The organism is Vibrio sp. HDW18 (genome assembly GCF_011306175.1).
GTDB lineage: Bacteria > Pseudomonadota > Gammaproteobacteria > Enterobacterales > Vibrionaceae > Vibrio > Vibrio chanodichtyis.
In genome coordinates this window covers 57,672-115,196 of sequence record NZ_CP049914.1, presented here as the reverse complement: position 1 = coordinate 115,196, position 57,525 = coordinate 57,672, and the positions used below count along the sequence as shown (strand labels likewise).

General features: G+C 47.4%; 57 protein-coding genes, 2 pseudogenes and 1 riboswitch (1 of these 60 cut by a window edge). Of the genes and pseudogenes, 30 read left to right on the top strand and 29 right to left on the bottom strand.

What is annotated here, in order from left to right; translation table 11 throughout:
- Positions 1-194: 194 nt before the first annotated feature.
- Both ppiC and vpsT read left to right on the top strand, forming a co-directional pair.
- A complete protein-coding gene (gene ppiC / locus G7083_RS12345; RefSeq protein WP_166015142.1) occupies positions 195-473 on the top strand; it encodes a peptidylprolyl isomerase PpiC in 279 nt (92 codons plus the stop codon).
- 225 nt (positions 474-698) lie between these two features.
- On the top strand, positions 699-1,373 hold the full coding sequence (gene vpsT / locus G7083_RS12340; RefSeq protein WP_166015141.1) for a LuxR family transcriptional regulator VpsT: 675 nt from the start codon (positions 699-701) through the stop codon (positions 1,371-1,373).
- 54 nt (positions 1,374-1,427) lie between these two features.
- Here the strand turns inward: vpsT and malK are convergent, their stop codons facing one another.
- Positions 1,428-2,549 carry a maltose/maltodextrin ABC transporter ATP-binding protein MalK gene (malK, locus tag G7083_RS12335; protein WP_166015140.1) on the bottom strand — a complete coding sequence of 374 codons (1,122 nt, stop codon included), beginning with the start codon at positions 2,547-2,549 and terminating at the stop codon, positions 1,428-1,430.
- A 666-nt stretch (positions 2,550-3,215) separates the two neighbouring features.
- Between malK and malE the strand changes: the two genes are divergently transcribed.
- From malE to malG, 3 genes are all read left to right on the top strand, one after another.
- Positions 3,216-4,397 carry a maltose/maltodextrin ABC transporter substrate-binding protein MalE gene (malE, locus tag G7083_RS12330; RefSeq protein ID WP_166015139.1) on the top strand — a complete coding sequence of 394 codons (1,182 nt, stop codon included), beginning with the start codon at positions 3,216-3,218 and terminating at the stop codon, positions 4,395-4,397.
- Between the two features lie 72 nt (positions 4,398-4,469).
- A complete protein-coding gene (gene malF, locus G7083_RS12325) occupies positions 4,470-6,041 on the top strand; it encodes a maltose ABC transporter permease MalF (RefSeq protein ID WP_166015138.1) in 1,572 nt (523 codons plus the stop codon).
- 14 nt (positions 6,042-6,055) lie between these two features.
- Positions 6,056-6,946 (top strand): maltose ABC transporter permease MalG, encoded by an 891-nt coding sequence (malG, locus tag G7083_RS12320; protein ID WP_166015137.1) that lies wholly within the window; start codon positions 6,056-6,058, stop codon positions 6,944-6,946.
- Positions 6,947-7,301: 355 nt separating this feature from the next.
- On the opposite strand, the gene G7083_RS12315 is transcribed toward malG, so the two are convergent.
- The 3 genes from G7083_RS12315 to G7083_RS12305 form a co-directional block, all read right to left on the bottom strand.
- On the bottom strand, positions 7,302-7,553 hold the full coding sequence (locus G7083_RS12315; protein ID WP_166015136.1) for a hypothetical protein: 252 nt from the start codon (positions 7,551-7,553) through the stop codon (positions 7,302-7,304).
- A gap of 171 nt (positions 7,554-7,724) precedes the next feature.
- Positions 7,725-8,486, bottom strand: coding sequence for a DeoR/GlpR family transcriptional regulator (locus G7083_RS12310; RefSeq protein ID WP_166015135.1), 762 nt, complete (start codon positions 8,484-8,486; stop codon positions 7,725-7,727).
- 199 nt (positions 8,487-8,685) lie between these two features.
- Positions 8,686-9,585, bottom strand: coding sequence for a DMT family transporter (locus G7083_RS12305; RefSeq protein WP_166015134.1), 900 nt, complete (start codon positions 9,583-9,585; stop codon positions 8,686-8,688).
- Between the two features lie 99 nt (positions 9,586-9,684).
- Between G7083_RS12305 and G7083_RS12300 the strand changes: the two genes are divergently transcribed.
- Together G7083_RS12300 and rlmC are read left to right on the top strand one after the other, a co-directional pair.
- The gene (locus tag G7083_RS12300) at positions 9,685-10,479 is read left to right on the top strand and encodes a helix-turn-helix transcriptional regulator (RefSeq protein ID WP_166015133.1); all 795 of its coding nucleotides are present in this window, start codon (positions 9,685-9,687) and stop codon (positions 10,477-10,479) included.
- 64 nt (positions 10,480-10,543) lie between these two features.
- Positions 10,544-11,677 (top strand): 23S rRNA (uracil(747)-C(5))-methyltransferase RlmC, encoded by a 1,134-nt coding sequence (gene rlmC / locus G7083_RS12295; RefSeq protein ID WP_166015132.1) that lies wholly within the window; start codon positions 10,544-10,546, stop codon positions 11,675-11,677.
- Positions 11,678-11,742: 65 nt separating this feature from the next.
- On the opposite strand, the gene pyrC is transcribed toward rlmC, so the two are convergent.
- Positions 11,743-12,771, bottom strand: a complete 1,029-nt coding sequence (gene pyrC / locus G7083_RS12290) for a dihydroorotase (protein ID WP_166015131.1) — start codon at positions 12,769-12,771, stop codon at positions 11,743-11,745.
- Between the two features lie 340 nt (positions 12,772-13,111).
- On the opposite strand from pyrC, the pseudogene G7083_RS12285 reads away from it, so the two are divergent.
- Positions 13,112-13,912, top strand: a pseudogene (locus tag G7083_RS12285) (MOSC domain-containing protein); the annotation flags it as partial.
- Between the two features lie 95 nt (positions 13,913-14,007).
- On the opposite strand, the gene G7083_RS12280 reads toward G7083_RS12285, so the two are convergent.
- A complete protein-coding gene (locus G7083_RS12280) occupies positions 14,008-14,613 on the bottom strand; it encodes an AraC family transcriptional regulator (protein ID WP_166015129.1) in 606 nt (201 codons plus the stop codon).
- Between the two features lie 166 nt (positions 14,614-14,779).
- On the opposite strand from G7083_RS12280, the gene G7083_RS12275 reads away from it, so the two are divergent.
- Positions 14,780-15,892, top strand: coding sequence for a 1-acyl-sn-glycerol-3-phosphate acyltransferase (locus G7083_RS12275; protein WP_166015128.1), 1,113 nt, complete (start codon positions 14,780-14,782; stop codon positions 15,890-15,892).
- A gap of 121 nt (positions 15,893-16,013) precedes the next feature.
- Here G7083_RS12275 and G7083_RS12270 read toward each other — a convergent pair whose 3' ends face one another.
- Together G7083_RS12270 and G7083_RS12265 are read right to left on the bottom strand one after the other, a co-directional pair.
- Complete coding sequence (locus G7083_RS12270) at positions 16,014-16,613, bottom strand: hypothetical protein (RefSeq protein WP_166015127.1); 600 nt, start codon at positions 16,611-16,613, stop codon at positions 16,014-16,016.
- Positions 16,614-16,744: 131 nt separating this feature from the next.
- Complete coding sequence (locus tag G7083_RS12265; RefSeq protein WP_166015126.1) at positions 16,745-17,050, bottom strand: DUF406 family protein; 306 nt, start codon at positions 17,048-17,050, stop codon at positions 16,745-16,747.
- Positions 17,051-17,538: 488 nt separating this feature from the next.
- Between G7083_RS12265 and G7083_RS12260 the strand changes: the two genes are divergently transcribed.
- On the top strand, positions 17,539-18,000 hold the full coding sequence (locus G7083_RS12260; protein ID WP_166015125.1) for a TetR/AcrR family transcriptional regulator: 462 nt from the start codon (positions 17,539-17,541) through the stop codon (positions 17,998-18,000).
- Between the two features lie 126 nt (positions 18,001-18,126).
- On the opposite strand, the gene G7083_RS12255 is transcribed toward G7083_RS12260, so the two are convergent.
- From G7083_RS12255 to G7083_RS12230, 6 genes are all read right to left on the bottom strand, one after another.
- Complete coding sequence (locus tag G7083_RS12255) at positions 18,127-18,906, bottom strand: heme ABC transporter ATP-binding protein (protein WP_166015124.1); 780 nt, start codon at positions 18,904-18,906, stop codon at positions 18,127-18,129.
- Positions 18,906-19,883: an iron ABC transporter permease gene (locus G7083_RS12250; RefSeq protein WP_166015512.1), complete on the bottom strand. Its 978-nt coding sequence runs from the start codon at positions 19,881-19,883 to the stop codon at positions 18,906-18,908. Before G7083_RS12250 ends, G7083_RS12255 begins: the two co-directional genes overlap by 1 nt.
- A 65-nt stretch (positions 19,884-19,948) precedes the next feature.
- Entirely contained in the window at positions 19,949-20,779 is an 831-nt protein-coding gene (locus tag G7083_RS12245; protein WP_166015123.1) for an ABC transporter substrate-binding protein, read from the bottom strand.
- 10 nt (positions 20,780-20,789) lie between these two features.
- Positions 20,790-21,206, bottom strand: a complete 417-nt coding sequence (locus G7083_RS12240; RefSeq protein WP_166015122.1) for a biopolymer transporter ExbD — start codon at positions 21,204-21,206, stop codon at positions 20,790-20,792.
- Positions 21,203-21,910, bottom strand: coding sequence for a MotA/TolQ/ExbB proton channel family protein (locus G7083_RS12235; RefSeq protein WP_166015121.1), 708 nt, complete (start codon positions 21,908-21,910; stop codon positions 21,203-21,205). The genes G7083_RS12240 and G7083_RS12235 overlap by 4 nt, the downstream gene beginning before the upstream one ends.
- Positions 21,910-22,596 (bottom strand): energy transducer TonB, encoded by a 687-nt coding sequence (locus G7083_RS12230; RefSeq protein ID WP_240911949.1) that lies wholly within the window; start codon positions 22,594-22,596, stop codon positions 21,910-21,912. The genes G7083_RS12235 and G7083_RS12230 overlap by 1 nt, the downstream gene beginning before the upstream one ends.
- Positions 22,597-22,803: 207 nt before the next feature.
- Here G7083_RS12230 and hutW point away from each other — a divergent pair, with 207 nt between their 5' ends.
- The 3 genes from hutW to hutZ are packed head-to-tail and all read left to right on the top strand — an operon-like array spanning position 22,804 to position 25,276.
- A complete protein-coding gene (hutW, locus tag G7083_RS12225; RefSeq protein WP_166015120.1) occupies positions 22,804-24,174 on the top strand; it encodes a heme anaerobic degradation radical SAM methyltransferase ChuW/HutW in 1,371 nt (456 codons plus the stop codon).
- A 23-nt stretch (positions 24,175-24,197) separates the two neighbouring features.
- Entirely contained in the window at positions 24,198-24,701 is a 504-nt protein-coding gene (gene hutX, locus G7083_RS12220; RefSeq protein WP_166015119.1) for a heme utilization cystosolic carrier protein HutX, read from the top strand.
- 44 nt (positions 24,702-24,745) lie between these two features.
- Positions 24,746-25,276 carry a heme utilization protein HutZ gene (gene hutZ, locus G7083_RS12215; RefSeq protein WP_166015118.1) on the top strand — a complete coding sequence of 177 codons (531 nt, stop codon included), beginning with the start codon at positions 24,746-24,748 and terminating at the stop codon, positions 25,274-25,276.
- 64 nt (positions 25,277-25,340) lie between these two features.
- Here hutZ and G7083_RS12210 read toward each other — a convergent pair whose 3' ends face one another.
- The 4 genes from G7083_RS12210 to zwf all read right to left on the bottom strand — a co-directional run bounded on the left by G7083_RS12210 (position 25,341) and on the right by zwf (position 29,309).
- Entirely contained in the window at positions 25,341-25,481 is a 141-nt protein-coding gene (locus G7083_RS12210; protein WP_166015056.1) for a hypothetical protein, read from the bottom strand.
- A 147-nt stretch (positions 25,482-25,628) separates the two neighbouring features.
- Complete coding sequence (gnd, locus tag G7083_RS12205; protein WP_166015117.1) at positions 25,629-27,077, bottom strand: decarboxylating NADP(+)-dependent phosphogluconate dehydrogenase; 1,449 nt, start codon at positions 27,075-27,077, stop codon at positions 25,629-25,631.
- 13 nt (positions 27,078-27,090) lie between these two features.
- Positions 27,091-27,810 (bottom strand): 6-phosphogluconolactonase, encoded by a 720-nt coding sequence (gene pgl / locus G7083_RS12200; protein WP_166015116.1) that lies wholly within the window; start codon positions 27,808-27,810, stop codon positions 27,091-27,093.
- Positions 27,807-29,309, bottom strand: a complete 1,503-nt coding sequence (gene zwf, locus G7083_RS12195; RefSeq protein ID WP_166015510.1) for a glucose-6-phosphate dehydrogenase — start codon at positions 29,307-29,309, stop codon at positions 27,807-27,809. Before zwf ends, pgl begins: the two co-directional genes overlap by 4 nt.
- A gap of 512 nt (positions 29,310-29,821) precedes the next feature.
- Between zwf and G7083_RS12190 the strand changes: the two genes are divergently transcribed.
- Positions 29,822-30,568: a phosphatase gene (locus G7083_RS12190; protein WP_166015115.1), complete on the top strand. Its 747-nt coding sequence runs from the start codon at positions 29,822-29,824 to the stop codon at positions 30,566-30,568.
- 86 nt (positions 30,569-30,654) lie between these two features.
- Here G7083_RS12190 and G7083_RS12185 read toward each other — a convergent pair whose 3' ends face one another.
- The 3 genes from G7083_RS12185 to G7083_RS12175 form a co-directional block, all read right to left on the bottom strand.
- Positions 30,655-31,038 (bottom strand): VOC family protein, encoded by a 384-nt coding sequence (locus G7083_RS12185; protein WP_166015114.1) that lies wholly within the window; start codon positions 31,036-31,038, stop codon positions 30,655-30,657.
- Positions 31,039-31,154: 116 nt separating this feature from the next.
- Positions 31,155-32,126, bottom strand: coding sequence for a LysR family transcriptional regulator (locus G7083_RS12180; protein ID WP_166015113.1), 972 nt, complete (start codon positions 32,124-32,126; stop codon positions 31,155-31,157).
- Positions 32,127-32,279: 153 nt separating this feature from the next.
- The gene (locus G7083_RS12175) at positions 32,280-33,548 is read right to left on the bottom strand and encodes an aminotransferase class V-fold PLP-dependent enzyme (protein ID WP_166015112.1); all 1,269 of its coding nucleotides are present in this window, start codon (positions 33,546-33,548) and stop codon (positions 32,280-32,282) included.
- Between the two features lie 283 nt (positions 33,549-33,831).
- On the opposite strand from G7083_RS12175, the gene G7083_RS12170 reads away from it, so the two are divergent.
- The 4 genes and pseudogenes from G7083_RS12170 to G7083_RS12155 all read left to right on the top strand — a co-directional run bounded on the left by G7083_RS12170 (position 33,832) and on the right by G7083_RS12155 (position 37,685).
- On the top strand, positions 33,832-35,025 hold the full coding sequence (locus G7083_RS12170) for a glycine C-acetyltransferase (RefSeq protein WP_166015111.1): 1,194 nt from the start codon (positions 33,832-33,834) through the stop codon (positions 35,023-35,025).
- Between the two features lie 2 nt (positions 35,026-35,027).
- Positions 35,028-36,059 (top strand): L-threonine 3-dehydrogenase, encoded by a 1,032-nt coding sequence (gene tdh, locus G7083_RS12165; protein WP_166015110.1) that lies wholly within the window; start codon positions 35,028-35,030, stop codon positions 36,057-36,059.
- Between the two features lie 467 nt (positions 36,060-36,526).
- Positions 36,527-37,342: pseudogene (locus G7083_RS12160) on the top strand (IS3 family transposase); the annotation flags it as partial.
- A gap of 4 nt (positions 37,343-37,346) precedes the next feature.
- Positions 37,347-37,685 (top strand): HNH endonuclease family protein, encoded by a 339-nt coding sequence (locus G7083_RS12155; protein WP_166015109.1) that lies wholly within the window; start codon positions 37,347-37,349, stop codon positions 37,683-37,685.
- Between the two features lie 117 nt (positions 37,686-37,802).
- On the opposite strand, the gene G7083_RS12150 is transcribed toward G7083_RS12155, so the two are convergent.
- From G7083_RS12150 to G7083_RS12135, 4 genes are all read right to left on the bottom strand, one after another.
- The gene (locus tag G7083_RS12150; protein WP_154116262.1) at positions 37,803-38,744 is read right to left on the bottom strand and encodes a retron St85 family RNA-directed DNA polymerase; all 942 of its coding nucleotides are present in this window, start codon (positions 38,742-38,744) and stop codon (positions 37,803-37,805) included.
- Positions 38,728-39,750 (bottom strand): retron St85 family effector protein, encoded by a 1,023-nt coding sequence (locus tag G7083_RS12145; RefSeq protein WP_240911947.1) that lies wholly within the window; start codon positions 39,748-39,750, stop codon positions 38,728-38,730. Before G7083_RS12145 ends, G7083_RS12150 begins: the two co-directional genes overlap by 17 nt.
- A gap of 528 nt (positions 39,751-40,278) precedes the next feature.
- On the bottom strand, positions 40,279-40,416 hold the full coding sequence (locus tag G7083_RS12140) for an integrase (RefSeq protein ID WP_240911946.1): 138 nt from the start codon (positions 40,414-40,416) through the stop codon (positions 40,279-40,281).
- Between the two features lie 95 nt (positions 40,417-40,511).
- Positions 40,512-40,844, bottom strand: coding sequence for a PBPRA1643 family SWIM/SEC-C metal-binding motif protein (locus G7083_RS12135; protein WP_166015107.1), 333 nt, complete (start codon positions 40,842-40,844; stop codon positions 40,512-40,514).
- Between the two features lie 216 nt (positions 40,845-41,060).
- Here G7083_RS12135 and G7083_RS12130 point away from each other — a divergent pair, with 216 nt between their 5' ends.
- The 3 genes from G7083_RS12130 to G7083_RS12120 all read left to right on the top strand — a co-directional run bounded on the left by G7083_RS12130 (position 41,061) and on the right by G7083_RS12120 (position 43,128).
- Positions 41,061-41,357, top strand: coding sequence for a YkgJ family cysteine cluster protein (locus tag G7083_RS12130; RefSeq protein WP_166015106.1), 297 nt, complete (start codon positions 41,061-41,063; stop codon positions 41,355-41,357).
- Between the two features lie 50 nt (positions 41,358-41,407).
- Positions 41,408-41,707 (top strand): Dabb family protein, encoded by a 300-nt coding sequence (locus G7083_RS12125; RefSeq protein WP_166015105.1) that lies wholly within the window; start codon positions 41,408-41,410, stop codon positions 41,705-41,707.
- Between the two features lie 296 nt (positions 41,708-42,003).
- Complete coding sequence (locus tag G7083_RS12120; RefSeq protein ID WP_166015104.1) at positions 42,004-43,128, top strand: M20 family metallopeptidase; 1,125 nt, start codon at positions 42,004-42,006, stop codon at positions 43,126-43,128.
- A gap of 114 nt (positions 43,129-43,242) precedes the next feature.
- Here G7083_RS12120 and G7083_RS12115 read toward each other — a convergent pair whose 3' ends face one another.
- Positions 43,243-44,571, bottom strand: coding sequence for an anaerobic C4-dicarboxylate transporter (locus G7083_RS12115; protein ID WP_166015103.1), 1,329 nt, complete (start codon positions 44,569-44,571; stop codon positions 43,243-43,245).
- A gap of 249 nt (positions 44,572-44,820) precedes the next feature.
- Positions 44,821-45,651, bottom strand: a complete 831-nt coding sequence (gene nadE, locus G7083_RS12110; RefSeq protein ID WP_166015102.1) for an ammonia-dependent NAD(+) synthetase — start codon at positions 45,649-45,651, stop codon at positions 44,821-44,823.
- A 73-nt stretch (positions 45,652-45,724) separates the two neighbouring features.
- Between nadE and G7083_RS12105 the strand changes: the two genes are divergently transcribed.
- Positions 45,725-46,243 (top strand): nicotinate-nicotinamide nucleotide adenylyltransferase, encoded by a 519-nt coding sequence (locus G7083_RS12105; RefSeq protein ID WP_166015101.1) that lies wholly within the window; start codon positions 45,725-45,727, stop codon positions 46,241-46,243.
- Between the two features lie 136 nt (positions 46,244-46,379).
- Here the strand turns inward: G7083_RS12105 and G7083_RS12100 are convergent, their stop codons facing one another.
- Both G7083_RS12100 and emrD read right to left on the bottom strand, forming a co-directional pair.
- Positions 46,380-47,969, bottom strand: coding sequence for a Na+/H+ antiporter NhaC family protein (locus G7083_RS12100; protein WP_166015100.1), 1,590 nt, complete (start codon positions 47,967-47,969; stop codon positions 46,380-46,382).
- Positions 47,970-48,047: 78 nt separating this feature from the next.
- Positions 48,048-48,220: riboswitch (Lysine riboswitch) on the bottom strand.
- A gap of 147 nt (positions 48,221-48,367) precedes the next feature.
- Positions 48,368-49,573, bottom strand: coding sequence for a multidrug efflux MFS transporter EmrD (gene emrD, locus G7083_RS12095; protein WP_166015099.1), 1,206 nt, complete (start codon positions 49,571-49,573; stop codon positions 48,368-48,370).
- Positions 49,574-49,799: 226 nt separating this feature from the next.
- On the opposite strand from emrD, the gene G7083_RS12090 reads away from it, so the two are divergent.
- The 8 genes from G7083_RS12090 to G7083_RS12055 form a co-directional block, all read left to right on the top strand.
- A complete protein-coding gene (locus tag G7083_RS12090; protein ID WP_240911945.1) occupies positions 49,800-50,084 on the top strand; it encodes a hypothetical protein in 285 nt (94 codons plus the stop codon).
- Positions 50,085-50,320: 236 nt separating this feature from the next.
- Positions 50,321-51,967, top strand: a complete 1,647-nt coding sequence (locus G7083_RS12085; protein ID WP_166015098.1) for a methyl-accepting chemotaxis protein — start codon at positions 50,321-50,323, stop codon at positions 51,965-51,967.
- A gap of 249 nt (positions 51,968-52,216) precedes the next feature.
- Positions 52,217-53,128, top strand: coding sequence for a siderophore ABC transporter substrate-binding protein (locus G7083_RS12080; RefSeq protein WP_166015097.1), 912 nt, complete (start codon positions 52,217-52,219; stop codon positions 53,126-53,128).
- A 46-nt stretch (positions 53,129-53,174) separates the two neighbouring features.
- On the top strand, positions 53,175-54,113 hold the full coding sequence (gene vctD, locus G7083_RS12075; RefSeq protein WP_166015096.1) for an iron chelate uptake ABC transporter permease subunit VctD: 939 nt from the start codon (positions 53,175-53,177) through the stop codon (positions 54,111-54,113).
- Positions 54,103-55,053, top strand: coding sequence for an iron chelate uptake ABC transporter permease subunit VctG (gene vctG, locus G7083_RS12070; RefSeq protein WP_166015095.1), 951 nt, complete (start codon positions 54,103-54,105; stop codon positions 55,051-55,053). Before vctD ends, vctG begins: the two co-directional genes overlap by 11 nt.
- A gap of 2 nt (positions 55,054-55,055) precedes the next feature.
- The gene (vctC, locus tag G7083_RS12065; protein WP_166015094.1) at positions 55,056-55,820 is read left to right on the top strand and encodes an iron chelate ABC transporter ATP-binding protein VctC; all 765 of its coding nucleotides are present in this window, start codon (positions 55,056-55,058) and stop codon (positions 55,818-55,820) included.
- A 75-nt stretch (positions 55,821-55,895) separates the two neighbouring features.
- Positions 55,896-56,204 carry a DUF2218 domain-containing protein gene (locus G7083_RS12060; protein WP_166015093.1) on the top strand — a complete coding sequence of 103 codons (309 nt, stop codon included), beginning with the start codon at positions 55,896-55,898 and terminating at the stop codon, positions 56,202-56,204.
- A gap of 256 nt (positions 56,205-56,460) precedes the next feature.
- Positions 56,461-57,525 carry the 5' portion of an acetate/propionate family kinase gene (locus tag G7083_RS12055; protein WP_166015092.1) on the top strand. It continues 138 nt past the right edge of the window, so 1,065 of the gene's 1,203 nt are visible here — the first part of the coding sequence; it begins with the start codon at positions 56,461-56,463; its stop codon lies beyond the right edge, outside the window.

Sequence of the window (57,525 nt, the reverse complement as noted above, 5' to 3'; positions counted from 1 at the left end):
TTTGCTCACCCCAATCACATTGTTTGCCTATGCTCATGGGGACTCACTCACTTGCCGCCTACCTGCAACTCCAAGTTGTTTGGGTATAGCTTGAATTTAGCTGATATTTAAGCCATTTATTTTGATCTAAGCCATACGTTTACATTCATGGCTGTTCAGGTACACTACGCGGCTAATTAAAATCGGGGGATCCTATGGCTCGTACTGCGGCAGCGTTGCATATCTTAGTCAAACATCAACAACAAGCGGATGATATTCTCGCGCAACTCAAGCAAGGGGCTAAGTTTCATCTGTTAGCCAAAAAATATTCGTTGTGCCCTTCAGGTAAAAAAGGCGGCGATCTGGGTGAGTTTCGCCAAGGTCAAATGGTGCCTGCTTTTGATAAAGCGTGTTTTCAGGGGGAGATATTAACCCCGCAGCTGGTTAAAACCAAATTTGGTTGGCATGTCATCAAAGTGCTTTATCGTACGTAATTTTTGCGAATTAATTAAGCAACTTGGTTAATATTTGATTAATGCTTGCCGTGGTTGTGATTAATATATTCTTAATCTTGAGAAATAACGCATCAACATGATGCATTATGCTCATTATGGTCTTAAATTTCCCTGCTTAAACGTTTGTCTTATTTTTGAAGATTGACTTCGCCTTACTTAACGTTAGTTTAATTACGTTGGTCTTGCTGCGTTAGGAAGGATGAAATGAAAGGTCAGGAAAAGCTAAACGTTAGAATGTTGTCTGATGTTGGTATGCAATCGAGATTGTTGAAAGAGGCACTGGAATCAAAGCTTCCCGTGGCGCTGGAGATCACGCCATTTTCACAAATCTGGCTTGAGGAAAATAAGCCCGCCAGTCGAAATATTCAGATATTGATGATTGATTACTCGAGAATTGCAGACAATGCCTTAAATGATTATAGCGCTTTCAAGCAGCTATGCTGCCCTGATGCAAAAGAAGTCATTATAAATTGTCCGCTCGATATTGAGCATAAGGCATTGTTCAAGTGGAATAATCTGGTCGGTGTTTTTTATGTAGAGGATGATATCGATAAGCTGATCAAAGGTATAGGCAACGTTTTGCAAGACGAAATGTGGTTAACGCGTAAACTGGCTCAAGAATATATCCTGCATTATCGTACCGGCCATTCTGTGGTGACTTCGCAAATGTACGCAAAATTAACCAAAAGAGAGCAACAAATTATTAAGTTGCTGGGCAGTGGGGCGTCTAATATTGAAATTGCCGGTCAGCTTTTTGTCAGTGAAAATACCGTTAAAACCCATTTGCATAATGTATTTAAAAAAATTAATGCCAAAAACCGCCTGCAGGCTCTGATTTGGGCCAAAAATAATATCGGTCTTGAAGATGTTGATGCTTAATTAGGCATAATAAAAAGCCCTCTTAAATAAGAGGGCGTAGTCAGTAAAGATAGCTTAACGCTTGGATTCGGTGCCTTTTTCTTGGTATAGACGGCGGCAAGCTCGACCATCGCTGTGAAAGAGATGGCAGCGATAGGCAGGGATGCCAATTGTCAACGAGTCACCGGTTTCAACATCGAGGGTATCGGGTTGGCGATAAATGACATCAGAGTCAGAACCTTTTAGATTCATATAGACTTGTGTTTCGTTGCCCAATTTCTCAACGATCATCACTTTACCTTCGATTTGAGCGTCACCTTTTTCCGCTTCGACTAAATGCTCTGGACGGATACCGAGCGACATACGTTGACCGCGTGTGACGGTGGTACCATCGACAGGGATCCAGAATGTTGCTCCTTTAGACAGTTGCACTTGTACGCGATCTTTTTCTACCGCCTCAATAAACACACTCATAAAGTTCATTTTTGGTGAACCTATAAAGCCGGCCACAAAGCGATTTTCTGGGTAGTGATACAGCTCAAGTGGTTTACCCACTTGTGAGACAAAACCAGCATCCAACACAACGATTTTATCGGCCATGGTCATCGCTTCGACTTGGTCGTGAGTGACGTAAATCATTGTGCAGCCTAGTTTGCGTTGTAGCTTGGTAATTTCTGAGCGCATCTGCACGCGTAGCGCCGCGTCAAGGTTAGACAGCGGTTCATCGAGTAAAAATACGTTAGGCTGAGAAACCAGAGTACGACCAATCGCTACTCGCTGGCGCTGACCACCAGACAGGGCTTTCGGTTGACGGTCGAGCAAATGACTGAGCTGCAGAATTTCGGCAGCGTGATCGACACGTTGTTTGATCTCATTTTTGTCCGATTTAGACAGTTTCAAGCCAAACGACATGTTGTCATAGAGGTTGAGATGCGGATAAAGTGCGTAGGATTGAAACACCATACCCACTCCGCGTTTGGACGGTTCAATATCATTCATCCGTTGCTCACCGATATACAGATCGCCCGAGGTAATGTCTTCGAGCCCAGCAATACAACGCAGTAGGGTTGATTTACCACAACCTGAAGGGCCGACGAATACCACAAATTCGCCTTCTTGAATCTCTAGGTCGACATCCTTAGAAATCAGCACATCGCCATAAGCTTTACATACATTTTTTAACGTGACACTCGCCATCTAGCTCGTCCTCGATCAAGATTTTTAATCATTACTGCGGCTCATTATATGAATTATTGTGCACGCAATAACAGCAGGAATTGGATAAGGCGAACCACAGTGGCTCGATTGACAGCGTCGCCTTATTAGGTAAGAAAAGAAAGGGTGAAGACTCCGGCTATGAAGCTATTCACCCGTCTGCCACGAAAAGTCGGTTGTTTCCCCCGTATAAAAAATCATATCTCTCCCGTAATGCTCACTACCAATATGATTTTATATCGACAACCGACTTGGCGGTGGAACCAGTCACAAGTTGTGAACTGGAAAAGGCTCTTACCATCCTCTTTAGGATGCAGTGAGTTTGTGTGAAATGGTCAATGCTTGCATCCTCCTCATCATTTTTTTTGTAGGGGGAGTAGTCAAGGAGGAGGTGGAGGAGGGGGCGTCAGGCGTAGTTAGATCCAGCTCAAATAATTGATGGCGGATAAGTTGCGTAGGATCACACCAATCCTGCTTTTTGTGATTTGGCTCGCTGACATGCATCGATAGAGATCACGAAAATACGCCATAATACCGAGGGCGTAGGGATTGGGATGATGAGTTGCATGCGCTTTTTTCTGATCATGAATGGCGAAATACGGCAAAACCTCTTGGTGAGCCCTACAACACAAAAAAAAGGATATAAATATGAAAAATGCCCTAAGCACAGTCGCGCTGAGCACTTTGGTTGCTCTTGGTTCGTTTGGTGCCCATGCTGCTATAGAACAAGGACAACTCACTATTTGGATTAATGGTGATAAAGGTTATAACGGTCTGGCGGAAGTCGGTAAAAAATTTGAAGCGGACACTGGGGTGAAAGTGACCGTGGCTCATCCTGATGGCCTGCAAGATCGATTCCCACAAACGGCGGCCACGGGTGATGGTCCTGACATTGTGTTCTGGGCTCACGACCGCTTTGGTGGCTATGCTGATGCGGGTCTGTTGGTTGAGATCAAACCTTCCAAGAAAATCCAAGAGGGTACCGTGGACTTCGCTTGGGATGCGGTGAAATATAAAGGCAAGCTGATCGGTTATCCGATTGCTGTGGAATCGCTATCTTTGATTTACAACAAAGATTTAGTGCCTAACCCACCGAAGAACTGGGAAGAAGTCGCTGAACTGGATGCCAAGCTGAAAAAAGAAGGCAAGTCTGCGATTATGTGGAACCTCAAAGAGCCGTATTTCACTTGGCCATTAATGGCTTCTGATGGCGGTTATGCATTCAAATATGGCATGGATGGTTACGATGTCAAAGATGCTGGCGTTAACAACAAAGGTGTCAAAGAGGCGATGAACTTCGTCAAAGGCCTAGTTGATAAAGGGATCATTTCACCAGATATGGATTATTCGGTATCTGAAGCAGCCTTTAACCAAGGTACCACAGCGATGACCATCAACGGCCCATGGTCATGGGGCAACATTGATAAGTCAGGCATCAATTATGGTGTAACGACGCTGCCGAAATTTAACTCTCAAGCGTCAAAACCTTTTGTTGGCGTACTGACTGCGGGTATCAGCACTGCTTCTCCAAATAAAGACCTAGCGGTTGAGTTTATCGAAAATTACCTGCTGACCAATGATGGTCTACGTATGGTGAACAATGATAAACCACTTGGCGCTGTAGCACTGAATTCATTCCAGCGTGAATTGGATGCGGATACACGTATTGCCGCGACCATGGATAACGCCATGAATGGTGAAATCATGCCCAATATTCCAGAAATGAACGCATTCTGGAGTGCAGTGAAAAATGCCATCATCAACATTGTTGATGGTCGCCAAACCGTTGATGCCGCACTGGCTGATGCTGAAAAACAGATGACTCGATAACCCATCGTCATATCTTGGAGGGGGCATTTTCCCCCTCCCATTTCTTGGTAACAACACGCTAGCAGGTTATTTATGCAGTCAGCTCAAGGTACACAGGCTATGTCCGAACCAACTGCGGTACGTCCAATCGACAAACGTGAATTTTTAAAATGGGCAGTACTTGGCGCAGTAGGTATCGTGAATGGCTACGCAACCATTATTATGTATTCTCGCGGTGAGGTAGCGTTTGCATTGCTGACGCTGATCCTGACCACATTGGCTTTGTATGTATTTGCCAGCCCTAAAACATATGCACATCGTTATATCTATCCCGGTATTGCGGGAATGATCCTGTTTATTCTGTTCCCCCTCGCTTATACCGTGAACCTGGCTTTTACCAACTATAGTGCGAAAAACCAGCTCTCGTTGGAGCGGGCGCAGTCGGTGCTGATGGATCAGACCTTTCAAAGTGGCGAGAGTTACACATTCCAACTTTATAACACTGAGCAAGGTTACCGTTTACTGATTGAAGATGGAGATCAGCTTTTAGCCACCGAACCTTTCTCGCTGAGTGAGAATCTCCCATCGGATCTTAATATCGAAGTGGTAGAGGGTGTTGCGGGTGAACTTGAACCGATCAAAACCATCATCAGTTATCGTTCGGTATTAAGTGGTATTGATCTGCATTTCCCTGATGGTGAAGATATCCGTATGAGCGGGTTACGCAAATTCGCCGCAGTCAAACCTTTGTATACCCTACAAGCGGATGGTGAAACGCTGATCAATAATCAGTCGGGTCAAAAGCTTAGTCCTAATATGGAAATCGGTTTTTACCAACCAGTTAATGATAGCGGTGAATTTATCGGTGATCGCGTCTCGCCTGGATTTGTGGTATCGATTGGGACTCACAACTTTGAACGAGTCTGGAAAGATGAGGGAATTAAAGAGCCGTTTATCAATATCTTTATTTGGACGGTGATCTTCTCAGTTTTAACGGTGATTTTTACCCTGATCATTGGGCTAGTATTGGCAAGTGTTGTGCAGTGGGAAGCACTCAAAGGCCGCGCAGTTTATCGTGTGCTACTGATTCTGCCCTATGCGGTTCCGGCATTTATCTCGATTTTGATTTTCCGCGGTTTGTTTAACCAAAGTTTCGGTGAAATCAATATGGTACTGAATGGCTTATTTGGGATCAGTCCGGCTTGGTTCTCTGAGCCACTGCTGGCCAAAACCATGGTATTGATTGTCAATACTTGGCTTGGTTTCCCTTATATGATGATTTTGTGTATGGGGCTACTTAAAGCGATCCCGGATGATCTGTATGAAGCGTCGGCGATTGATGGTGCGAATTTTATTAATAATTTCACCAAAATCACGTTGCCGATGATGATTAAGCCACTGACACCGTTACTGATCGCAAGTTTTGCTTTTAACTTCAATAACTTTGTTATGATTCAGTTGTTAACTCAAGGTGGACCAAACCGTATCGGTACTTCAGAGCCTGCGGGTTACACCGATCTGCTGGTCAGCTATACCTACCGGATTGCGTTTGAAGGCGCGGGCGGCCAAGACTTCGGTCTGGCGAGTGCGATTGCAACGTTGATCTTCTTACTGGTAGGCGCCTTAGCGCTGCTTAACCTGCGCTTTACTAAGCTGAGCCAATAATAAGGAGCATTCATATGGCTATGGTACAAGGTAAATCTCTTAAGTATCGCGTGTGGGCAACCCACGCGGCACTGTGGATGTTCTTAGCAATGATTATTTTCCCGTTGTTAATGATTATCGCGATTTCATTTCGTGAAGGTAACTTCGCGACTGGCAGCTTAATTCCGGATCGCCCATCGCTGGAGCATTGGAAATTAGCACTTGGTATTGCGGTGCAAAATGCTGATGGTACGGTGATACCACCTCCGTTTCCGGTGATGACTTGGCTGTGGAACTCAGTCAAAGTGGCGGGGATCACTTCGGTATTGATCGTTGCATTGTCAACCACCTCTGCGTATGCCTTTGCCCGGATGCGTTTTAAAGGTAAAGAGACGATTTTAAAAGCAATGATGATTTTCCAGATGTTCCCTGCGGTGCTGGCTTTGGTGGCGTTGTATGCGCTGTTTGATAAGCTTGGTCAGTACATTCCATTCTTGGGCTTAAATACTCATGGTGGCTTGATTTTCTCTTATCTTGGTGGGATTGCGCTGCACGTTTGGACGATTAAAGGTTACTTTGAAACGATCGATCGGTCATTAGAAGAGGCGGCAGCCTTGGATGGCGCGACTCCTTGGCAAGCCTTTAAACTGGTATTATTGCCATTATCAGTGCCGATCTTAGCGGTGGTGTTTATTTTGTCATTTATCGGTGTGGTGGGCGAAGTTCCGGTGGCATCGCTGCTGCTTTCTGATGTAAACTCGTACACGCTTGCGGTTGGTATGCAGCAGTATCTTTATCCTCAGAATTATCTGTGGGGTGATTTTGCTGCCGCAGCAGTGCTCTCAGCATTCCCAATCACGATTGTATTTTTACTTGCGCAGCGCTGGTTAGTCGGAGGACTTACGGCTGGTGGTGTGAAAGGATAATAACCATAAGGGCGACCTAAGGTCGCCCATTGTATCCCTTCTTAACAACTATTGGTTTGGCCGCCGACAAGTTAAGAAGCTGCAATTCTGGCGTTACGCATAGCTGGCTGTTAGCTCTATTCCTTACTAGTTCACGACTAACAGTTTTTGTAACCAAAACCTGAGCTTAGCTCGGGTTTTTTTATGGCTGATCTCTGCTATATACCCAAACAGCTTAGTTGCAGCTTCAAGTAAGAAGGGTATAGAACACGCTTGCCAGTATAAGCACAACCTTATTTGCCAACAGGGCCAGCATGATAGGTTGCGAGTAAGATCAGAAATTGAGTGGTAATCAAGAATGAAGAGTACAGAAAAATTAGAACTCTCGACTAGAAGGCGCACAATTTAAGTATCTCAGCAGCAAATAGAGACTCTCCTCATGCATCGCAACGCGACGGAACAGATCGGCAAAAATGGTATCACCACCAAAACAGGTTTGAATATAGTGGTTAATTGCTTCTGGTTGATAGCCTTGCACGTACAGTGTTCTGACCCATTGATATTCGACCGATTTTAGGTTGTTTAAAGTCGTTTCGGTTAGAGTAATTTTATCGAGGGTTAGCGCCATAACAAAAGCGTACAATCCGTGAGCTAGAGATGGGCAAATATTTAAGCAAAGTTTGATGACAATTGGATGACAGGCGCTGCTAAGTAACCTTACAGCGCCTGACAACGCTTTAATTTTTCACAAATTTGAGCAGTATATCGATCCTTCTTGCGCTGTTGCAGCGCTGACCGGCTAAACCACTTGAATGGCGACTTCATGCAATTTAGCAAATTCGGCGATTTCTTGCGGTGGGGCTTGATCGGTAATGATCAAATCCACATCGGCTAAGGTCCCGAGTTTTACCATCGCATTACGGCCAAATTTACTGTGATCAACGGCAAGGAATACACTACGGCTGTTTTCAATAATCGCACGTTTGACTCGCACTTCATGGTAATCAAAATCGAGTAATGAGCCATCATAATCGATACCACTGATGCCCAAAATGCCAAAATCTAAACGAAATTGGGAGATGAAGTCTAGGGTGGCTTCACCTGTAACACCACCATCTTTATTGCGCACTTCTCCGCCGGCCAGAATCACGCTGAAATCAGGTTTATTCATCAACATGGTGGCAACATTGAGGTTATTGGTCACAACCCTTAGTTGATGATGGTTGACCATCAATGCGCGGGCGATGGCTTCTGGTGTGGTTCCAATATCAATAAAAAGCGTGGCTCCATCGGGAATATGTTGTACCAACGCGCTAGCCACGAGCTCTTTTTCGGCTTGATAAGAGACTTGTCGTGTGTAATACGATGAGTTTTCCGAACTGATAGGAATCGTCGCACCGCCGTGGTTACGGCGTAATTGATTGGCTTCGGCTAATTCGTTGAGATCGCGGCGGATGGTTTGTGGGCTGACATCAAACCGTGCAACCAACTCTTCAGTACTGACAAAACCTTGAGCTTGAACTAATTCAATGATTTCTTGATGGCGCTTGACTGCTTTCACCGTAATATCCTTATCATTTCAATGGCCTCCAGTTTACGAAGTCACGGTGCAATTTTAAACCATGATTTGCGTATTCTTTTCGTTTTTAATCCTTTTTTACAAAAACGAACTATCGTGATCAAAATGCACTATCGCTTCTAAGCTGTGCAACGGGGGAGTCGTCATGACGCTAACCTCGGGTTAGCGTGTTGAGTCAACATCAAATCTGAGAGACTTTTTCTACCGCATCACTGCGCCAACGTTGAAGTTTCAACTGAGATAACACCACCCCACTGACCACCAACATACCACCAATCAAATGGTAAAAATGGACCGTTTCGCCTAATAAGGTTGCTGCTAACGAAACCGAAAAGACCGGTAATAAGTTCATAAACATCGCGGTAGAATCGGCTCCGATCGCATCAATCGCCTTGACCCACATCCAAGGAGCCAATAATGATGCGCCAATCCCTGCGTAGGCAATCAATGGCAGTGAGCCGGAGGTTGGTAATAGCTGATCACTGGTTAGCCAAAGTGGGATCAGCATTAACACCGCGCACATTCCTTGCAAATAAATCAGCATCCAATTGCTAAATGGCATTTTCCATCGTTTGAGCAATACACAATATAGCGCATAAACCAGCGCGGCCATTACCATTAAAGCATCGCCTTCGGTAATGGTTTGATGCAAGAAAAAGAGCGGGTTGCCTGCGCCAAGCATATAAGCCAGACCGGTTAGCGATAGTATTCCGCCAATTACACTCAGTGGTGAAATCGGTTTATTGAGTAGCGGCACACTGATAAATACACTCATCAGTGGCACGAAAGAGGAGATAAGGGACATATTGGTGGCGGTGGTGGTTAACCCCGCGTAATAGCCGAGCGATTGATTCAGTACCATGCCGAGCAATGCCAAACCAGCGAGTTTGCTCAAATAACGTTTGATGGTCGGCCATTGACGGATCACGCTCGGTAGGCAGAATGGCGTTAATAGCAGCATGGCTAATAACCAACGATAAAAACTCATCGCGCTTGGTTCGATGGTGACGGAGGCGAGCTTGTTGACAATCGAATTGCCACCCCAAATCAGCACCGTTAAAAATGGCAGAAGATAAATCATGTGAGTCTCATCACGCTTTGTTACTTGGATTATAGTGTGGCAGGTCTTTATAATTATAACTATCTTTGAAAAGACATTGTGAGCGATAGGAAGACAAGTTTGAGCAAACCTCCACGCCATTTGCATCCTTCATTATCCATCGAACATCCGCCTTCGGATGTATTTATGAATTTCGAAGCCTTTCTGTCCAATACCGAAACTCGCGAACATAGCCATCCTTGGGGGCAGGTACAATTGATTGCCGGTGGCATTTTGGAAATGCAAGCGCAGGATACCCGCTTTCTTGCACCTCCTCATCTGGCGATTTGGGTACCCGCAGGGATCTTGCATCGCAGCTATAACCGCAAGCCGATCGAATATTGTTCATTAAATATTGCCTCGAATTTAACTGCCGCGTTTCCAACCAAAACCAGTTTAATTAAAGTCACCCCAATTGTGTCGGCGATTATTGATGATTTTCGAGCACGGCAGATCAATGTCGCCGACAGCCGTGAAGATCAGCGCTTAGTACAGGTACTGCTTGATCAACTGGCCACTCGTGAAACGCAACACCATTTTCTGCCCTCGACCCATCACAAATATTTAGCGCCGATTTTGGCGTGCGTCGAAGAGAACCCGACCGATAATACTACCCTGCAGCAGTGGGCTGAGCGAGTACACACCACGGAACGCACGCTGGCACGTCATTGTCAGGGGGAATTGGGGATGAGTTTTACTGAATGGCGTTTGCGAGTGCGCTACCTCTATGCGATGGAACTGCTGCGCCAAGGCCATGCGGTGAAAGAGGTGGCATTGACACTGGGTTACAATCAAGCCAGCCCGTTCATCACTATGTTTAAAAAATACGCCGGTTTAACCCCTGAGCAGTATAAAAATCGGTTGTTAGTCGAGTGATCTCGCTTGTTATTTTCAGGCAGGCCAATAAACTAGCGGCTTTGCTTTTTCGGTGGTGGATAGTATGCAATGTGAGTTCTTTATTCAAAAGCGGTGTAGCTCTTGCCAACAGTGTGCGCTACCGTATTCCCAGCAAGTTGAGAATAAAGATCAGCAGTTGCGAGCCTTGATTACCCCGAGCTTGGATGTCGAGTGGTTAGCGCCGGTCACCAGTGCTGAAACGGGGTTTCGTAATAAAGCCAAGATGGTGGTGCTTGGAGCCGCTCACGCGCCGATTTTAGGTATTGAAGATGGGCAAGGCGAGCCGTTATCGCTGGTCAGTTGCCCACTTTATCCTCAGCCAATGCAAGAACTACTCGCGTATCTGCAAAACTGGATCCGGGTTGCTGGCATTACGCCGTATAACAAGTTGAAGAAAAAAGGTGAGCTGAAATTTATTCTGCTTACCCGCAGTGCGATTCGCGGCCAATACATGCTGCGTTTTGTGGCGCGCAGTCATGCCGTGCTTGAGCGGATTGAGCGTAATTTGCCTGCGTTGCTGGCGGCGTTTCCGAGCATTGCAGTGGTGTCGGTCAATATTCAGCCAGTGCATATGGCGCGCTTAGAAGGTGAAGAGGAAATTTTCCTGACCGCCACGCAAAGCTTGCTTGAGCAGTTCAATGATGTGCCGATGGTGATCCGTCCGAAAAGCTTTTTCCAAACCAATCCTCATGTTGCCGAGCAGCTTTACGCGACTGCGCGGGCTTGGGTGCGTGAAATTGCACCACTGCAAATGTGGGATCTGTTTTGTGGGGTTGGCGGTTTTGCACTACATTGCGCTGCGCTACAAACTTCCGTCACGGGGATTGAAATCGAGCCAGAGGCGATTGCCAGTGCGCAGCGCTCGGCCCAACTGATGGGGATTGAAAATCTCAGCTTTGCCGCCCTTGATTCGGCTAAATTTTCGCACACGCAAATCAGTGCGCCGGAATTAGTGTTGGTTAATCCTCCGCGGCGTGGCTTAGGAAGTGAGTTGACGGCGCAACTGCAAACTCTTGCGCCCAAACACATTCTCTACTCTAGCTGTAATCCGCATACCATGGTCAAAGACATCGCTGAGCTTGCCTGTTATCAACTGATCCGAGTGCAGTGGTTTGATATGTTTCCCCACACCGATCATGCGGAAGTGCTGACATTACTGGTAAGACGGGATGGATGAAAATATAAAGGAGAGGCGAGCCTCTCCTGTTTGGTATCCACCCATGTTGGATATTTGTAGATCGCTTATTTGACGGTCCATTCGATCTGCTCACCGGCGCGGATCGGCACCACGCTATCGCGGCCAAACGGCATGCTGTGTGCTACTGACCATGCTTGTTTGGTCAGGGTGACAGTGGTTGGATTGCGCGGCAAACCATAGAAATCAGGGCCATTCAAGCTGGCAAACGCCTCTAGATTCTCGAGTTTTCCTTCTTTTTCAAATACTTCAGCATAGAGCTCAAGTGCGGCATGGGCAGTGTAAGATCCCGCACACCCACAAGCGGCTTCTTTACGATCTTTGGCGTGAGGCGCAGAGTCAGTACCGAGGAAAAATTGTTTACTGCCCGAGGTAGCCGCCGCCACTAAGGCTTGTTGATGAGTGGCGCGTTTTAAAATCGGTAAACAGTAGAAATGGGGGCGAATGCCACCGACCAACATATGGTTACGGTTAAACAGTAAATGGTGCGCGGTGATCGTGGCGGCAACGTTAGCGCCCGCTTGGCGCACAAAGTTGACCGCTTCTGCAGTGGTAATGTGCTCTAGAACGATTTTCAACTGTGGAAAATCGGCCACAATTGGTGCAAGCACTTGATTAAGAAACGCTTGTTCACGGTCAAAAATGTCGATATCGTGCGTTGTGACTTCACCATGCACCAGCAGCAACATCCCCACCTCTTGCATCGCTTGCAACACCGGATAGATTTTCTGCGCCGAGGTGACACCAGAATCTGAATTGGTGGTTGCGCCCGCAGGATAAAGCTTGGCGGCCACCACTTGGCCCGATGCTTTAGCGTGACGAATTTCATCGGCAGTGGTGTTATCAGTAAGATACAGCGTCATCAACGGGGTAAAATGCGCCGAGGGCTGAGCGGCCATGATCCGCTCTTGATAGGCTAACGCCATCGCGGTGGTGGTGACCGGTGGCACGGTATTGGGCATGATCAGTGCGCGGCCGTTATAGCGGCTAATATCACGTACCGTATCGGTAAGAACCTCACCATCGCGAAGGTGAACGTGCCAGTCGTCTGGGCGTGTAATGGTCAGTGTTGTCATGAAGTGCTCCCACCATAAAGGCATAAAATGATTGGAGCCTAGCGCGCCGCGCAAACGGTTCCGCTTAGGCGTGCGGATGATAGAGCAAAGCCTAATCCTTTTCACCCTTTATTTCTGCTGCACTCGCTTAGCTATCCCCTTCCGACTTGAAGCTTCAGTGGTGTTGGCTAGGTTCATTCACCCCAATCACATAATTTGTCTATGCTCATGGGGACTCACTTGCCGCCTACCTGCAACTCCAAGTGGTTTGGGTATAACGTTTGACATGCTCACAATTTATTATCCCAGATCAGAGCTTTGCTTTATGATGCCGTATCTAGATCGCGTACAGGAAAACCGCATGTCAGCAGGACAACTCTCACAAATCAATGTCTTTCCGGTTAAATCATTAGCCGGGATCGCTATGTCATCGGCTTGGGTCGAAACACAAGGGATAAGCTTTGATCGGCGCTTTATGTTGGCGGATGATGATGGCCGTATGGTCACCGCGCGTCAATTTCCGCAACTAGTACGGATCAAAACCGCATTACGGCATGATGGGGTGCAGTTTTACGCGCCCGGTCACGTTGCACTGACAATTCGTTATGCCGATTTGCAACGGCAAACCGTTGCAGCTCAAGTCTGGGGCGATAATTTTCCAGCTTATACCACCACCGATGCGGCTAATCACTGGTTTAGCGCGCTGCTTGGAATCACGGTGCGTTTGCTGTATTGCGGTGAACAGTCTCATCGTGTGCGTGAAAAGCTCGGACATAACATCAGTTTTGCTGATGGTTATCCACTGCTGGTCATTAGCCAAGCCTCTTTAGATGAGCTGAATCGGCGCAGTCCTGAATCGCATGTCATGGATCAATTTCGCACCAATTTGGTGGTTGAGGGCAGCGAGCCGTTTGCCGAAGATAGTTGGAAGCGGATCCGGATTGGCACGGTGGAATTTTCCGTAGTTAAGCCTTGTCAACGCTGCATTTTAACTACCATTGATGTCGCGCAAGGGGCGTTTAGGCCAAGCCAAGAGCCGCTGCGCACCTTGGCCCAATTTCGAGCTAATCCGCAGGGAAGTGTGTTTTTTGGCCAAAATTTGGTCGCCAAAAATGAAGGGATGATTACGGTTGGCGACTCGATTGAAGTGTTGGAATATCAGTCGCCACCGCTTTACCTTGAGCAGCCGCTTTAGCCCGTGGACAAGAGATGATTCGGTATGTTTAGCAAGCCCAAGCCTTTGCGCGGTTTAAGGGTTCACAATTGGCCTAAAATAATCGAACGCAGTTGCTGATATTGCTCAGTATTGCCGGCAAACAGTTGATCAATAATGCGCGGTATCGCCACGCCAGATTGTGAACGTTTTAGCGCTTCACGAATCAGTAATACCAAATGATGCTCTTTGCTGATGCCCGATGGTGCTTCTGGTTGCCAGTGGCTGAGCGCTTGAGTGAGTGACGAATGGGTAAGTTTAGGCTCGCACCCGGTGAGCTCAAGCATCAGCAGTTGGGTCAAGTGAGCAAATGCGGGTTGCTCGCGCGGGCAATCTTGCAAGCGATCAAGTATCACGCTGACCAGCGGCGACAGTTGCACCAGCCCAGCTTGGTGGGCAAAGGATGCGCTTAAACGTACCGAAAAATCCACGCGAGTGATGCGAGTATCTGGAAAAAAGGTGAGACCACACAGGCAGTCGCAAGGGATCCACAGTGTTTGATCGCGTTCCACGGCATACTCGTGCTTGCCGAGTCGAAACAGCAGTAACCCTTGTTCAACTCGGATCAGACTGTGTTTGAGGGTGCGTTTACGAGCGGTTAGCGCTAAGTGGGCAAAGTGGCGGGCTTGCGACTCAATTGCGTAGTTCATAAAAGGCCTTGGAAATGTTAACGGCGCTAAGATTACCCCTTATCACGGTAAAAGCCAATTACTGTGCTTGAGGAATAACTGCACTGGTCTGACCTTTTCGATGTTTGCTGATGGCGTGGCTAACTATGCGTAGAATAGTCCAGTTTTTTATCTGATGTACAAACTTATGACTTCAACAACTGATCCTTATATTGATATTCGGCCATACAACGATGACGAAATCCCTGCCGCGCTTGCTCGGTTGATCAATGACCAAGAATTCACTGCGGCGATTTTAAAACATCGCTTTAAACACCAGTCGGCCTGGTTACGCGCTTTAATGACCCCACTGGTTAAGTTTTACCTTAAGCGCAAGTGGGCGAAATTGGACAGTATTGAAGCGATCCAACTGGAGGTGAAAAAGTACCTCCGTCAGACGTTAGCCCAAACTACGCAAGGGGTGAGCTTCAGCGGGTTAGATAAGTTAGATACCCAGCAAGCCTATTTATTTGTGTGTAATCACCGTGATATCGCGATGGATCCGGCATTAGTCAATTATGGATTATATCTGGCTGGTCATCGCACGGTGCGCATCGCGATTGGCGATAATTTATTGACCAAACCCTGTGCTACTGAGCTGATGCGCTTAAATAAGAGTTTTATTGTCAAACGTTCGGCTAAGGGGCCGCGTGAGATGATGAAAATGTTGGGCACCCTGTCGGGCTACATCAAGCATTCATTAGAGACCGGACATTCGATCTGGATTGCCCAGAAAGAGGGACGCGCCAAAGATGGCAACGATCAGACCGATCCGGCGATTTTGAAAATGTTCCATGTCGAAGGGCGTCATCAAAAAATACCGTTTGCGGAGTATATGCGCAGTTTGCAGATTGTTCCGGTGGCGATCTCTTATGAAAACGATCCGTGTGATATTGCTAAAGCCCGCGAATTGTATGAAAAGGAGACTCAGGGTCGCTACGAAAAAGGTGAGTTTGAAGATATCGAAAGCATTATCCAAGGCATTATCGGTGAAAAAGGTCGGGTACATGTCGCTTTTGGAGAGGTGATCGGTGAAGACTTCGCCACCCCAGAAGCGTTGGCACAAGAGATTGATCGACAAATTCACCACAACTATGTGCTCTATCCCATCAACCGTTTGGCGGCTGGGCAAGACGATAGCGAGATCACCGCTGAGGTGCGTGAGCGGTTAAACGCTAAGCTCGCTGAGTTGCCAGAGCCGGCTCAGCGTTATCTACTGGATGCTTACGCTAACCCGGTGCGTAATCATCTTCATGGCTAATGGATGTTGTTAAGTGCTAGGTTCCTGTGCCGTGACTATTTGGTATAGCGCATTCAGATCACCAGAGGAGCTTGCGCTCCTCTTTCTGTCGGTGTTTGATGGTAGGTAATCACTTAGCGTTTTAGCGTGCCACTGCGCCGCCGAGCGTCAGTTCGGTTGGCCATTGACTGATTTGATTACCACCTAAATAAATATTGCCGTTTACTGTCATCCGCTCAGGAAAACGGGTGATTTGTGAGCCACCAATATACAAATTACCTTCAATAATAATGCCATTCGGTAGCTCTGTCAGTGGGGTACGGATCACGCTTAAATCGCCTTTGACAGTCAGCCGAGCGGGTAAGGTGGCTAATGGTGTATCGGTAAAATTGAGATAGCCACCGACGCGAATACCTGCCGGCCAAGCTTTGATTTTACTGCCCAGTAAATTGGCGTAGCCTTTGATGCTGGTACCGCGCGGTACATGGGTTAACCCGCTGTTCGCCGCCTCAAGACTACCATTGATGACCAGACCTCGGGGCAGCGATGTGATGGCGGTGTTGCCGATATTCAGATTGCCTTTGATGTGAAAATTTTCCGGCAATGAGCGGTAGGGTTTGGCGCGTAAATCGAGATTACCGTAGTTATCGAGATGGTTGAGCACCATATACTGATCCAGTGCTATGGCTTGCGAGCCACTGGCTAAACATGAACAACAGAGTACTAAAGTACGCCACATCATTGATAACGATCGATCCTTGGCTTGAATGGAAATACGCGGCTTTAGTGTTGCAAACAGTGTTGTAAACGCCAGTTATGACTGGCTAGCTGCGCAGAAAAAGCGGGCATGATGCCCGCTGACTGAGTATGGATTTAGCTGCGTGCTAGGGCACGAGTCTTGAGTTCGAAAATTAATTTTTCAGCACTCACTTCAAATTTAAATCGAGCGTGTAGTTCGGTCGCATCCTCTGCGGCCGGTGCCACTTCGTATTCTACTGCAGCACAAACCTGCTGAGCTAAACTGATGTACTCGGCTAATTTGCCTTGCAGATGTGCTGGATCAGCACCAAATATGGAGACCTCTGCCACATCATCGCCTTCACGAATGATAAAACCAATCTCTCCGGCACAACCACAAGCTTCACACACTTCATTTTCGACACAAGTTTGGTTGCTCATATCCTAATCCTCTTACCAATAATCGAACTATTTTAGTCCGCAGCGAATGGTTATACCACAAAAAAGCTCAGCGATGAGTGTAGGAATTGAGTCAGTCAGAGCTATCGCAGCTCGAAACCACGATTGATGAAGCGAATTTGCGCAGATCAGTGTGAGCTTCTGCACTAATTTGGTTTTCCAATGTCGGAGAATTGTCAGAGTTGCCGCTAGCGCATTGTTATGGTCAATCGATTGATGGATTATTAGTCGTGTGGCGATATGCATTTTTGCACTGAGTCGATGGCGTGATAAGAACTGGGTATTTTAAAAACAGTCAAAAAATTATGCAAAAGAGTGAATTCATCTACTGAGTGACTAGTATTAAAAGGTCCGACCAAACCATACTTGAGCTTGTTTGGTGGTGACTTTTGAGCTGACTATTTTAATCATTATGATGCTTGCTCACGATTCATCCAGACAAGTCATCGACGTTAGAAAAGAGCCTAATCATGCCTAAACGTAGTAAACAAGATACACAAATCACCATTCAGACCATTATGGATGCGGTAGTGGACCAGTTGTTGCGACTCGGTTATGACCAAATGTCGTATACCACTCTTAGTCAGCAAACCGGCATTTCTCGGACTGGGATCAGTCATCATTTTCCGAAGAAAACCGATTTTGCCTCGGCGCTGGATGGGCGGATTTTCAAACTATTTATTGAACACCTTGATTTTGAACATGATATTGAAGCGTTTCGTCACAGTTGGCTGCAAGCGTTGCAACAATCGCCATTTACCGCGATTTTACGTCTGTTATTTCACCATATTGTGAGTGCGGAACGTGCCGATGATTTTGCTTATAAAGAGATCCATGGTTTATATAAGCTAGCCGCAGAGAAATTTGGCCAAGATAGCCAAAAAGAAGTGGAATGGTTACTCGGCCATTCACTGGTCAGTATGATCCACTGAGCCCTGATCATACAGAACGGCCTTGATGGGTAAGCACCGCCGCCAGCCACGAATGTTTAAAGCGCCGGCTGTTCAATTCGTCGGCGGTTTTTCAGGCGCTGGCTTACGGTTAAAATCGCGGGCGGCTTAGGCTGGGTAGACCATCGGAAAATCGCGGGTGGGATGCGCCGCTACGAGGGCTTGATAACCGTAGACTTGTTCAATTCGCTCAGCGGTCAGCGCTTGCCAGGGCGCGGCATCACACACAATCTTACCTTGGTGCAGCAGGATCATCCGATCGGCATATTGCGCCGCAAGGTTTAAATCATGCAATACCACCACCACAGCACATCCTTGCTGGTCGGCTAAGTCGCGTGCCAGTTGTAAGGTATTATGCTGATGGGCTAAATCCAGCGCCGAGGTGGGTTCATCCAGCATTAAAATGCGCTGTTGACCCGCTTGATGTAACTGAGTCAAGACTCGCGCTAAATGAAGGCGCTGTTTTTCACCTCCAGACAGCGATGGGTAGAGGCTAGTGGCCAGATGCAACACATCTGTTTGTTGCATATAATGTCGCGCAACTTGCTGCACTTCTTTGCGCGATAAATTGAGTGGGATAGCGCCCAATTCCACCACTTCTTGCGCGCTAAATGGGAAGCTGAGCGAACTCTGCTGGGGCAAAATACCCAAATGAGTGGCCAGTTTTGCGGCTGGCCATTGGTTGGCTGGAAGATCAAAATAGCGCAGTGTTCCTGCTCCACTCATTTCACCGCTGAGCAGTTTTAATAAGCTGCTTTTGCCCGCACCATTTGGACCGAGTAACGCCGCCACTTCACCACCACGCAAAGTGATATCCACATGGTCGAGCACGGAGCGTGAACCATAAGTGACACAAAGATCAGTGCCTTGAATTGCCATCGAGTGCATCAGAAAATTCGGCCTTTTTGTTGGAATAACAGATACAAGAAGAACGGAGCACCGACCAAGGCGGTGACTATACCAATTGGTAATTCCGCTGGCGCGACCGCAATTCGCGCGATCATATCGGCGAGGGTGAGCATCAATGCGCCGAGTAGGGCCGAAATCGGCACTAGATTACGATGATCCGGCCCGACCAACATACGACCAATATGCGGTACGACCAATCCGACAAAGCCAATCATGCCTGCCGCGCTCACCGCGACGCCGACTCCAATCGCTGACAGTAAAATCATTTCGCGTTTGAGCCGTTGTACTGGCACACCTAAATGACGTGCTTCGGCTTCACCGAGTAGCAAAGCGTTTAACGCCATTGCTCGCCAGCAAAAATAACCTAATAAGATCAATAAGGTGATCCCGCACAACACAATACTTGAACGGGTAGCGCCAGCCATCGAACCCATCGACCATAGCGTCAAATCACGCAGCATCTGATCGCTGGCTAAATAGTTAAGATAGCCAATGCCTGCTCCGGCAAGGGCCGAAATCGCCACTCCAGCCAGCAGCATGATGGTGACTGAGGTGCCAAATTTAGAGGTGCCCAAATGATAGACTAATACCGTGGTGAGCGCACCGCCGATAAATGCCGCCACCGGTAACATCAGGTTATTTAACCAAGGCAAACGTAAGGTTAAATCACTCAATAATACAATCGCTAAAGCGGCACCGAGCGAGGCTCCAGCAGAAACCCCGATGATCCCAGGTTCTGCCAATGGGTTACGAAACAACCCCTGCATCGCCGTACCACATAACGCCAATATTGCGCCAATCAGTAAGCAAAGTAACGTACGTGGCAAACGAATATCATGGATCACCAGATGGATGGCACTGGCCTGCTGATCAGAGCGAAACAGCAGGCTACGAATACTATCGGTCATCGTGATATTCATCGGACCGACAGTAATCGAGTAGATCCCAGCCAACATCACCGCCACAAGCAGCAGACTTATGGTCAGCATAAACGGAAATCGTCTTAACACTAGCATCGGCCTCAGGGATAAAGCAGAGATTGAATACGCTGAGCCTCTTGCAAGCTTTTCAGCCCTAAGCCGCCAACCAAAGCATGACCATCGATCGCCACGATATTTTTGTTTTGACCTGCCGGAGTGGCTGCTAATACTGGCACTGCACTCAGTACGGCATCGACACCGCCTAAAACGTCTAGGCTGCGGCCGCTGACTAAAATCATCTCCGGTTGCATTTCGAGCATAGATTCCATCGATAGGGGTTTATAAGAGGTGACTAGGCTGGCTGGATTATGCCCACCCGCTAAGCGAATGATGGTATCGGGAACGGTATCACTGCCGGCAACGTTAGCGGCGCGACCTTCATGCAGCAGTAAGAACAACACTTTTTTCGGGGTGGTCGGCTGCTTGGCTTGCAAGCTGGCAATTTGCTGTTGCACGCTCTGTTTTAACTGCTGCGCATGCGACTCACTATTGGTGAGCTGAGCAATTTGGTCAATGCGAGTTAATAAACCTTGTGGGCTTGCATCGCTATTAATCACACTGACTTGCACTCCCGCATTACGCAGTTGTTGCAAGGCATTATCGGGCCCCATTTCATTCGATCCAATCAGTTGGGTCGGCGCTAACACCAGCAAACCTTCTGCGGCTAAGCGACGGTGATAACCAATCTTGGGCAGATTGAGCGAACTCGGCAGTTCGCTGGTCACATCGACTGCGACCAATTGCTGCTGAGCGCCGAGTGCGAGCATAAGTTCAGTGACGGCACTGCCTGCACTAACGATCCTTTCTTGCGCCAGACTGATGCCCGATGAGCAACAGGCCAGCAATACAACCAATGATTGAGTGAGTTTCATCTTGTTTCCATTACGAGTGAGGAGTTTTAGTAAGTAATTGAGTGGCCTGAATGCCATGCTGTTGTAAAAAGCCGAGCAGTTTAACCAGTTGCTGTACCTCGGCACCTTGATCAGCGGCGATCACAATTGGCCGTTGGCTGTTATGTACCATTGCGAGCAGGGCCACTGAGAAATCATGCCAATCGGGGTAGGTTTTACCATCAATCGCCCAGTAAGGTTGGCTGGCTAAGAGATTGATAGTGATCGACTGTTGATTAATTTCATTAACCACCGGTGCATCGGTGGTGGGTAGCGCGACGTCTAAAGATTCCAGTCGCACGGAAGCCGTTAGCAGCAGGAATACCATCACAATAAAAATGATATCGAGTAGGGGAGTGAGATCGGGGGTGAGCCCAAAATCCTGCTGCTTGGCAGAAGACTTAATCATCGCGGCTCATTTCCTGTCTCAGTCGGCATACCTGCAGAGTCTTGCCGGGTAACGATGCTCAGTGCAGCATTGGCATGTAGCGTCATTCCTTCGAGCCAAAGATTGACGTAATTGAGCGTGTGCTCCAATTTGGCCATGGTACGATCGGCCCATAAATTCAGCAGTTGTGCTCCGGCGACTGCCGGCACCGCCACCATCAAACCTGCGGCAGTGGTGTACATCGCGATACCTAATCCATCCGCCAGTACGTTTGGCGTAATGTTGCCTGTGGTCGCGGCCACCCCTTTAAACATCGCAATCAAGCCTAACACCGTGCCGAGTAGACCAAGCAGCGGACTGATCACGCCAATCAGGGTCAGCAAACGTAAGCCAGAGTTAAATTGGTGACGCTGCTCTTGCAGCCAAATACCTGCGGCATCTTCGCGCAGGGATTTCTCGAATTGATGATGGGCTAATAACATCGCCACCCCACGGTACAACACAGGTCGTTTATGGCTGAAATGTTCGGTGAGCGCCGCGATTTGATCTGGGTTGCTAGGTGATACCGCTTGCAAGGCTTGGCGTATTGCACCTTTACCAACCGTCAAACTGAGCAACACTTGGCAAAGACGTTCGGCTAACAGCATCACGGTTAGCGCAGAACAAATGAAAAGTGGCCAAGCCATCAAGCCTAGCTGTTGTTGGAGTTGTTGTAACGATTCCATTAGCCTTCCAATTTGAAACGAACAGGGATATGAACTCGGTGTGCCACTGGCGCACTATCAAGAATACGTGGCGAAAACTGCCACTGTTTAATGGCTTCCAGCGCCGATTGATCCAGTAGTTGCGTGCCGGATGACGAGATCAGTTGTTGCTTGATTTGACGTCCTTGTTCATCGAGCCAAATTTCATACATCACAGTGCCTTCGATACCGCGTTTTTGCGCAATACGTGGATAGCGAGGTTGCACTGGTGCGCTCACGAAAGCCGGTTTATCAAGCAAAATCGGTTGGCTACTGATCCCTTTACTTGCCTCGCTAGGCTGAGTTGGGGACGCTTCACGTGCCACTTCATTATGGGTGATCGGCTCGATAGGCTTTGTGACGGGTTTTTGGGTCGACTGCGGTTTAGCTGGCGTGTTAGCCACTGGCTTGGCGATCTTGGCCAGTTTTGGTTTGGCCACGGTGGCTGGTGTCGGCGCGGTTTTTTGCGGCTCGACGGCGGCAGGTAACACCGGTTCCGGTTGTGCGGGTGCGCTCGGTTTTGGCATCGAAACCATATTAATGGCTACCGATTGGCTCGAATTTCCAGCTGGCATGGCAAAAACTTGAGCTTGATCTGTGGTGATCAGCAACAATGCATGAAGCGCGATGGATGCTCCTCCTGCAATCACATATCTGTGCAGATTCAACTGATTACCCCCTAGCAACATCATTACATCATTCAGTGACTTGACTGAGTTTTGACCATTTACGCCTCAGCGCTAAGGATTATCCCTCAACTTGCAAATAATAGCAATTATCAATTGCATTATCATTAGCGTCAATTTATGATCTTGCCGCATAAGATGAAATAAACCGCAACCCTTGTCACACTAGGTGTTGGCTTGAGGAATAGTATGTTGAATTTAGATAATTTTGATGAATCCATCTTGGGCGCTGATACCCCAGATCCACTGCGTTTTGCGTTCAAAAATAAGCACTCGGTGCATGCCGGTGGTATCACGATGCCCGTTGCTCCGCCTGAACAAGCTAAAGTCTGGCAGCAAATATCGCAGCAGCCGAGCTCACCTGAGCAAACTCGATGCCTTTATATCCATGTGCCTTTTTGTCGAGTACGCTGCACCTTCTGTAACTTTTTTCAAAATGCCGCCAGCCGTCAGCTGGTGGATGCCTACTTCGATGCCTTGCTCGAAGAGATCAAACAAAAAGCCGCTCTGCCTTGGACCCAAAGTGGGGTATTTCATGCGGTGTATATTGGTGGCGGTACGCCTACTGAGCTTTCACCGCTACAGATCCGCCAACTGGGTGAGGCGATCCGTCACCACTTTCCGCTCACCGCGGATTGCGAGATGACCTTAGAAGGGCGTACTCATCGTTTTAGTGATGAGATGTTCGAACAAGCGTTAGAGGGCGGTTTTAACCGTTTTTCGTTTGGTGTGCAGAGCTTTGATACTCAAGTGCGCCGCCGGGCTAAACGTCTTGATGATCGTGACGTGGTGATGGAACGTGTCGCTTCTTTGGCAGCGACCAGACAAGCGCCGATTGTGATCGATCTGTTGTATGGATTACCTTACCAAACAGAGCAAGTTTTCGAACAAGATCTGCTCGATTTTATGGCCACTGGTGCGCAAGGTATCGACTTGTATCAACTGGTGGTGGGCGGTAGTGCCCCCATGTTGACTATGGTTGAGCAAGGTCGTTTACCCGCGCCAGCCACCACGCCAGAAAAAGCCACCTTGTACCAAATCGGGGTGGAATTTATGGCGAAACATCACCTGCGCCAACTGAGTGTTAACCATTGGGCACGTGATAATCGTGAGCGCAGCCTGTATAACAGTTTGGCAAAAACTTACGCAGAAGTGCTGCCGATTGGCTGTGGCGCTGGGGGCAATATTGGCGGTTATGGACTCATGCAACATCGCCAGCTCACCACTTATTTAGACGCGCTGAAAAATGGTCAGCCACTGAGCGCGATGATGATGCGTCAGCATACCTATGAACCGCTGTTTGCAGCCCTAAAATCCGGTTTTGATGCTGGCGTGGTAGCCAAACAACGTTTACCCGCTTTTCAGCATCAGTCGGCTTTTGAATGGTTAATGCCACTCTTTTTACGTTGGCAAGCGCTGGGGCTAGCCAGTGTCGAAGAGGATTACTTGATCCTGACCACCGCCGGCTGTTTCTGGTCGGTGAGTTTAGCGCAAGCCTGTATTCAAGTTCTCATTCATTCGCATCAACAAGATCAACATCAACAACCGCTTATTGCCTAAGCACAACAAGATTGGAAAACATAATGGAATCATTAGCACAGCAAGTCATGCAGCTGCTTGAGCAGCAACCGATGTTATTACCTGCCGCGATGGCGGAGCAATTGGGGATCACCGAGTTTGAGGTTGTGAGTTCACTACCGCAAGAGATGGCCGCGATTATCGATGGTGCGCAAGCGCAAGCCATTTTAGAAAGTTTACCTGATTGGGGACCGGTCACGACGATTATGACCGTGGCCGGCTCAATTTTTGAGGTGAAAGCGCCGTTTCCAAAAGGTAAGGTTGCGCGCGGTTATTACAACTTAATGGGTCGTGAGGGTGAATTGCATGGCCATTTGCTGCTGGACAACATTAGCCATGTTGCCTTGGTCAGCAAACCGTTTATGGGGCGTGAAAGCCACTACTTTGGATTTTTTACCGCACAAGGCGAGAATGCTTTCAAAATCTATCTCGGTCGTGATGAAAAACGCGAATTAATTGCCGAGCAAGTGGTACGTTTTAAAGCGATGCAGCAACAGCAGTTAACATAATTACAAAAATAATAACGATAATGCTCATCATTGAGGAGAAAGAGATGGATCAGCAAGTTAAACAAGAGCGTTTACAGGGCCGCTTAGAGCCAGAAATCAAAGAATTTCGCCAACAACGCCAAACATTGCAACTCGCCACGGTGGATGCCGAAGGTCGTCCGAATGTCAGCTATGCGCCTTTCGTGCAAAATCAGCAAGGTTATTTTGTGCTGATTTCACGCATTGCCCGTCACGCACGTAATTTGGAAGTCAATCCACAGGTTTCGATTATGTTGATTGAAGATGAAACGCAAGCCAAGCAGTTGTTTGCGCGCAAGCGTCTAACTTTTGATTCAGTCGCGAGCATCATTGAGCGCGACAGCCAACTATGGCGGCAAGTGATTGCACAAATGGGTGAGCGGTTTGGTGAAATTATTGATGGCTTAAGCCAAATGCAAGACTTTATTTTGTTTCGCTTGCAGCCAGAACAAGGCCTGTATGTGAAAGGTTTCGGTCAGGCCTACCAAGTCTCTGGCGATGATCTAGTGGATTTTGTCCATCTACAAGAAGGTCATCGTAAAATTGCTGATGACTAAATAAAAAAAGCACCTGCGGGTGCTTTTTTTTATCGGTTCAAATCACGCTTTTGCTGGGTACCGATCATAATCCGCCTTGCTGCTGTGCTTGTTTCACCATCTGCTGGCGCTGAGCTTCCTTCTCAGATGCAACGTCACTATCCTGATGTATTGGCGTTTGTAACGCTTGTGGTACCAAAACATAGTACTTGTTGATAGTCATCATCGATTCTCTTAAAAAGCCAATGTGCAGAAAAAATAAAGGATGTCGGCCAAACCGACATCCTCCTTAAACGGCGAAATTATAGGCTGAGAGCAAAGAAGTAGCTAGTCCTATTTTTCATCCTTATTTGGCGACAACTCAATCGTAAGTTTATACATCGTAGGTGGTTGAAGCGGTATTACCACCGGTTCCGGTCCAGTTCGTATGGAAGAACTCGCCACGTGGACGGTCGATGCGCTCATAAGTATGGGCACCGAAGTAGTCACGCTGTGCTTGCAGCAGGTTGGCTGGCAGACGAGCGGTCGTGTAACCATCGAGGAACGTCAATGCAGAGGTGGTACAAGGCATTGGAATACCCACTTCCAGCGACTTCGCGGCCACTTTACGCCAGGCGGCCAGGCAGTTGTCCAGAATACCTTTGAAGTACGCATCTGAACCTAAAAATGCCAGCTCAGGATTGTGTTCAAACGCATCACGAATATTGCCAAGGAATGCCGAGCGGATGATACAGCCACCGCGCCACATCAGAGCCACATTGCCGTAGTTTAGGTTCCATCCATTCTCGTTTGACGCTTCACGCATCAGCATAAAGCCTTGTGCGTAAGAGATGATTTTTGAAGCCAGCAGTGCTTGACGCAGGGCATCCACCCACTCTTGCTTATCACCAGTCACCTGAGTTTGAGTTTTGCCAAACAGTTGTTCAGCTGCCACACGTTGATCTTTGAGTGCTGATAAGCAGCGCGAGAACACCGATTCGGTGATCAGCGTCAGTGGAATGCCCATGTCCAGCGCGTTAATACCCGTCCATTTACCGGTGCCTTTTTGGCCTGCGGTATCGAGGATTTTCTCAACCAGCGCTTCACCATCTTGATCTTTGTAGCCAAGGATGTCGGCGGTGATCTCAACCAAGTAGCTGTCCAGTTCGGTTTTGTTCCAGTTGGCAAACACCGTTTGCATCTCGTCAGCCGACATACCCAGACCATCTTTCATAAACTGGTAAGCTTCAGTGATCAACTGCATATCGCCGTATTCGATACCGTTATGCACCATTTTCACAAAGTGGCCGGCACCATCGTTGCCCACCCAGTCACAGCAAGGCTCGCCAGCGTCAGTTTTAGCCGAAATGGCTTGGAAAATCGGTTTCACCGCTTGCCATGCTTCAGGTGCGCCACCAGGCATGATCGAAGGCCCGAAACGTGCGCCTTCTTCACCGCCAGATACGCCAGTACCGATAAAGTGGATGCCTTTGTCACGCAGCGCTTTGACGCGGCGGTTAGTATCTGGGAAGTTGGTGTTACCTCCATCAATAATGATGTCGCCTTGCTCAAGCAGCGGAACCAACTGCTCGATGAAATCATCCACCACTTGACCGGCGCGCACCATCAGCATCACTTTGCGTGGTGTCGCCAGTTTATCGACCAGCTCTTGCAACGTATAAGCGCCAACAATGTTAGTGCCTTTGGCTGGGCCGGCTAAAAACTCGTCGACTTTCGCCGCAGTACGGTTGTGTGCCACCACTTTGAAGCCGTGGTCGTTCATGTTGAGGATCAGGTTTTGGCCCATAACAGCCAAGCCGATTACACCGATATCACCTTTCATTTTTTGCTCTCCTTCACGCAATCTTTGCTGCGGCGTCTGAATCTAAATACCACTCGGTTACTCCACTCGTAGAGTGAATTTTGGCTGCCGGATAAGGCAGTTGTCCCGCTGGAGTGGTGTGAATTTGTTGTACGATCTCGGCTTTTCCTGCACCAAGCACTAAATAACTGATGCGTTTGGCCGCTTGCAGCACTTTGGCGGTTTTTGATACGCGCAGTTGGCCAGATTGTGGATGGCTGGCCACCACGGCCAGATGCGGATCCGCGTAGTCGGTTTGCTCTGGAAACAGGGATGCGGTGTGACCATCGGCCCCCACGCCAAGCAAAATCCAGTCGAACACTGGCGTACCATTATCATCAACAGGGATCGCTTCGGCCATGGCTTGAGCAAAACGCTCCGCTTCCGCCTGAGGTGGATTCTCACCTAAAATGCGATGGATATTTTGCTCAGGCATGTTGATGTGACGAAACAGCAGCGCATTGGCTTCACCGTAATTGCTTTCTGCATCATCGGTAGCCACACAGCGCTCATCACCCCACCAGAAATGTAGGTTTTGCCACTGAATGTCGTTCGCGTAAGGCTGGCTTGCCAAAAGCTCAAACAGCATTTTGGGCGTGCTGCCGCCAGACAGGGAAATGTGTACTGGCTGACATTGCTGGCTGTACGCCAACATATCGTCGGCAAGGCTTTTCACTACGGCATCCGCAGTTGGGAAAATCTTATGCTTGATCATAATTCGCAATAATCCGTGTTTGTGAGGTTTTTACAAGGAAAGCGCCACTCACGGCCGTCACGGCGTAGCAAGTCATCCGACTCTTTCGGGCCCCAAGTACCACAGGCGTAGCCATACAGCGATTGCGGGTCTTGTTTGAAATCGAGGATCGGCTGCACAAACTTCCAACACGCTTCTACCGCATCGGTACGCGCAAACAGTGTCGCGTCACCATTGAGCGCATCCAGCAGCAGACGCTCATAAGCGGTGAGCATTTTGATCTGCTCCAGTGAGGCATAGTGGAAATTCATCGACACTTCTTTGGCTTTGAAACCCGCGCCGGGCTCTTTTAAACCAAAGCTCATCAGAATACCTTCATCCGGCTGAATACGAATGATCAGCTTGTTTTCCGGGGCATTTTGACCAAATACCGGATGCGGCGTACGTTTAAAGTGGATCACCACTTCGGTGACGCGGGTTGGTAAACGCTTACCACTGCGCACATAGAAAGGTACGCCATTCCAACGCCAGTTATTGATGAACATTTTCAGCGCAACATAGGTTTCGGTGCGTGAATCGGCAGCAACGCCAGGTTCATTACGATAACTCGGCAAAAACTGCCCACGCACGGCTGATTCGGTATATTGTCCCAATACCAAATTGTTGCGCAGATCGCTCTCAGACAGTGGTTGTAGGCTTTGCAGCACTTTATTGACTTCGTCACGAATCGAATCTGCATTGATCGCCGCTGGTGGTTCCATACTGACCATCGCTAGCACTTGCAGCAGATGGTTTTGGAACATATCACGCACCGCGCCAGAGCCATCGTAATAGCCGCCGCGCTCTTCAACCCCAAGAAATTCTGCACCGGTGATTTCGATATAATCAATAAAGTTACGGTTCCACAACGGCTCAAACATGCCGTTCGCAAAGCGGAATACCAGTAAATTTTGCACCGTTTCTTTACCAAGATAATGGTCGATGCGGTAGATCTGGTGTTCTTGGAAATGGTGATGGATCTCCACATCCAGCGCTTGCGCTGATTGCAGATCGTAACCAAAGGGTTTTTCGATGATCAGCCGCTTCCAGCCTTGGCGCTCATCGTTGAGACCATGGGCAGCCAGACAAGCTGGGATCACCCCATACAGGCTTGGCGGTGTGGCAAGATAAAACAGCGTATTGCGCTGGGTTAATTGATGTTGGTTGGCCAGTTGATCGAGCTTAGTCACCAAGTGTTGGTAGTCATTCACCGCTGAGGTATTCAGAGCTTGGTAATGCACATGCTGCATGAACGCCGCTAAAATGGCGGGTTCAGTCTTTTCCAGCTCTTGCAGAGAACGTTGCAATTTGTCACGGTAAGTTTCATCGCTGTACTCAGTACGGCTCACCCCTAAAATCACAAATGATTTTGGCAGTTGTTGACTGGCATAGAGGTGATACAGCGCAGGAATAAGCTTACGGTAGGTCAAATCTCCCGAGGCACCGAAAATTACGATGCTGCTGTTTTCAGGTATTACCATCATCTTTCCTTTCGAAACGAGGTATTTCCCATCTTTGCGGGCAAAAAATGACCATTTCCCCGCAAAATATTTGGGTATGCTTAGTATGCGCCAACCCTAGCAGCGCATTACACAAATCAAAAACCGATCCTATCTATAGTTTCAATAGATAAAATCAATCAAGTACAAAGTCGACTGCGTGAGCGAGAGGCCGACTCAACTTGGTGGCGTATTGTCTACGACTCTTTGACATACATCAACTCTTGATAGCGCAATCGATTAAATTGTGACACGTAAAAGTGGTTATATTTAGATTTTTGATGCTCAAGCAAGCGATTTTGTCTATGAACAGCGCGGTTGAATGAGGTGACGCAAGGTTTGCGGCTTGGGCTGTTCCAGCTGGTAAGATTAAACATAGCACGGACAACCGAGTGATCGGCTGGGCCAGTCAAACTTACAGCATAACCTGCAACGTAGTAACTGATCGGGCGGGCTGTTACACTGGCGGCAATGTGCTTGCAAGGATGATTAAAATGAAATTTGTTGTAGATACACACACTCATACTTACGCCAGTGGCCACGCTTACAGCACGCTGATTGAAAATGCGCGCGCAGCCAAAGCCAATGGTTTGACCCTGTTTTGCACCACCGATCATGCACACTCAATGCCCGGAGCTCCGCATTATTGGTTTTTCTCAAACCAACGTATTTTGCCGCGTTTTTTGGAAGGGGTCGGGGTACTGCGTGGGGTTGAAGCCAATATTCTTAATCTGCAAGGGGAGATTGATCTACATCCGAGTGTGGATGCTAACCTTGATTGGGTGATTGCCAGTTTCCATGAGCCGGTTTTTACTCCAGCCGATAAAGTGACCCACACCGCAGCATTGATCAATACCATTGAAAGTGGTCGGGTTGATGCGTTGGGCCATTTGGGCAATCCCAATTTTGATTTCGATTTTGCCGAGGTGATTGCCTGTGCCAAAGCCCATCATGTGGCGATTGAGATCAATAACAGCACACTTAAGGGCAATAGTCGGATTGGCAGTATCGATCGCTGTTATCAGATTGCTCAGGTCGCCAAAACCCTCGATGCTTATATTACGACTGGGAGTGATGCCCATTTTTGCTTAGATCTCGGTGAGTTATCTTTAGCCAGCCAACTGATTGATCAAGTCGGGATCCCGACATCGCGGGTGATCACGCACACTGCTCGGCAATTTTTAGATTTTCTGCAGTTACGTGGTCGTCAGCCGATTGCCGAGTTTGCTGATTTGGTTTAACTGTTTCGTTTAAGTTTTTCGTTTAACCGTTTCGTTTAAAGAAAGCAGCACGTTGCGTGATATGACGCGCTGAGTCGCGATTGAGATTAGATCTGATACAGCTCAAGTGGTAAGCCATCCGGATCGGCGAAAAAGGTGTAGGCTTTGCCGGTGTATTGATCGATCCGAATCGGTTCTACCTCGATGCCTTGCTGTTCTAGTTGAGCTTTGCAGTGGGCGATATCTTCCACGGCAAACGCTAAATGACGTAATCCTTGCGCTTCCGGAAAACTGGCGCGGGCTGGTGGGTGAGCAAATGAAAATAGCTCAATTTGCGACCCATCAGGCAGAGCTAAATCGAGCTTGTAAGAGTCTCGCTCGGCGCGATAGTGCTCGGCGATCACGCGTAAGCCGAGAATCTCGCTATAAAATGCCTTCGAGCGTGGGTAATCCGCGCAGATGATCGCGGCATGATGAATACGTTTTAGCATGTTGACTCCTTATCCCCTTTCTACTTGAAGCTGCAGCAGTATTGGCTACATTCGTTGACCCCAATCATGTAGTTTACCTAATGACATATTTACCTAATTACACAGTTTGCCTATGCTCATGGGGACTCACTCACTTGCCGCTTACCTGCAACTCCAAGTGGTTTGGGTGTAGAATACTTCGGGCATAAATGCTCAAGCACAAAATCAATAAATACCCGTAAGCGAGTGGGCATGTATTTGGTTTGCGCGTACTGCATGGCAATCGCGCCGTGATAATTACTCTTAATATTCCACTCTTGCAGCACTTGCACTACCTTGCCGGTCGCAAGAGCGTCTTGCACCACAAAATCGTGAAAAATACCGATGCCGAGATGATTTTTTACCCCAGTTAAACGCAGTTGTGACTGATTGACCGCGTAGCGACCACTCACCGCCACTGTGTGTGTTTCTTGGCCTTGGGCAAAGCTCCAGATATGATCTTTCTCCGTCTCGGCCAGATACAAACAGTCATGCTCGGCCAGCTCCGTGGGATGGTCCGGCGTACCGCGCAGCGCGAGATAGTCTGGGCTAGCGCATAACACTAAGTTGGTTTTGCACAGCTCACGCAGCACTAAGTTTTCATCCGGTTTATCGGTTAAACGAAATGCCACATCAATATTGTGTTTGAACAGATCAATCTCACCATCGGCGGCGCGCAGTTTGAGCTGAATGTGTGGATAACGGGCGAGAAACGGCAGCACAAACGGCTGTAATACCGAATTTAAAAACGCTTCTGGCGCAGCAACCGTCAGCGCGCCGGCAGGTTCAGCATGTTCAGCATTGGAAATCTCTATCGCTTGCTGGGCGGCATTGACCATTAAGCGGCTTTGCTCATACACCTTTTGTCCAGCTTGAGTAATGATGAGTTTGCGCGTGGTACGCTCAAACAGTTTCACCGATAACGCTTGCTCAAGGCGAGTGATCAGTTTACTCAGCGCCGAAGGAGTCACGCCAAGTTGGCCAGCGGCAGCGGTAAAACTGCCTTCATTGACCACCACAATAAAAGTGGCGAGATCGGGCAGTAGGGCAATCAATTTAGCGGGTAACATCAGGCTTTGTAGAGTCAGGCAACAAGTCGCGCCACTGTCGCAGAATCTGCTGATAAATGCAATTTGCTGGGCCAAAAGTGCAGGGTTTAGCGGTAAGCTGCTCCGTCTCGCATGAGAGGGAGCAAGCTAAGCGCTGGAATCACCAGCGCTGTGTTAAGCGTTGAGAGCTTGTTCGAGATCGGCCAACAGATCATCGATATGTTCTATCCCAACCGATAAGCGGATCATCTCTGGTCTCACACCCGCTTTAGATTGCTCTTGCTCACTCATTTGCCGATGAGTCGTCGACGCGGGATGGCAAGCCAGTGATTTGGCATCACCAATATTGACCAAACGTTTGAAGATTTGCAGCGCATCGTAAAAACGCACCCCAGCTTGATAACCCTCTTGCAAACCAAACGAGAGAATCGCCGAAGGTTTGCCACCCATGTATTTTTGTGCCAATCCGTAATACGGCGAATCGGGGAGGCCAGCATAGCTGACCCAACTGACTTTTGGGTGCTGCTTTAGGTACTCGGCGACTTTGAGGGCATTTTCAGTGTGGCGCTCCATGCGCAGGGGCAAGGTTTCCAAACCTTGCAGGATCATAAACGCATTCATCGGCGAGAGGGCGGAGCCAGTATTGCGCAGCGGTACGGTACGCGCGCGGCCAATAAACGCTGCATCACCAAAGGCTTCGGTGTACACCACACCGTGATAAGACGGCTCGGGTTGATTAAACACTGGGAAGCGCTCTGGATGCTGCGCCCATGGGAATTTGCCTGAATCGATAATCACGCCACCTAAGGTCGTGCCGTGTCCGCCGCAATACTTGGTCAACGAATGAACGACAATGTCAGCACCAAATTGGATCGGTTTACACAATGCAGGACTGGCGACGGTATTATCGACTATCACCGGCACACCTTGCGCGTGGGCTAGATCGGCCAGCCGTTGTAAATCAATAATATTGCCCGCCGGATTACCAATGCTTTCGCAGTATACCGCTTTGGTCTTGTCATCAATCAGCTCAATCAAGCTCTCTGGTCTATCGTCCTTGGCAAAGCGCACTTCAATCCCTTGGCTGGGCAGCATATGTGCAAACAGAGTGTAGGTGCCGCCATACAGCTGCGGGGTGGAAACAATATTATCGCCCGCTTGGGCCAGAGTCAGGATCGCGTAGTTGATCGCAGCGCTGCCGGCACTGACTACTAAAGCGCCAATGCCACCTTCCAGTGCGGCCATGCGTTTTTCCAGCACATCGTTGGTTGGGTTCATGATCCGGGTATAAATGTTGCCCGGTACCGCCAAGTTAAATAGATCCGCGCCATGTTGCGCATTATCAAATTCATAAGCGACGGTCTGATAAATCGGCGTGGCCACCGATTTGGTGGTGGGATCGGTGGTGTAACCATAATGGATCGCTAAGGTTGCGTCTTTCATCGTCGGTCCTTTGACTCAAGAAGTGGGACCACATCTTTGAAGTTTCCGGTGCAGAAATCAAGCGCTATTGCATCAATTGGCGGTATTGCACTCTTAACGCGACCCTCTTATTCCAGCTGCAAGGTTAGATTTGTGCTTGAAATTCACCAATGCTTTTCCACTGTGACAGATAATCGCTGATGAGCGCTTCGACTACACTTACAGCAATCGGCTTTTTACAGTGTAAATAGGGTGTGTTTACGCATCCTGTTCCCTGCAAAATCAAAACAATAAGGAATACACCATGTCGTCTGCTTTTTATCAGCAAATCCGTACTCAGCTTGAGGAAGTGAAAGCTGAGGGGCTTTATAAATCGGAACGTGTGATCACCTCGCAGCAACAAGCGGCGGTCGAAATTTCTACTGGCGAACAAGTACTGAACTTCTGTGCCAACAACTATCTTGGCTTGGCCAATCACCCGGCGTTGATTGAAGCAGCGAAACAGGGTATGGATAGCCACGGCTTTGGTATGGCTTCGGTGCGTTTTATCTGCGGCACGCAAGATATTCATAAACAGCTCGAACAAAAGCTTTCGCAATTTTTAGGTCAAGAAGAGACCATTCTTTACACCTCATGCTTTGATGCCAACACCGGTCTGTTTGAAACTCTGCTTGATAAAGAAGATGCGATCATCTCTGATGCGCTCAACCACGCTTCGATCATTGATGGGGTGCGCCTGTGTAAAGCGATGCGTTTCCGCTACTCCAACAACAACATGCAAGAGTTGGAAGAGCAACTGATCGCCGCTGATGCGGCCGGCGCTCGTCATAAGCTGATCGTGACTGACGGTGTATTCTCAATGGACGGCGTGGTGGCAAATTTGCCAGCCATTTGTGATTTGGCGGATAAATACAATGCGTTAGTGATGGTTGATGATTCACACGCGGTAGGTTTTATGGGCGCAAATGGTCGCGGTACTCATGAATACCACGATGTGATTGATCGCATTGACATCATCACCGGCACACTCGGCAAAGCGATGGGTGGTGCATCAGGCGGTTACACCTCAGGCAAAAAAGAGGTGATCGATTGGCTGCGTCAACGCTCACGTCCCTACCTGTTTTCTAACTCGGTAGCCCCGGCGATTGTGGCGGCATCGCTGCGTGTGTTGGACTTACTGCAAGAGAGTGGCGATCTGCGTGAGCGCCTATGGGAAAACGCAGCGCACTTCCGTACACGTATGGAAGCGGCGGGTTTCACTATGGGCGGCGCTGATCACGCCATCATTCCCATCATGCTAGGTGATGCCAAAGTTGCCGCAGAATTTGCGGAACGCGCACTGGCCAAAGGCATTTACGTGGTCGGTTTCTCATTCCCGGTTGTGCCCAAAGGGCAGGCGCGTATTCGTACGCAAATGTCAGCCGCACACAGCCGTCAACAACTGGACAAAGCCATCGACACCTTCATTGCAGTCGGTCGTGATATGGGATTAATTTAATTATGAAAATCAAAGCACTTTCTAAACTCAAACCTGAGCAGGGCATCTGGATCAACCAAGTCGACATGCCTGAGCTTGGCCACAACGATCTGCTGATCAAAATTAAGAAAACCGCGATTTGTGGTACTGACGTACACATTTATAACTGGGATGAGTGGTCACAAAAAACCATTCCAGTACCTATGGTGGTTGGCCACGAATACGTGGGTGAAGTGGTTGGTATTGGCCAAGAAGTGCGTGGTTTCCAAATTGGTGATCGCGTTTCTGGTGAAGGGCATATCACTTGTGGTCACTGCCGTAACTGTCGTGGTGGCCGTACGCACCTGTGCCGCAATACGATTGGTGTCGGTGTCAACCGTACGGGTTGTTTCTCAGAATATTTGGTGATCCCAGCGTTTAATGCCTTCAAAATTCCAGATGGCATCTCTGATGATTTGGCCTCTATTTTCGATCCGTTTGGCAACGCTGTACACACTGCGCTTTCATTCGACTTAGTCGGGGAAGATGTGCTGATCACCGGTGCTGGCCCCATCGGTATTATGGCGGCAGCGGTGGCTAAACACGTCGGCGCACGGCATGTGGTGATCACCGATGTCAATGAATACCGTCTTGATTTAGCACGTAAAATGGGCGTAACTCGCGCGGTGAACGTGGCAGAGCAAAATCTAGAAGACGTGATGCAAGAGCTTGGCATGACCGAAGGCTTTGATGTCGGCTTAGAAATGTCTGGCGTACCCAGTGCGTTCAGCGCCATGCTCAAAACCATGAACCACGGTGGTCGTATCGCGCTGTTAGGCATTCCACCGTCATCGATGGCGATTGATTGGAATCAAGTGATCTTCAAAGGTCTTGTTATTAAAGGGATTTATGGAAGGGAAATGTTTGAAACTTGGTATAAGATGGCGAGCCTGATCCAATCGGGTCTTGATATCAGCCCAATTATCACTCACCACTTCAAAGTGGATGACTTCCAAAAAGGCTTCGACATCATGCGCAGCGGGGCTTCCGGCAAAGTTATCCTCGATTGGCAGTAACCGAAAATCTCTCCACAGAGCGCTCCGAAAGGGGCGCTTTGTTTTTGGCTAATACTGTTTTTATAAACAGTGAAGTGGAAAATAAAACCGTATTCAACCTTTCAAAAAGCCCCAATTTAGCCCCAAACACTTTCAAAAATTCCACTGCTAGTAGCCAGTTTAGCCCCAAGATTTCGAATCAAGGTTTGAGGTATTTGTTCTTCAAAAGGCTAATGGTTGGTGTTTTTTTGTTGCTCAAAATCGTTTTTGGATAGAAACGAGTTAGAATCTATGCTCTAAGTCAGTCTTTCGAATAAGATAAATTAGGGCAGCTAAAAAGTATCTATTTAGTCGATGGCGACTCAAAGGAAAGCGGTACGCAAGTCGTCAAAAGCTCGTCAACAAGCGGTGCTGAACAACCCATATTATATAGAACAGAGTCTTGATAAAGTGCACTTGAGACACATCAACAAGTTCGCCTAAAACCAATGGCGACGGTGCTTGGTGTGACGCGAAGTGGGTATTATGCCTGGCGAAAATCAAGCAAGAAACCAAGTGCTCGCTTACTCAAGCAACACTGCCGTGATGAGCAAATCAAAGCAATGTTTGACCAGAGCAAGGAGCGTTCAGGTGCTCGGCGTATTCAAGTCGATCTCGCAGAAGAGGGAGAATGCGCGGATCTAAAAACCATCATAAACAGCATGACAAGGCAGAATTTAGTGGCTAAAGCCGCACGTAAGTTTAAAACAACCACTGACAGCGGTCACCAGCTTCCAGTAGCGCCAAACCTACTACAACAGAACTTCGATGCCACCAGTCCGAACCAAAAATGGGTCGGTGATATCACGTACCTGATGACAAGCGAAGGCTGGTTATATCTGGCGGTGATTATCGATTTGTATTCACGCGCAGTAATTGGCTGGTCGATGAATAATCGCATGACCGCTAAACTGGCTTGTGATGCGTTGACGATGGCGTTATTTCGTCGTGGGTCTCCAAAGGGCGTGATCGTTCATAGCGACCGCGGCAGCCAATATTGTTCACATGCATATCGAGATATTATTGAAAAACATGAACTTATCCAAAGTATGAGCCGTAAAGCCTGCTGCTGGGACAATGCCTGTGCAGAAAGCTTCTTCCATTCACTGAAGGTCGAAGCCATTCAGTACGAGCCAATCATGGACAGGGAAACCATGAAACAAACCGTGTTTGAGTACATAGAAGTTGATTACAACAAAACGAGAAGGCATAGTTCACTTGGCTATTTAAGCCCTGAGAATTTTGAATTGAAAAACAGTGCTTAGTTAAGTGTCCAGAGTTAACGGATCAGATCACTCTTTAAGGAATAGCAACGAGTTCGAACCAAGCGATCTATCACTTGAACACATTATGAGCCAGTCAACGACCGGAGTCAGCACCGATATTATTGGATCAATCGGTAATTTGTTACCATTAGGTCAAGGGTTGAATAGTAATGCTAATGTGAGAGACTTTCCTGCAAAAAAACTCATTTATCAACAATCAGACTACCGTGTTGTCTCTGACTTCTTAGCTACAGCTACTCAAGACACATGGACGGAAGCTGACATAATAGCTCGCACAGAAGATCTTGCAACTAATGCTTACAACACTGTTTGGGGTAATTAGTAATTTCATCGATTGTCAAGTGTTACAGAAAGGACGAGTTACGTTTACTACTTTAACGCAACTCGTCTTTTCCTATAAAGTGCCCTTTAAACTGATTTTGTCCCATACAATGAGAGCCTATGGCAAAATATCAAATGTCTGGATTTTTTTGATGGTTTCTACACCGTATCTATCTTCGAGGCTCTTTACAAATTCAGGTTCAATATGTTTTGCAAACCCTAAATTTCCTTTTAGATTTTGCACATCCCTATCATTAGTTTTTCCGTTAATGAACCTATGGATACTTACCCTAATATTCCTCTTATTTTCTCTACCTATAGATAGTTTTCCCGTGTTTGACAGCGTGACTCCAGTAACGTGTCGATTATGAGCTTTAGATGAATGTACGGTTTTTTCCTTGTTAACCTTGATGTCTTTTCCAAAGTTCAATCTAAGTAATTTGACTACAGTGCGTTCTAATTCAAATAAAACATTCTTCTTATTGGTGCTGAATGTCATATCGTCGGCATAACGAGTGTAAACGATATTAAGCTCTTCACAGTGTTTTGAGATTTCTTCATCAAAGAAGTACATGATTGCGTTTGAGACAAAAGGAGAGCTAGGTGCTCCAATACTTAAGCGCAGAGGACTGTTTCTTCTTAGTTTCCAAAAAAATAATTGACTAACGAGAATGTAGTCTTTTTCACTCAATTCGATACCGTGCTTCATTATTACATCAGAAAGAATCGTCGGAGTAATGGAGTCAAAGAAGCGCTTTAAGTCCATTTTTAACAGGTAGCGAGAGTGTGCGTGCTTCTTAGCATTCTCTTTTATTCCCCTGCCTTTACAGTAGGCCATAGCTGATTGATGAACAGGTATAACTTCTTCCAACTCGGAAGCAACATACTTTTGGAGTATCTTTACGGTTCTGGAAGGTTGAGCTATTAGCCTTTTTTCAGTGCTATTACGCTTGTCAATGTAGTAGCGTTTGTAGCGGAGAGGCACTGTATGAAGGTAAGATAACAGTTCGTCATCCGAAAGGGATAGTTGCTCTTGTAATGTTTCAAATAGATTTGTCATTGGCTTTCCTTATTTGAACTATACGTTTTAGAGCATTAAATCTTTTTTTTGCAATTTCTATTTCTTTTTCATCTTCTGTTTTCATAAAAACAGGATTAAATGAACTCCTGATTTCCATTTTCAAGTTAGGCGCATCGAGTACTTTTCCTTTTCTAGATTTACCAAATTTTATTTTGGATAGTGATTCGTCATTGACGTAATAGTACTTAGAACCACTGTACTCATAGGGAGAAACAAGCTTGAATTTTTCCAGCAAATATAAACACTTAGTGATATTTCTTGTGGGGTAATCGATTTCCAAGCAAATTAAAGCCATTTCTATTTCGCTTAGTTTTATGGGCTCACATAGTCGAATGATGTCGTGAATAAGATAAGACATGTGTCCTGAGTTTTTCACGTCGAACTTATCTGTCTTTTTAACTTTTCCCAACTTATCCTTGATATCACTTACTACAAATTCAAGCTCATCATATGTTATAGATTCGGTATTTGCCCACGGATAAATCATGACGGAAGTATCATTGCGTCGTTTAAGACTCTGAATCGCACCTAGGTAAATGAACGAAGAGTATGCTGGTTCATTATCTTCTTTAGCTTCAAGCTCTTCAGCTGGCACAAAAACTATCAATCTATCTTTGAGCTCAATTCGATTGCAAAACAGCCCTAGCTCAACAAGTGAACCGGCGCTCTCAAGAAATATTACGACAAGAGTTGATATGCTAGCGATATCATCTTCAAACTCCATAAGGTCATCATAGGCACCATCTTTAAAATAGTCTTTAAAGTCTTCTGCTGCAATTAGGTGATCTGTGATGTTGCTTGTAGTGTCTTTTGCGAAGTAAGCAAAAACTCTTTCTCTCACACTTGCAGCAACCTGAATCATAGGTCCGCCACAGACAAAAATAATAGGAGGGGTACTGAAGTTGACAGAAAAGTTTGAATGATTGAGATCACTAAAGATAGTTTCTGTAACGCTGCTGTATGTGTTTTCTGCCATTTTATACATAAGCTATTGCTAATTAAAGATAAGGCAACCAATGGTTGCCTTATAAGTGCCTTTACCTAAAGGAGGCGCTGAAGACTTTTCGTGCGCTCCTGAGGAACGAAGGATCGTGCGGAAAGTGCTGAAGCGCAACCCTAAATGTCCACAATAAATTACTGTCTGGCGATGCGCCCGACAAGTTCTGTTTGTAACAAAACCAACGCGTAAAGGATTGTTTAGAATATACATTTGTACTTTCTGAGGATCAAGATAAATCTATAGACATTGCTAAATGCTGAGTGGAAGCAACGAATTCAGTTGCGCTAAACCAACTTTGGCATGTATTGAACTAACTGTTCATTATTAGAGCTAAATCAGATTTTTGCGTTTTAAGTTACATACCATCGAATTAGTTTTGGTAGGGGAAATACACGCCCCGAAAATGTGTAGAGTATTAGCTCTGAACGATTAAGGGGCAAAAGTTTGTTGTCATATCCACGTGTTTGGTCATGTACAGTTTCGATACTCCATTCTATAGGTTCAAAAAACCGCCTAATCGGCGGTTATTGATTCTAGCTCTTGCCATACCCGCTCGGATTCTTTCTTGTTCGACTCAACCAGCCATTTACCGTAGACCCTTGCGACCATGGTGATATCTGCGTGGCCCATTTGTTGTGCCAAGTAACTCACGTTGACGTTAGCATGGGTGATTACCCCACCGATGTTGGCGGTTTATTTAACAAAAAAAACCGTCAGGCGACGGTTTTTCGGTAGTGTTTTTGCGCTTAAGCGCAGCACTTTTTGTATTTTTTTCCGCTGCCGCAAAGGCATGGATCATTACGGTTTGGTGTTTTATCAAAGGTAATGGTTTTTGGTTTACTTAATAGTGTATCAAGCTCAAGCGTATTTTCTGGCTGAGTCGAGTCGATAGTAATATTGGCCACGATAGCGTGCTCGGCCAATAATGCGGCAATCTCAACTTTACGCGCTTCACTGGCGACGATGATCTGGATTGGCGCTTCCTCTGAACCAGCTTTGACATCACGATTCACGTTGTAGCCAGAGATGACATGGTTTTGTCTCGCATCGATTCGGCCTTTGAAAAATAGTTTGGACATTTGCCACTCACTGATAGGTATGGGGGAGATTTGGGCGCGATTATACGGAACTCTGGCAATTGATAAAGCAGTACCTTGCAAAATGCCATTTGGCTTGGCGCCGCCAGTAGCACGAAATCGAGCCAGCAGACGATGACCGCCAGCGTTGGTCACGAATTTCGGTAAATGGGTTTAAATTGGAGTACTATGCAGCCATTACCTTGATTGAAGAACACTATGACCATTCCAATCACCAATTTACCTACTACAGAAATTTCTTGTTCAAACTGTCAGGCTTGCTGTTGCCGCCTCGAGGTGATGATCATTACCGATACTGGAGTGCCAGAGCGGCATATTGCCTTTGATAAATGGGGCGGAGAAACCATGTTACGTTTGGCGGATGGTTGGTGCTCAGCGTTAGATCGAGAAACATTTATGTGTACCATTTACCAACATCGTCCTTGGATTTGTCGAGAGTTTGAAATGGGCTCTTATGAATGCCAAGAGGAAAGATCTGATGTAATGGGTGGTTAATCGGCTAAATTTACACCTTAACCAGACGTTAGTTACGAGGAGGGATTACCATGATCCGCCATATTTTATTGATAAAATTTAAACCAACGGCTAATCCAACCAACATTAAACAACTGAGAGATCTTTTTATGGCCATGCCGCACCAGATCGAGGGTGTTCTGTCCGTCGAGTGGGGAGGTAATGATAGTCCTGAAGGGAAAAATCAAGGTTATACACATTGTGTATGCATGACATTTGCAGATGCGGCAGCAAGAGCCATCTATTTACCGCATCCAGAGCATGATGCTTTAAAAGCGGTCTTTAGGCCGTTGCTGGAAGATATCATCGTTTTTGATTATCCCGTTGAATGACGATGATGGGTAATGAATTAATCTGCTGATTTATCCGATTAATTAAAATAAGCCGCTAATTGTGATAATTATCATAAAAGATTATTTCAACCGGTGAGTATTTGATCGCTTGGCGCGGGACTTGACTTCGATCATTCCTTTCTCGGCGGCCTGCACTCAGGATCGGCACTAATGGTGAGTCGCTGCTTTGGCGAGATCACCTTGGAAAGTAGTCAGGTTGCGCTGATGATCGCTATCTCAGCCTTGAGCGCTTTGAGCACAAGGCTGGTTATTAACGTGTTGGTTTAGGAGTACACATGCATTTTTCTCTACAGCAATACCTTGCAGAATTGGAACCGTTGATTAATGTTGATTGCGGCACATACACCCTAGAAGGGATCGAGTTTATTGCTAGCCAATTTGAGCAAAAATTTCAGGCAATGCACGGTTGGCAGGTAAAACGTATCGATTGTGGTAAAGCGGGCGTGGGCCTTGAAATTCGCAACCAACCGAATGCCGAGCAGATCGATGTGATGATGATTGGTCACATGGATACCGTATTCCCCGTCGGTACTGCACAGGCGCGCCCAATGTCACAAGATGGCGAAAATGCTTATGGTCCAGGCGTGTCGGATATGAAATCCGGTTTGCTCAACATCGTTTATGCGTTGCGCTACCTTGATCCTGAGGTGCTCAATAAGCTTTCTATTTGCGTTTGTATGAACCCAGATGAAGAAACCGGCTCTGCTGATTCGGTAGACTGGATCCAATCAGTGGCTAAATTTGCCAAAACCGTGTTGGTCGCTGAAGCGGCGCGCGCTGATGGCGGTTTAGTCAAGGCGCGTAAAGGCCGAATTGGCTATCAAATTAGCTTTAAAGGCATCGCGGCTCATGCGGGTAACGATCCTGAAAAAGGTCGTAGTGCGATCACCGAAATGGCCAATTGGATCATGGCGATTAATGCGCTGAATAATTTTGAAACCGGTACCACTTTAAATGTGGGTGTGGTGTCAGGTGGCGATGGCGTAAACATTGTGCCTGATCATGCTCAAGCGCATATTGACGTTCGGTTCTGGGACAATGCTGCTTATGATGCAATTGATGCCCAACTGGCCACGATGGCGCAAACGCCGTTTGTGGATGGCGTAACGGTGTCGGTTGAGCGTGAAGGCTATAAACCGGCGATGGTTGCTAATTCGCACACCGAAGATCTGATCCAGTTGGTGGAAAATGCCGCGCAAGAGCTGGCGATTGATCTGAATTGGCATGCGGTTGGCGGTGGATCAGATGCCAATAATACGGCGATTTTGGGCATCCCGACTTTAGACGGTTTAGGTCCGATCGGTGCTTGTTTCCATAGCGACAAAGAATATCTGGTTTTAGCTTCTATCGAACCTCGCATTCGTCTACTGATGCGTGTGTTGGAAAAGCTGAGCTTGTAATCGATTAAGATTATAGTGAATAAACCCCGTGAACTTACTGGCCACGGGGTTTTTTATTGCAAGTCCAGCTAGGCTGGGGATAGTTAAGATCGTCGACGGCTGAGTGTGGTTAGATTAGCCAATAATCATCTTACTCAGTACTAAGCCGGCGCAGCAGGCGGAAATCACCGCAATCAGGCCAACGACCATAAACGAGTGGTTGAAATACCACTTACCGATTTTGGTGGTACCGGTGTTATCGAAGTTGACGGTGGCAATATCCGATGGGTAGTTCGGAATAAAGAAGTAACCATACAGTGCGGGCATTAAACCAATCAGCAGTGCCGGTTCTAAGCCAAGCCCTAAGCCTACTGGTAGCATCATCCGCGCTACTGCCGCTTGGGAGTTAACCACTACCGATACAATAAACAGTGCTAAGGCGAACGTCCAAGGGTAGCTGGTGACCATTTCAACGATGCCAGATTTAAATTGCGGCATCGCGTATTGGAAGTAAGTATCCGACATCCAAGCAATACCAAAAATGGCAATTGCCGCCACCATGCCAGATTTAAACACTACGCCATTGGGCACTGCGCGTGGGTCGGTTTTGGTCGCGAGCAGAATGATCCCGCCAAAGCACAGCATGATCATCTGGATCACCATATCCATGCCAATCGGTTTACTACCCGCTTGAATGGTACGGATCTCTGGCCACATCGCAATCACCACGATCACCAAGATTGAGGAGATAAACAGCAATACTGAGTTGCGAGCCGAGTTCGGCAAGGTTTCATCTAGAGAGGTGGCTGTAGTATTGAGAATTTTTTCACGCCAGACCGGATCTTGCAGCCGAGCTTGGTATTCTGGATCATCTTCCAGCTCTTTACCGCGTCTTAGGCTGTAGAGCGCCATCAGCAAAGTACCAAACAACGTCGCAGGAATGGTCACCATCAGAATCGATAACAAGGTCAGACTGTGATTAATGTTGACTAATTCTGCCAAGTAATACACTACCGCGGCCGAGATGGGTGAAGCGGTGATCGCGATTTGCGAAGCCACTGAAGCCGCAGCCATTGGACGTTCGGGACGGATGCCATTTTTCAGCGCGACATCACCAATGATTGGCATAATCGAATAAACGGCATGGCCGGTGCCGAGCATAAAGGTCATACCGTAAGTGACAAATGGTGCAATCAAGGTCACGCGCTTGGGATTTCTGCGCAGCATACGTTCCGCGACTTGCAGCATATATTTTAGGCCGCCGGCGGCTTCGAGAATCGAGGCACAGGTTACCACGGCTAAAATGATCAGCATCACCGTGATCGGTGGCGAGGTGGGTGGCATCTTAAAGACGAACACTTCGATAACCAGACCAATCCCAGATACAACGCCAAGTCCAATCCCGCCATATCGTGAGCCGATATACAGCATTAGCAGCAGAAACAAAAACTCCAGATACAACATTCAATGTTCCCTATATTTAATTGAATTGCTATGCATTGTCGGATGTGATTTGCAAAAATGATGGAGCCGAGCTCACAGAATTTTAGCTCGATCAAATGGGATGATGATATTCAGAGATTTATCACACTATGATGCTGAAAAATAACGTCTTCTGTTGGAGAGGTGTAAGGATTTTGTTGCGCAACATCACGTGGCATGGAGGTCACCAACCCAGTACAACTCTGGGTTGGTGGACATCGATAGCACTAATTAATCGTACAGGGTTGGGATAGGCTGACGCTTATGTTGCGTGGCATGATAAATCGCCACTAAGCGTTGGCTGACTTCCACTGCGATCGGTTTACCTTCCAGAAAATCATCAATCTGCTCATAGGTGAGATTAAGCGCCGCTTCGTCGGCTTTTTGTGGGGCTAATTCTTCCAGATCGGCGGTTGGGGTTTTATATACCAGTTGTTCTGGGGCGCCGAGGTTTTTTGCCACTAGGCGCACTTGACGTTTATTAAGACCAAACAGTGGTGCGAGATCGCACGCTCCATCGCCAAATTTGGTGTAAAAACCGGTGATGTTTTCTGCTGAATGGTCGGTACCTAGCACTAGGCCACCGACATAGCCGGCGATTTCATACTGGGCCACCATGCGTGCGCGAGCTTTGACGTTGCCTTTGATTAAATCAATCTTGGCAGGATCATTAGGAACTAAGCCCGTATCGGTCAACGCTTGCTGTGAAGCTGCATGTAGCCCATCGACACCGGCTTTGATATTCACTGAGACTGAGTGGCTAGGGCGAATAAAAGAGAGGGCGAGTTGGGCTTCTGCTTCATCTTTTTGCTCGCCGTAAGGCAAACGCACCGCGATAAATTGGTATTCAGAGGTATTGTGTTGCTGATTGAGATCTTCAATGGCAAGTTGAGCTAAACGGCCACAGGTTGTCGAGTCAACACCACCACTAATACCCAATACCAAGGATTTGCAGCCAGCTTCGGTCAGCTTACGTTTAATAAAAGCAACACGGCGTTCGATTTCAAACAACGGATCAATTGAAGGCAATACGCGCATTTGTTGACGGATCTTGTGTTCCATAGGTTCCATTCCTGCAAGCAATGTCAAATTTTCAGTGTATGATAACGCAATTCACTGGCAAGCAGGGGACACAATGAAAAAAATCGCGGTGTTTGGCAGCGCGTTTAATCCGCCCACCTTAGGTCATAAAAGCATTATTGATGCACTCGGTCATTTCGATCTGATTTTACTGGTGCCGAGCATTGCTCATGCTTGGGGGAAAACCATGTTGGATTATGAGCTGCGTAATCAACTGGTTGATCAGTTCATCGAGGATATTGGCTCAAGCAAAGTGCAACGAAGCGATGTTGAAGAAATTTTATACACACCAGAAAACACCGTCACTACTTATGCGGTGCTCACTCACTTACAAGCCCAGTATCCAGAAGATGAGTTGACGTTTGTGATCGGGCCGGACAATCTGCTTAATTTTGCTCAATTTTATCAAGCCGAGCAGATTTTGCAGCGCTGGACGGTGATGGCCTGTCCAGAGAAATTGACAGTACGCAGCACTATGCTGCGTGAGGCGTTGCAAGCGGGACAACCGATCCATGCATTAACCACTCCAGGTGTGGCACAGCTATTACTCGATCAGCAGTGGTATTTCGATTAAGCGTATGATTGATATGGACTTGACTGAGTGACATTTCAACTCAGCCAAACGCTGACCAAGCACAGTCGTATTGGGTCAGCGTGACAGGGGAGGATTATTCGCTCTCAGTTAGTTAGGCATTAACTTGGGCATTAACTTAGGCGTTAACCGGTTGCTGTTTTTGCTGCTGCCAGCGAGTTTGGCGCAAATGAAAGCCACAAAACAGCACAAACCATACGCTACTCGCCGCTAAACCGGCCCACACCGAGTGCAGTAAGCCCATCGCCAAATAACCCAATAATGCTCCGCTAGCCGCGCTGAGCGCATAGGGCAACTGAGTGACAACATGGTCGATATGATGGCTGCCTGCACCCGTGGCGGAAAGAATACTGGTGCTAGAAATTGGTGAAGCATGATCGCCAAACACTGCGCCAGCCAGTACCGCAGAAAGAGTTGGCAACATTAGGCTAATATCCGATGCGGCCGCTATATCGCCGGCTAACGGCAGCATAATTCCGAAAGTGCCCCAACTGGTACCAGTGGCAAAGGCCATCAAACAAGACAGCACAAACACTAAGGCAGGCAGCAGTTCAACCGGCAGATTGCCTTGAGTCAAGGAAGCGAGATAGACCCCAGTTTGCAGATCGCGCACCACGCCACCAATCGTCCATGCAAACAGCAAAATGATGATAGCGGGCATCATGGCCATCACCCCTTTGGGGGCGGTCGCCAGCCAAGTTTGTGCGGAAAGCTTTAAGCGCAATGACAAAGCCACCGAAACCGCGAGGCTACACAACGCAGCATAAACCAACGACTGAGCCACATCGGTGTTTTCTAACGCTCCAATCAAGGAAAAGGGCTGCTCGGCTGCGACTAATGCGTGGTTACCGGTATAGAGCATAAAGAATAGGGTAGTGATGGTCAGTACCGCGATGGGTAACACCATATCCAGCATTGTGCCTTGTGCGCTGTCGCCGCCTTCCATATCTAATCCGGCCGGACGACCTTTGCGCTCATCCCACAATTTGCCTTCACGCGCCCACGCTTCATGTTGGCGCATCGGGCCAATATCCATCGGCAGGAAGATCACCACAAGCACCATCAGCAGGGTAAATACTGCATACAGATTCATCGGGATCATTTGTACAAAAGCAGAAATGGCACTGATTTCTGTCATCTCATGCGCGGTTAAAATGCCGCCAATCAGGGCAATAATATAAGCCCCCCAAGAAGAAATCGGAGTGATCACACACACCGGTGCAGCAGTCGAGTCGAGCAGATACGCTAGCTTAGCGCGTGAGATTTGGAAACGATCGGTCACCGGGCGGCAAATCGCCCCGACTGAGAGGCTATGAAAGAAATCGTCAATAAAAAAGGCAAACACCATCAAACCGGTCAGCGCTTTGGCACTGCGGCGATCTTTACATTTGCGCTCTGCCCATAAGGCGAAAGCGCGGGTTGCGCCGGATGCGGTCATTAAACTGATCAAGCCACCGAGCAGCAGCATAAACAGCAGCATATTGATGTTTTCAGTGTTGGGCGCACCCTCTGACCACAATAACCCGCTAATTTTAGCCAACAGGTATTGCAAAGTCGTCAGGGGGGAAAAATGGTTGAGCATGATGGCACCAGCGATAATCCCTGCGCCTAGCGAGAGTAAAACTCGGCGCGTGGTGATCGCCAGTAGCACCGCGAGCAGCGGCGGAATGACCGAATAAATCGAGTCAGAATAAAGGGCTAAATTCATGGATCTCACATCACCTTTTCAGGTGGAGATCTACCAGCAGGATAAAAAACACATTTCAGCGAAATAACACTTCTTATCCTTCAAGGTAGCGCTCCATAGACAACAAACTATGGCAGTCCGGCATTTGTTCAATGCTGGCCCAGCGAACGTTGATGACGCAACGAACGCTTCGGCGCTGTACCCTTTAACCAGTCCTCATCGGGGTCAACCTACGACTGGCGACTCATGAACAGCGCGCCTCTACTTAAAGGAAGTATCACGTTGAGAAGTTGATTCAAAACGTGATATGGCGCGTATATTACTGCCTTTTTAGTCGACGACAAGATTTAATTTTGTCTTTTCCGCCACGAAATGGATCTCGTATGGCATAGCCGATTGATAGCGCTAACGTTTTGCGGTTACACCGCAAGCGGCATCTCATCCGCTGGTGGTTGTTTGCTATAAACTCGTTTTAGCCCCCACAGTGCGATGATCGACATCAGCAACATAATCATGCCGAGTGGTAGCTGATTTGTCGCCGGGTACATGGCCGCGAGCAAAGTCGCTAAACCGGCCCCTAAATTCTGCATTCCTCCCAAAATCGCCCCGCCAGTCCCAGCATGATAAGGGAAAGGGGAGAGCGCACCCGTGGTGGCGGCTGGGAATAAAATACCGGCACCGAGAAAGTAAATGGTTGCCCCGCTGATCAAAGACCAAGCGTTGGTGATGTCAAACAAGCCCGGCAGCATGATCACTAATGAACCGATCAGGATGGCACTTAAACCAACCTGCATGGCCATTTTTTCACGCCAGCGCTGGGTGATAAGGTTAGACAGCCAAGCTCCGGTTAAATAACCTGGGATCGGCAGTACAAACAGTAAACTTACCGTTGTCGCAGGCAGTGCCAATACTCCGCCCAATAACACCCCAGCCGCGGCTTCAAATACCGCGAGTCCGGCGAAGGTTGCCACTAAGCAGATCAAGTAGCCTTGGAAGCGGCGGGTAGCAAGCACATGCTGATAGCTGCGCAACACGGGTTCTTTCCGGCGAGCGTGGGCAGGTAGCGTTTCTATCATGCGGGTTAGCATAGTGATCACGACCGCGATAGCAAACAGCGATAAAAATAAGTAGCTTGAACGCCAACCGAAGGTTTCCGTCAGTAAGCCGCCTAACACTGGCGCGACCAGCGGTGAAAAAATCAAACACATGCTTATTAAACTATTGACTTTGTGCAGGCGTTCGCCCTCAAAACAATCACGCGAAAGGGTACGTGACATCGCGCCACCACAACCAATCCCTAAGCCTTGTACAAAGCTGCCGATCAGAAACCATGAGTATTGATGAGCAAAAAGTGCCATCAGTGAACCCAAAATATAAATCAGTAATCCCGCGATGATGATCGGTTTACGGCCAATCCGATCGGACAGAGTACCGTAGACAAATTGCGACAAACCGTATGGGATCAGATAACAAGCCATGACCGCCTGTAATGCAGCCGGTGAAACCAGAAACTCTTGTGCCATGTAGCCGATAGAAGGCACGTACATCGTTTGGGTTGCCTGACCGACTGCAGTCAGAATAGCGATAAAAAAGGTTAATTTTGCAACGGAAAGTGGGGCAGACATCGTTATCTCCAGCTAAAAACCATATCTGATTAAAATCATCTAATGAAAAAATAGAACAGGGTTTGATTGTTGGTGCGAGATGGTATTGCTGAGAGCCTTATCTAGCAATCGATTATTGCCAGTTTGCCCACGATAAATATCTATCCAATGGATTATTTTTTCTAATTAATAAAATAAAATTCAGATGGTTTGAACCCGCAGCGAGAGCAGACTATTATCGATTTAAATGAGAATTAGTCTCATTGTTGATGGGGTTATGTTTATGTTACCACTGATGATATTACTGCTGTTGATTGGCTTGCTGGGGTTTAAGTTAAGAGTGGCTCCTAGCTTATGGATTGGGCTTGGTTTAGTGACCTTGCTGCTGAGCGTTATCAGCCATAACGGCTCATTGCCAGCTTTAGTGCTGCTGTTTTTTCTCGCTCCACTGCTGCTGGCGTTAAACAACCAAGTTTGGCGAAGCGGGTTATTTTGTTTGGCGATATTGCTGCCACAACTGATGCTGATCTAACACTGGGTTTAGTCAGCCGATTGAACGCTCAGGATAAGTGAAGTTTTAGCACCGCTATCGGAGCAGTCATACCTCGAAAATCATCCCAAGAGATCACCTATCCCAAAATGAATGACTGAAGCGAGTTTTCACATTGCTGTAAACTTATGTTGCGATAGTATAGGGTGCATTGACAACGGCTTATGAAGTTTTTGTCGCGTCGACATAGCAGTTTATTCTAAAAATAGGTATCAAGCATGATGATCAATAAGTTTTCTCTCAAATGGATGCTGGCGATCGCCGTAGCCATTCCTGCGGTTGCGCTGCTGTGTGTGGCCTTTTCCAGTCTCAATACCATGTCCGAGATGCAGGCCCAATCCAACCGTTTGTATGCCAACACCGCCGCACCAATGCGTGCGATGGCTGAGGCGAGCACACGGATCCCGCGTATGCGGGTGGGGATTGATATGATGCTGTTACAACAAACGGCATTGCAAGATGCCAAAGGGGTTTTGAATCGCGTGCAAGAAACGCGCATGGAAGATATTCCGGAAATGCGTCAAGCGATGCAATTAGCGGTTGATTCACAGGTTAACCCTGCGCTCAGAGAGCAAGCACGCCAATTGCAAACACGTTTTGAACAGATGGTGCGTGAAGAGCTAGAGCCGATGCTGCAAGCTTTGGCCAATAATGATATGACCACCGCGCAGAATATCTATCGTGATCAGTATGCGAAAACTTATGGTGATATGCGTAAACAAGCCAATCAGATCCTCGATACTTTATTAGATCAAGCGGAGCAGCAAAACCGTGCCAGCGTGGTCAGTTTTGAATCTGGGCGCACCGGGCAATTGATCATGATTGCGGCGGGGCTGATCATCTCTTTTATCACCTCACTGATCATCATTACCAATTTGCGCAGCCGTGTGGCGTATTTAAAAGATCAGATGAGTTCAGCCGCGGCCAATCTTTCACTGCGCACCCGAATTGAACTGGAGGGTAACGATGAGCTGTGTGACATTGGTGCAAGTTTCAATAATTTTATTGATAAAGTGCACGCTTCGATTGAAGCGGTAGCGGACAACTCGAAAGAGTTAGCATCAATGGCTGCTAGTGTTTCGCAGCGCGCGCATACGACTCAAACCAACTGTGCGGCACAACGTGACAGAACCGTGCAGGTAGCAACTGCGATTCATGAATTAGGGGCCACGGTGGCCGAAATCGCTTCCAATGCCGCAATGGCGGCAGATGTTGCCAAACAAGCCACTTTACATTCTGGTGAAGGTAAACAGGTGGTCGGTGAAGTACAACAACGCATTCAAACCCTCTCCAGCGAGTTAGACAGTGCAACTCAAGTGGTCACTTCGTTAGCCACTCAGATCAACGGCATTAGTTCAACCTTAGATACGATTCGCAGTATTTCAGAGCAAACCAATTTGCTGGCATTAAATGCGGCAATCGAAGCGGCCCGCGCCGGTGAGCAAGGACGTGGTTTTGCGGTGGTAGCGGATGAGGTTCGTACACTGGCTAGCCGTTCCGCCGCCTCGACCGAAGAGATTCAGCAAGTGATCAACCGTCTGCAAAGTGAGTCAAATCGTGCAGTAGAAGCAATGGAAAAAGGCCGTTCACAAAGTGATGTGGTGGTGGATTTTGCCGCGAAAGCCAATCAATCGCTGACCGAAATTAATGGTCAGATTGATCAAATTAACGATCAGAATATCCAAGTAGCGACCGCGACCGAAGAGCAATCGACGGTAGTGGAAGACATTAACCGTAATGTGGAAGACATCAATCACCTAACCTCTGAAACTTCGCAGGTTGCTGATGAGTTGAGTCGAGCCAGTGCCAATTTGCAGCGGCTCTCTGCACAACTGGATAAATTGGTTGGAGGCTTTGAGTTATAAGTCAGTTTTCCCGCTACTGATTGGGCGACTATTTTTACCTTCAGCCTCAACCTATGTTGGGGCTGTTTTTTTGTTGCTAACAGGTTGATGATCTTTCCCCTGCCGACCACAAATCAGCCCCTTATCATGCAGATGTAGTTATACAGTTGCATTGTGCGGTCAATTTTGATTATGATACTGCCCATCATTAATGAGAATAAGTATCAGAGCTATTATCTTGCTTATCTCCATTACCATCGGAAACAACGGATGAAATCACTTCTTCATTGGGCGGTATTAGGCTTATTAGCTTCGTTTACGGTGCAGGCAGACACAGTCACAATTGAACATCGTTTGGGTAAAACCACGGTTGAGCAAAAGCCACAGCGAGTGGTGGTGATTGGTGTCGGGGCGTTAGATGCGCTGGACAGTTTTGGGATTGAGCCGGTGGCGGTGGCCAAATTTTATGGTACCCCGAGCTATTTAGCAAAATACGAAACGGATCAATACCCTAGTGCTGGGTCACAGTTTGAACCTGATTTTGAAAAAATTTATACCCATAAACCGGATCTGATCGTAATTGGGCCACGTGCGGCGAAGAACTATCAAGAATTGTCAAAAATCGCCCCAACGATGGTGTTTGCTGCGGAGAACGAACCGGGTTACTGGGTCAGTACCCAGCAGCAGTGGCGTAACCTTGGTAAAGTGTTTGCGATTGAGTCCGTGGTTGAAGCCAAAATAGCCCAATTGGATGTGCAATTTAAAGCGATCGCAGACTATAACCAACAGCGCAATAATGATGCGATGTTGGTCATGAGCTCTGGTGGCAACATTACAACCTTTGGTGCCAATTCGCGTTTTTCTTCGGTGTTTAAAGATTTTGGCTTTAGTGAAACGATTGCGGTGGTCAAAGAAAGTGGTCATGGCGATTTGATCTCTTATGAATATATTCGTCAGCACAATCCGAAAAATCTGCTGGTGGTCGATCGTGACAAGTTGGTCAATAAAAGTGAAGTTGGTATCCGCCGAGCTTTTGAAAATGATTTAGTTAAAGCAACCACCGCCTACCAAGACGGACATCTGGCTTACCTTGATGTGAATGCTTGGTATGTGGCCATCTCTGGCGTGACCGCCACCGAACAGATGGTCGCAGATATGAAAGCATTGATTGGTATGCAGTAAACCAAGGAGGGGAAACCCTCCTTGAGTTCTCAAGCTGAGGTTAGCTTTGAAAAAGTTATTGCTTGTTTTAATGGTAGTGAGTGCTTGTTCACTGCTGGTTGGGGTCGGACAACTGTCAGTAGCGGATCTGCTACAAGGGGATCCGGCGGCTTGGCAGCTACTGATGATGAGCCGAGTGCCAAGATTGTTGGCGATTGTCCTGTCTGGCGCAGGGTTAAGTATCGCTGGTCTGATTATGCAGCAGGTGAGTCAAAATCGCTTTGCTTCGCCTTCCACTTCCGGCACGGTTGAGTGTGCCATGCTTGGTTATGTGCTGAGTTTGGTGCTGTTTGGCCATGGTCAAAACCTGTGGTTGATTTTCGGTATCTCGATGTTGGGTACACTGATGTTTGTGTTTTTTATTCAGCGTATTCAGTTCAAAAACGTCATCTTTGTGCCTTTAATTGGCATTATCTTTGGTAATGTGGTCGACTCTCTCGCCACCTTCATTGCTTATAAATACGATGCAGTTCAAAACCTTTCCGGTTGGGCGGTGGCCAATTTCGCCAATCTGCTCAAAGGCGACTTTGAACTGCTCTATATCGCCATTCCGGTAGCGATTTTCAGCTATTTATATGCTGCGCGGATCTCGGCGGTTGGGATGGGCAAAGATTTTGCGACTAACCTTGGTCTCAAATACCAGCAGGTGATCATTATTGGGGTGGCGTTAGTGTCAATGATGTCCGCAACCGTGGTGATGATTGTCGGTCAATTACCTTTCTTGGGACTGATTGTGCCTAATCTGGTCAGCCTGTATTACGGCGATAATTTGCGTAAAAACATTCCACTGACCGCGACTTTTGGCGCACTGTTTGTGCTGGTGTGTGATCTGGTTGGGCGGGTGATTATTTTCCCATACGAAGTGCCGATTTCGATGATCATCAGTATTTTGGGTGGTTCAATCTTTATTGCTTTAATTTTGCGAGGACAGCGCAATGCAAGATAGAAGCAAATTACTGCTGCTGATCGCAATATCGCTGCTGTTTGCGGCATTATTTATCGGGATTGGGCTTACCGCCGATAACTACCAATATTTTTTGTCACGCCGAGTGCCCAAAGTGCTGGCGATCGTGTTTGCGGGCATCGCGATTGCGCAGTCATCTTTGGCGTTTCAAACCATTACTCATAACCGAATTCTAACCCCGAGTATTATGGGCTTTGATGCGTTGTACATGTTTACCCAAGTACTGGTGGTGGTGCTGTTTGGTGGCATGAGTAGCATTGCAATCAATGTGTATTGGAATTTTTCACTGTCGCTCGCGGCAATGCTGAGCTTTTCAACCTTGTTGTTCACCTTTTATTTCCGCTCTGGTCATCGCAATTTGATTGTGCTGCTGTTACTGGGGGTGATTTTAGGCCAGCTATTTTCCAATGTGGCTTCATTTTTTATCATGCTGATGGATCCCAACGATTTCGCTGCCGTCCAAGCCAATATGTTTGCTAGTTTTAATAATGTGAATACCCAACTGGTGTATGTGGTTTCGCCATTACTGCTGCTGGCCTGTGTGTTGTTATATCGTCAACATCGGCTGCTCGATGTGTTTTGGCTTGATCACGATAATGCGATCAGTTTGGGGGTGGATGTGCAGCAAGTGACGCGTAATGTGCTGCTGGTCAGCGCGCTACTGATTTCGATTTCGACAGCGCTCGTTGGGCCGATTCTCTTTTTTGGCTTGCTGGTGACTAACCTGACTCGCGAATGGTTTCGCTCCTATCGACATTCCACATTACTGATCGCGACTTCGGCGATGTCGGTGTGTGCGTTGCTCTCTGGACAATGGATTATCGAAAAAATCTTCCATTTTGGCACCACCTTGAGTGTGGTGATCAATTTTATTGGCGGCATCTATTTTTTGTCGCTGTTACTGCGCAATAAAGTGGTGTAGCAATGATCAAACTGGAAAAATTGACCAAACATTTTGGCAGCAAAAGTGTGGTGAAAGAGGCCAGTGCCCAATTTGATAAAGGGCAGGTGACGGCGATCATTGGCCCGAATGGGGCTGGTAAAAGTACCTTACTGTCCATGGCTAGCCGCTTGGTTAACCGTGATGCGGGTAAGGTGTGGATTGAACAGCGCGAATTGGTGGATTGGAACACCAAAGCGTTGGCGCAAAAACTGGCCGTACTGCGCCAATCTAACGTATTGAATATGCGTTTCACGGTGCGTGAGCTGACTGCGTTTGGCCGTTTCCCCTATAGCCAAGGCAAATTGACCGCCCACGATGAGCAGATCATCAATCAAGCGATTGAGTATCTCGATCTGGAAACCATTCAATACCAGTATCTCGATGAGTTAAGTGGTGGTCAGCGCCAATTGGCATTTATTGCGATGGTGATGGCGCAAGATACCGATTACGTTTTTCTGGATGAGCCACTGAATAATTTAGATATCAAACACTCACTACAAATTATGTCTACCTTACGCCGCTTAGCCCATGAGCTGAATAAAGCGGTGGTGGTAGTGATCCATGACATCAACTTTGCTTCTTGTTACGCTGACAAAATCATCGCTTTGAAAAAAGGTGAAGTGGTGGCGACTGGTACGGTGGCCGAGGTGATCGAATCGACAGTGCTGAGTGCGATTTACGAAACGCCGTTTAATGTGATTGAGATGCAAGGACAGCGTTTGTGCCTTTATACCCTTCCAACCTGATGTGGAGCGCTATTGCTGCACAGTTTTTGTTCGAGCTAAGCCTACCGAGTGGGTTTTAATACTGGAAAAATGCCTATGTCTTATCAATCACAAGCTTGTTTACACTCTGAACACGTCGCCAAATATTTAGTGACTTTATGTCGCCATTTCGCGCGTAAAACCACTGCTACTTGGGATGAAGTCGAGGGCGAGGGGCGGATCGAATTTTCTGCTGGGATCGCTACCTTGACCGTTAATGAAGCCGAGCAGTTATTGACCTTTGTATGCCGCGCTGAAACTGAACAACAAGTTACCACTTTGCAAGCGGTGATCAGCAAGCATCTGGTAATGTTTGCCCGCCGCGAAACGGTTGAATTGAATTGGCAACCAATCGAGCAAGCATAACGCTATACTGCTACACACTTCTGCTGTACTGTCTCAGCGCTGATCATAGTGATTATGCGCTGATGGCAATTCACAAAAAGAAATATTTCTCGCCTAGAAAGAAATCCATTGTTGTCTAAGATCAACAAAAAAACGTTTCTCTCACACAAAAAACTAAAACAAAGTTGAAAGATTCAAAAATTATTGAATAATGAAATTTCTATAATGATGAAGTAAAAACACTTCCTTTTAACGTTTGAAACAGGATACCGCCCCCATGTCGAATTCGTATGTGTTGGTTATAAACTCTGGTAGCTCATCATTGAAGTTTGCAGTGATAGATTCCCAAACTGGTGAGGCGCTGATCTCAGGTCTTGGTGAGTGCTTTGGCTTGCCTGAAGCGGTGATTAGCTGGAAATATCAGGGTGAAAAAACGGCAGAGGCGATCACTGCCGCGGATCATCATCACCAACATGCGATTAACCGGATCGTGGGCTTAATGGAGAGTCTTGGTTTGGCACAAGACTTAGTTGCCGTCGGGCACCGTATTGTCCATGGCGGTGAAAAATTCACCTCAACGGTGCGGATTGATCAAGAAGTCTTGGCTGAAATTGAACGCTTGGCCGATCTTGCTCCGCTGCACAACCCTGCCGGTGCCAAAGGTATTCAAGCCGCGATGGAGGCTTTCCCACACTTGCCACAATTTGCGGTATTTGATACCGCATTCCACCAAACTATGCCGAAAAAAGCCTTCACAGGCGCAATTTCTCATGAGCTATATGAGCAGTACGGCATCCGTCGCTACGGTTTCCACGGTACCAGCCACTATTATGTCAGCCGTGAAGCGGCGAAAATGCTCAATAAGCCGATTGAACAAGCCAGTTTTATTTCGGTACATCTAGGCAACGGTGCTTCGGTGTGTGCGATCAGTCATGGTCAATCGGTGGATACTTCGATGGGCTTTACCCCATTGGCGGGCTTAATGATGGGTACGCGTTCCGGTGATTTGGATCCCGGCATCATCGAATTTTTGATGAAAAAAGGTTGGAGTCAAGAGCGCGTATTTGACACGCTGAATAAAAAATCTGGCTTCTTGGGCGTTTCAGGCCTCACTTCCGATGCGCGTGGTATTTTAGAAGCGATGGAGCAGGGCCATGCTGGCGCGAAGTTGGCGTTTGAAGTTTTCACCTATCGCGTCGCGAAATACATCGGCTCTTACCTGATCCCACTCGATCATCTGGATGCGATCATTTTCACTGGTGGGATTGGTGAAAATTCACTGCCGATCCGCCGCGAAATTTTAGCTAATCTAAAACTGCTCGGTTTTGTCGAAGATGAGCAA

Coding starts and splice junctions, on each gene's coding strand:
- G7083_RS12135 (WP_166015107.1), bottom strand. CDS start 40,844: ATGTCCAAACTATTTTTCAAAGGCCGAATCGATGCGAGACAAAACCAT.
- G7083_RS12100 (WP_166015100.1), bottom strand. CDS start 47,969: ATGAATTTAGCCCTTTATTCTGACTCGATTTATTCGGTCATTCCGCCG.
- G7083_RS12255 (WP_166015124.1), bottom strand. CDS start 18,906: ATGCACTCGATGGCAATTCAAGGCACTGATCTTTGTGTCACTTATGGT.
- vctC (WP_166015094.1), top strand. CDS start 55,056: ATGATCAAACTGGAAAAATTGACCAAACATTTTGGCAGCAAAAGTGTG.
- G7083_RS12175 (WP_166015112.1), bottom strand. CDS start 33,548: ATGAAAGACGCAACCTTAGCGATCCATTATGGTTACACCACCGATCCC.
- G7083_RS12150 (WP_154116262.1), bottom strand. CDS start 38,744: ATGACAAATCTATTTGAAACATTACAAGAGCAACTATCCCTTTCGGAT.
- G7083_RS12105 (WP_166015101.1), top strand. CDS start 45,725: ATGAAAAAAATCGCGGTGTTTGGCAGCGCGTTTAATCCGCCCACCTTA.
- G7083_RS12245 (WP_166015123.1), bottom strand. CDS start 20,779: ATGAAACTCACTCAATCATTGGTTGTATTGCTGGCCTGTTGCTCATCG.
- G7083_RS12260 (WP_166015125.1), top strand. CDS start 17,539: ATGCCTAAACGTAGTAAACAAGATACACAAATCACCATTCAGACCATT.
- malG (WP_166015137.1), top strand. CDS start 6,056: ATGGCTATGGTACAAGGTAAATCTCTTAAGTATCGCGTGTGGGCAACC.
- G7083_RS12265 (WP_166015126.1), bottom strand. CDS start 17,050: ATGAGCAACCAAACTTGTGTCGAAAATGAAGTGTGTGAAGCTTGTGGT.
- emrD (WP_166015099.1), bottom strand. CDS start 49,573: ATGTCTGCCCCACTTTCCGTTGCAAAATTAACCTTTTTTATCGCTATT.
- G7083_RS12125 (WP_166015105.1), top strand. CDS start 41,408: ATGATCCGCCATATTTTATTGATAAAATTTAAACCAACGGCTAATCCA.
- G7083_RS12185 (WP_166015114.1), bottom strand. CDS start 31,038: ATGCTAAAACGTATTCATCATGCCGCGATCATCTGCGCGGATTACCCA.
- G7083_RS12115 (WP_166015103.1), bottom strand. CDS start 44,571: ATGTTGTATCTGGAGTTTTTGTTTCTGCTGCTAATGCTGTATATCGGC.
- G7083_RS12120 (WP_166015104.1), top strand. CDS start 42,004: ATGCATTTTTCTCTACAGCAATACCTTGCAGAATTGGAACCGTTGATT.
- G7083_RS12170 (WP_166015111.1), top strand. CDS start 33,832: ATGTCGTCTGCTTTTTATCAGCAAATCCGTACTCAGCTTGAGGAAGTG.
- hutX (WP_166015119.1), top strand. CDS start 24,198: ATGGAATCATTAGCACAGCAAGTCATGCAGCTGCTTGAGCAGCAACCG.
- G7083_RS12180 (WP_166015113.1), bottom strand. CDS start 32,126: ATGTTACCCGCTAAATTGATTGCCCTACTGCCCGATCTCGCCACTTTT.
- G7083_RS12280 (WP_166015129.1), bottom strand. CDS start 14,613: ATGAACTACGCAATTGAGTCGCAAGCCCGCCACTTTGCCCACTTAGCG.
- G7083_RS12235 (WP_166015121.1), bottom strand. CDS start 21,910: ATGGAATCGTTACAACAACTCCAACAACAGCTAGGCTTGATGGCTTGG.
- tdh (WP_166015110.1), top strand. CDS start 35,028: ATGAAAATCAAAGCACTTTCTAAACTCAAACCTGAGCAGGGCATCTGG.
- G7083_RS12240 (WP_166015122.1), bottom strand. CDS start 21,206: ATGATTAAGTCTTCTGCCAAGCAGCAGGATTTTGGGCTCACCCCCGAT.
- ppiC (WP_166015142.1), top strand. CDS start 195: ATGGCTCGTACTGCGGCAGCGTTGCATATCTTAGTCAAACATCAACAA.
- rlmC (WP_166015132.1), top strand. CDS start 10,544: ATGCAATGTGAGTTCTTTATTCAAAAGCGGTGTAGCTCTTGCCAACAG.
- G7083_RS12085 (WP_166015098.1), top strand. CDS start 50,321: ATGATGATCAATAAGTTTTCTCTCAAATGGATGCTGGCGATCGCCGTA.
- G7083_RS12275 (WP_166015128.1), top strand. CDS start 14,780: ATGACTTCAACAACTGATCCTTATATTGATATTCGGCCATACAACGAT.
- pyrC (WP_166015131.1), bottom strand. CDS start 12,771: ATGACAACACTGACCATTACACGCCCAGACGACTGGCACGTTCACCTT.
- G7083_RS12090 (WP_240911945.1), top strand. CDS start 49,800: ATGAGAATTAGTCTCATTGTTGATGGGGTTATGTTTATGTTACCACTG.
- malF (WP_166015138.1), top strand. CDS start 4,470: ATGCAGTCAGCTCAAGGTACACAGGCTATGTCCGAACCAACTGCGGTA.
- G7083_RS12190 (WP_166015115.1), top strand. CDS start 29,822: ATGAAATTTGTTGTAGATACACACACTCATACTTACGCCAGTGGCCAC.
- G7083_RS12145 (WP_240911947.1), bottom strand. CDS start 39,750: ATGTATAAAATGGCAGAAAACACATACAGCAGCGTTACAGAAACTATC.
- malE (WP_166015139.1), top strand. CDS start 3,216: ATGAAAAATGCCCTAAGCACAGTCGCGCTGAGCACTTTGGTTGCTCTT.
- hutW (WP_166015120.1), top strand. CDS start 22,804: ATGTTGAATTTAGATAATTTTGATGAATCCATCTTGGGCGCTGATACC.
- G7083_RS12210 (WP_166015056.1), bottom strand. CDS start 25,481: ATGATGACTATCAACAAGTACTATGTTTTGGTACCACAAGCGTTACAA.
- nadE (WP_166015102.1), bottom strand. CDS start 45,651: ATGGAACACAAGATCCGTCAACAAATGCGCGTATTGCCTTCAATTGAT.
- pgl (WP_166015116.1), bottom strand. CDS start 27,810: ATGATCAAGCATAAGATTTTCCCAACTGCGGATGCCGTAGTGAAAAGC.
- malK (WP_166015140.1), bottom strand. CDS start 2,549: ATGGCGAGTGTCACGTTAAAAAATGTATGTAAAGCTTATGGCGATGTG.
- vctG (WP_166015095.1), top strand. CDS start 54,103: ATGCAAGATAGAAGCAAATTACTGCTGCTGATCGCAATATCGCTGCTG.
- G7083_RS12060 (WP_166015093.1), top strand. CDS start 55,896: ATGTCTTATCAATCACAAGCTTGTTTACACTCTGAACACGTCGCCAAA.
- G7083_RS12315 (WP_166015136.1), bottom strand. CDS start 7,553: ATGGCGCTAACCCTCGATAAAATTACTCTAACCGAAACGACTTTAAAC.
- zwf (WP_166015510.1), bottom strand. CDS start 29,309: ATGGTAATACCTGAAAACAGCAGCATCGTAATTTTCGGTGCCTCGGGA.
- hutZ (WP_166015118.1), top strand. CDS start 24,746: ATGGATCAGCAAGTTAAACAAGAGCGTTTACAGGGCCGCTTAGAGCCA.
- vpsT (WP_166015141.1), top strand. CDS start 699: ATGAAAGGTCAGGAAAAGCTAAACGTTAGAATGTTGTCTGATGTTGGT.
- G7083_RS12305 (WP_166015134.1), bottom strand. CDS start 9,585: ATGATTTATCTTCTGCCATTTTTAACGGTGCTGATTTGGGGTGGCAAT.
- G7083_RS12250 (WP_166015512.1), bottom strand. CDS start 19,883: ATGTTGGCTGGGATCTACTCGATTACTGTCGGTCCGATGAATATCACG.
- gnd (WP_166015117.1), bottom strand. CDS start 27,077: ATGAAAGGTGATATCGGTGTAATCGGCTTGGCTGTTATGGGCCAAAAC.
- G7083_RS12270 (WP_166015127.1), bottom strand. CDS start 16,613: ATGATGTGGCGTACTTTAGTACTCTGTTGTTCATGTTTAGCCAGTGGC.
- G7083_RS12130 (WP_166015106.1), top strand. CDS start 41,061: ATGACCATTCCAATCACCAATTTACCTACTACAGAAATTTCTTGTTCA.
- G7083_RS12080 (WP_166015097.1), top strand. CDS start 52,217: ATGAAATCACTTCTTCATTGGGCGGTATTAGGCTTATTAGCTTCGTTT.